General features: G+C 67.8%; 54 protein-coding genes, 2 tRNA genes and 3 pseudogenes (2 of these 59 cut by a window edge). 36 read left to right on the forward strand and 23 right to left on the reverse strand.

Annotated features, from left to right (window positions below; genetic code table 11):
* The 4 genes from MRBLAR12_RS09080 to MRBLAR12_RS09095 form a co-directional block, all read left to right on the forward strand.
* Positions 1–670: the 3' portion of an MgtC/SapB family protein gene (locus MRBLAR12_RS09080; protein ID WP_229992457.1), read on the forward strand. 62 nt of this gene lie to the left of the window's left edge; only the last 670 of its 732 coding nucleotides appear in the window; its start codon lies beyond the left edge, outside the window; it ends in the stop codon at positions 668–670.
* Positions 654–1064 carry a DUF1801 domain-containing protein gene (locus MRBLAR12_RS09085; protein WP_364745390.1) on the forward strand — a complete coding sequence of 137 codons (411 nt, stop codon included), beginning with the start codon at positions 654–656 and terminating at the stop codon, positions 1062–1064. Before MRBLAR12_RS09080 ends, MRBLAR12_RS09085 begins: the two co-directional genes overlap by 17 nt.
* Positions 1065–1136: 72 nt before the next feature.
* Positions 1137–1679 (forward strand): GNAT family N-acetyltransferase, encoded by a 543-nt coding sequence (locus MRBLAR12_RS09090; RefSeq protein ID WP_364745392.1) that lies wholly within the window; start codon positions 1137–1139, stop codon positions 1677–1679.
* Complete coding sequence (locus MRBLAR12_RS09095; protein ID WP_364745394.1) at positions 1679–2113, forward strand: VOC family protein; 435 nt, start codon at positions 1679–1681, stop codon at positions 2111–2113. The genes MRBLAR12_RS09090 and MRBLAR12_RS09095 overlap by 1 nt, the downstream gene beginning before the upstream one ends.
* Positions 2114–2126: 13 nt before the next feature.
* Here MRBLAR12_RS09095 and MRBLAR12_RS09100 read toward each other — a convergent pair whose 3' ends face one another.
* Positions 2127–2561: a DUF7144 family membrane protein gene (locus MRBLAR12_RS09100; protein ID WP_229992462.1), complete on the reverse strand. Its 435-nt coding sequence runs from the start codon at positions 2559–2561 to the stop codon at positions 2127–2129.
* A gap of 299 nt (positions 2562–2860) precedes the next feature.
* Here MRBLAR12_RS09100 and MRBLAR12_RS09105 point away from each other — a divergent pair, with 299 nt between their 5' ends.
* The 3 genes from MRBLAR12_RS09105 to trxA all read left to right on the forward strand — a co-directional run bounded on the left by MRBLAR12_RS09105 (position 2861) and on the right by trxA (position 4678).
* Positions 2861–3589: a Type 1 glutamine amidotransferase-like domain-containing protein gene (locus MRBLAR12_RS09105; RefSeq protein WP_229992463.1), complete on the forward strand. Its 729-nt coding sequence runs from the start codon at positions 2861–2863 to the stop codon at positions 3587–3589.
* A gap of 51 nt (positions 3590–3640) precedes the next feature.
* Complete coding sequence (locus MRBLAR12_RS09110; RefSeq protein ID WP_364745397.1) at positions 3641–4186, forward strand: acyl-CoA thioesterase; 546 nt, start codon at positions 3641–3643, stop codon at positions 4184–4186.
* Positions 4187–4264: 78 nt separating this feature from the next.
* Positions 4265–4678 (forward strand): thioredoxin, encoded by a 414-nt coding sequence (gene trxA, locus MRBLAR12_RS09115; protein ID WP_229992465.1) that lies wholly within the window; start codon positions 4265–4267, stop codon positions 4676–4678.
* A gap of 113 nt (positions 4679–4791) precedes the next feature.
* Here trxA and MRBLAR12_RS09120 read toward each other — a convergent pair whose 3' ends face one another.
* Positions 4792–5070 carry a putative quinol monooxygenase gene (locus MRBLAR12_RS09120; protein WP_364745399.1) on the reverse strand — a complete coding sequence of 93 codons (279 nt, stop codon included), beginning with the start codon at positions 5068–5070 and terminating at the stop codon, positions 4792–4794.
* Positions 5071–5181: 111 nt separating this feature from the next.
* Between MRBLAR12_RS09120 and MRBLAR12_RS09125 the strand changes: the two genes are divergently transcribed.
* Positions 5182–6858 (forward strand): AMP-binding protein, encoded by a 1677-nt coding sequence (locus tag MRBLAR12_RS09125; RefSeq protein WP_364745401.1) that lies wholly within the window; start codon positions 5182–5184, stop codon positions 6856–6858.
* A gap of 20 nt (positions 6859–6878) precedes the next feature.
* Here the strand turns inward: MRBLAR12_RS09125 and MRBLAR12_RS09130 are convergent, their stop codons facing one another.
* Positions 6879–7859: a DNA-3-methyladenine glycosylase family protein gene (locus tag MRBLAR12_RS09130; RefSeq protein WP_364745403.1), complete on the reverse strand. Its 981-nt coding sequence runs from the start codon at positions 7857–7859 to the stop codon at positions 6879–6881.
* Positions 7860–8022: 163 nt separating this feature from the next.
* On the opposite strand from MRBLAR12_RS09130, the gene MRBLAR12_RS09135 reads away from it, so the two are divergent.
* The gene (locus MRBLAR12_RS09135; RefSeq protein WP_364745405.1) at positions 8023–8445 is read left to right on the forward strand and encodes a VOC family protein; all 423 of its coding nucleotides are present in this window, start codon (positions 8023–8025) and stop codon (positions 8443–8445) included.
* A 39-nt stretch (positions 8446–8484) separates the two neighbouring features.
* Here MRBLAR12_RS09135 and MRBLAR12_RS09140 read toward each other — a convergent pair whose 3' ends face one another.
* A complete protein-coding gene (locus MRBLAR12_RS09140; RefSeq protein ID WP_229992470.1) occupies positions 8485–9678 on the reverse strand; it encodes an SLC13 family permease in 1194 nt (397 codons plus the stop codon).
* A 69-nt stretch (positions 9679–9747) separates the two neighbouring features.
* On the opposite strand from MRBLAR12_RS09140, the gene MRBLAR12_RS09145 reads away from it, so the two are divergent.
* The 6 genes from MRBLAR12_RS09145 to MRBLAR12_RS09170 all read left to right on the forward strand — a co-directional run bounded on the left by MRBLAR12_RS09145 (position 9748) and on the right by MRBLAR12_RS09170 (position 16630).
* On the forward strand, positions 9748–11133 hold the full coding sequence (locus MRBLAR12_RS09145) for a cystathionine beta-synthase (protein ID WP_364745407.1): 1386 nt from the start codon (positions 9748–9750) through the stop codon (positions 11131–11133).
* 17 nt (positions 11134–11150) lie between these two features.
* Complete coding sequence (locus tag MRBLAR12_RS09150; RefSeq protein WP_364745410.1) at positions 11151–12359, forward strand: cystathionine gamma-synthase; 1209 nt, start codon at positions 11151–11153, stop codon at positions 12357–12359.
* Positions 12360–12453: 94 nt separating this feature from the next.
* On the forward strand, positions 12454–12975 hold the full coding sequence (locus MRBLAR12_RS09155) for a winged helix-turn-helix transcriptional regulator (protein WP_364745413.1): 522 nt from the start codon (positions 12454–12456) through the stop codon (positions 12973–12975).
* On the forward strand, positions 12972–14339 hold the full coding sequence (locus tag MRBLAR12_RS09160) for an MFS transporter (RefSeq protein ID WP_364745416.1): 1368 nt from the start codon (positions 12972–12974) through the stop codon (positions 14337–14339). The genes MRBLAR12_RS09155 and MRBLAR12_RS09160 overlap by 4 nt, the downstream gene beginning before the upstream one ends.
* Positions 14340–14442: 103 nt before the next feature.
* Positions 14443–15795, forward strand: a complete 1353-nt coding sequence (locus MRBLAR12_RS09165) for a glycosyltransferase 87 family protein (protein ID WP_364745419.1) — start codon at positions 14443–14445, stop codon at positions 15793–15795.
* Positions 15796–15868: 73 nt separating this feature from the next.
* Positions 15869–16630 (forward strand): SDR family oxidoreductase, encoded by a 762-nt coding sequence (locus MRBLAR12_RS09170; RefSeq protein ID WP_229992476.1) that lies wholly within the window; start codon positions 15869–15871, stop codon positions 16628–16630.
* 69 nt (positions 16631–16699) lie between these two features.
* On the opposite strand, the gene MRBLAR12_RS09175 is transcribed toward MRBLAR12_RS09170, so the two are convergent.
* The 5 genes from MRBLAR12_RS09175 to MRBLAR12_RS09195 all read right to left on the reverse strand — a co-directional run bounded on the left by MRBLAR12_RS09175 (position 16700) and on the right by MRBLAR12_RS09195 (position 22026).
* On the reverse strand, positions 16700–17176 hold the full coding sequence (locus MRBLAR12_RS09175) for an Hpt domain-containing protein (protein ID WP_364745422.1): 477 nt from the start codon (positions 17174–17176) through the stop codon (positions 16700–16702).
* A 268-nt stretch (positions 17177–17444) separates the two neighbouring features.
* A complete protein-coding gene (locus MRBLAR12_RS09180) occupies positions 17445–18644 on the reverse strand; it encodes an acyl-CoA dehydrogenase family protein (RefSeq protein WP_229992478.1) in 1200 nt (399 codons plus the stop codon).
* Between the two features lie 9 nt (positions 18645–18653).
* On the reverse strand, positions 18654–20195 hold the full coding sequence (locus MRBLAR12_RS09185) for an APC family permease (protein WP_229992479.1): 1542 nt from the start codon (positions 20193–20195) through the stop codon (positions 18654–18656).
* Positions 20192–21412: a glutathionylspermidine synthase family protein gene (locus tag MRBLAR12_RS09190; RefSeq protein WP_229992480.1), complete on the reverse strand. Its 1221-nt coding sequence runs from the start codon at positions 21410–21412 to the stop codon at positions 20192–20194. The genes MRBLAR12_RS09185 and MRBLAR12_RS09190 overlap by 4 nt, the downstream gene beginning before the upstream one ends.
* Positions 21413–21414: 2 nt before the next feature.
* Positions 21415–22026 (reverse strand): Tat pathway signal protein, encoded by a 612-nt coding sequence (locus MRBLAR12_RS09195; protein WP_229992481.1) that lies wholly within the window; start codon positions 22024–22026, stop codon positions 21415–21417.
* Positions 22027–22216: 190 nt separating this feature from the next.
* Here MRBLAR12_RS09195 and MRBLAR12_RS09200 point away from each other — a divergent pair, with 190 nt between their 5' ends.
* From MRBLAR12_RS09200 to MRBLAR12_RS09220, 5 genes are all read left to right on the forward strand, one after another.
* Positions 22217–22870 carry an MOSC domain-containing protein gene (locus tag MRBLAR12_RS09200; protein ID WP_229992482.1) on the forward strand — a complete coding sequence of 218 codons (654 nt, stop codon included), beginning with the start codon at positions 22217–22219 and terminating at the stop codon, positions 22868–22870.
* A gap of 389 nt (positions 22871–23259) precedes the next feature.
* Positions 23260–25377, forward strand: coding sequence for a DEAD/DEAH box helicase (locus MRBLAR12_RS09205; RefSeq protein WP_364745427.1), 2118 nt, complete (start codon positions 23260–23262; stop codon positions 25375–25377).
* 233 nt (positions 25378–25610) lie between these two features.
* A tRNA-Thr gene (locus tag MRBLAR12_RS09210) sits at positions 25611–25682 on the forward strand.
* A 62-nt stretch (positions 25683–25744) separates the two neighbouring features.
* Positions 25745–25818 (forward strand) — tRNA-Met (locus MRBLAR12_RS09215).
* A 1048-nt stretch (positions 25819–26866) separates the two neighbouring features.
* Positions 26867–28222, forward strand: coding sequence for a lipocalin-like domain-containing protein (locus MRBLAR12_RS09220; RefSeq protein WP_229992484.1), 1356 nt, complete (start codon positions 26867–26869; stop codon positions 28220–28222).
* A 251-nt stretch (positions 28223–28473) separates the two neighbouring features.
* On the opposite strand, the gene MRBLAR12_RS23730 is transcribed toward MRBLAR12_RS09220, so the two are convergent.
* Positions 28474–28596: a helix-turn-helix domain-containing protein gene (locus MRBLAR12_RS23730; protein WP_414645497.1), complete on the reverse strand. Its 123-nt coding sequence runs from the start codon at positions 28594–28596 to the stop codon at positions 28474–28476.
* Positions 28594–28689: pseudogene (locus MRBLAR12_RS23735) on the reverse strand (recombinase family protein); the annotation flags it as partial. The pseudogene MRBLAR12_RS23735 and the gene MRBLAR12_RS23730, both read right to left, overlap by 3 nt.
* Positions 28690–29234: 545 nt before the next feature.
* Between MRBLAR12_RS23735 and MRBLAR12_RS09230 the strand changes: the two are divergent.
* On the forward strand, positions 29235–31082 hold the full coding sequence (locus MRBLAR12_RS09230) for a hypothetical protein (RefSeq protein WP_364745433.1): 1848 nt from the start codon (positions 29235–29237) through the stop codon (positions 31080–31082).
* 136 nt (positions 31083–31218) lie between these two features.
* Here the strand turns inward: MRBLAR12_RS09230 and MRBLAR12_RS09235 are convergent, their stop codons facing one another.
* Positions 31219–31809 (reverse strand): dihydrofolate reductase family protein, encoded by a 591-nt coding sequence (locus tag MRBLAR12_RS09235; RefSeq protein WP_364745436.1) that lies wholly within the window; start codon positions 31807–31809, stop codon positions 31219–31221.
* Positions 31810–31942: 133 nt separating this feature from the next.
* Here MRBLAR12_RS09235 and yidC point away from each other — a divergent pair.
* The 3 genes and pseudogenes from yidC to MRBLAR12_RS09250 all read left to right on the forward strand — a co-directional run.
* Positions 31943–32713, forward strand: a pseudogene (gene yidC / locus MRBLAR12_RS09240) (membrane protein insertase YidC); the annotation flags it as partial.
* Positions 32714–32739: 26 nt separating this feature from the next.
* Positions 32740–33393: an NAD(P)H-binding protein gene (locus MRBLAR12_RS09245; protein WP_229992488.1), complete on the forward strand. Its 654-nt coding sequence runs from the start codon at positions 32740–32742 to the stop codon at positions 33391–33393.
* Between the two features lie 68 nt (positions 33394–33461).
* Positions 33462–34880, forward strand: coding sequence for a cation:proton antiporter (locus MRBLAR12_RS09250; RefSeq protein WP_364745972.1), 1419 nt, complete (start codon positions 33462–33464; stop codon positions 34878–34880).
* 32 nt (positions 34881–34912) lie between these two features.
* Here MRBLAR12_RS09250 and MRBLAR12_RS09255 read toward each other — a convergent pair whose 3' ends face one another.
* Positions 34913–36115, reverse strand: a complete 1203-nt coding sequence (locus tag MRBLAR12_RS09255) for an ROK family protein (RefSeq protein ID WP_364745439.1) — start codon at positions 36113–36115, stop codon at positions 34913–34915.
* 103 nt (positions 36116–36218) lie between these two features.
* Between MRBLAR12_RS09255 and MRBLAR12_RS09260 the strand changes: the two genes are divergently transcribed.
* The 5 genes from MRBLAR12_RS09260 to MRBLAR12_RS09280 all read left to right on the forward strand — a co-directional run bounded on the left by MRBLAR12_RS09260 (position 36219) and on the right by MRBLAR12_RS09280 (position 41282).
* On the forward strand, positions 36219–37925 hold the full coding sequence (locus MRBLAR12_RS09260; RefSeq protein ID WP_364745442.1) for a glycoside hydrolase family 13 protein: 1707 nt from the start codon (positions 36219–36221) through the stop codon (positions 37923–37925).
* Entirely contained in the window at positions 37922–38917 is a 996-nt protein-coding gene (locus MRBLAR12_RS09265) for an aldo/keto reductase (protein ID WP_364745445.1), read from the forward strand. Before MRBLAR12_RS09260 ends, MRBLAR12_RS09265 begins: the two co-directional genes overlap by 4 nt.
* A gap of 170 nt (positions 38918–39087) precedes the next feature.
* Positions 39088–39951, forward strand: coding sequence for an HpcH/HpaI aldolase/citrate lyase family protein (locus tag MRBLAR12_RS09270; RefSeq protein ID WP_229992492.1), 864 nt, complete (start codon positions 39088–39090; stop codon positions 39949–39951).
* Positions 39952–39975: 24 nt separating this feature from the next.
* Positions 39976–40929: a DUF2797 domain-containing protein gene (locus MRBLAR12_RS09275; protein ID WP_364745448.1), complete on the forward strand. Its 954-nt coding sequence runs from the start codon at positions 39976–39978 to the stop codon at positions 40927–40929.
* A 128-nt stretch (positions 40930–41057) separates the two neighbouring features.
* Positions 41058–41282: a DUF3188 domain-containing protein gene (locus MRBLAR12_RS09280; protein ID WP_229992494.1), complete on the forward strand. Its 225-nt coding sequence runs from the start codon at positions 41058–41060 to the stop codon at positions 41280–41282.
* On the opposite strand, the gene MRBLAR12_RS09285 is transcribed toward MRBLAR12_RS09280, so the two are convergent.
* Both MRBLAR12_RS09285 and MRBLAR12_RS09290 read right to left on the reverse strand, forming a co-directional pair.
* The gene (locus tag MRBLAR12_RS09285) at positions 41272–42900 is read right to left on the reverse strand and encodes a SulP family inorganic anion transporter (RefSeq protein WP_364745975.1); all 1629 of its coding nucleotides are present in this window, start codon (positions 42898–42900) and stop codon (positions 41272–41274) included. The two genes, MRBLAR12_RS09280 and MRBLAR12_RS09285, sit on opposite strands and share 11 nt — an antisense overlap.
* Before the next feature lie 65 nt (positions 42901–42965).
* On the reverse strand, positions 42966–43379 hold the full coding sequence (locus MRBLAR12_RS09290) for an ArsR/SmtB family transcription factor (RefSeq protein WP_229992498.1): 414 nt from the start codon (positions 43377–43379) through the stop codon (positions 42966–42968).
* Positions 43380–43567: 188 nt separating this feature from the next.
* Here MRBLAR12_RS09290 and MRBLAR12_RS09295 point away from each other — a divergent pair, with 188 nt between their 5' ends.
* The 6 genes and pseudogenes from MRBLAR12_RS09295 (at position 43568) to MRBLAR12_RS09320 (ending at position 48679) form a co-directional block, all read left to right on the forward strand.
* A complete protein-coding gene (locus tag MRBLAR12_RS09295) occupies positions 43568–44047 on the forward strand; it encodes an FAS1-like dehydratase domain-containing protein (RefSeq protein ID WP_229992500.1) in 480 nt (159 codons plus the stop codon).
* Positions 44048–44049: 2 nt separating this feature from the next.
* A complete protein-coding gene (locus tag MRBLAR12_RS09300; protein ID WP_229992501.1) occupies positions 44050–44487 on the forward strand; it encodes a MaoC family dehydratase in 438 nt (145 codons plus the stop codon).
* 14 nt (positions 44488–44501) lie between these two features.
* Positions 44502–45827 carry an MFS transporter gene (locus MRBLAR12_RS09305; RefSeq protein ID WP_229992503.1) on the forward strand — a complete coding sequence of 442 codons (1326 nt, stop codon included), beginning with the start codon at positions 44502–44504 and terminating at the stop codon, positions 45825–45827.
* Positions 45828–45948: 121 nt separating this feature from the next.
* Positions 45949–46413: pseudogene (locus MRBLAR12_RS09310) on the forward strand (IS110 family transposase); the annotation flags it as partial.
* Positions 46414–46675: 262 nt separating this feature from the next.
* Positions 46676–47164: a transposase gene (locus MRBLAR12_RS09315; protein ID WP_364745454.1), complete on the forward strand. Its 489-nt coding sequence runs from the start codon at positions 46676–46678 to the stop codon at positions 47162–47164.
* Positions 47165–47611: 447 nt separating this feature from the next.
* Positions 47612–48679: a UDP-N-acetylmuramate dehydrogenase gene (locus MRBLAR12_RS09320; protein ID WP_364745456.1), complete on the forward strand. Its 1068-nt coding sequence runs from the start codon at positions 47612–47614 to the stop codon at positions 48677–48679.
* A 44-nt stretch (positions 48680–48723) separates the two neighbouring features.
* Here the strand turns inward: MRBLAR12_RS09320 and MRBLAR12_RS09325 are convergent, their stop codons facing one another.
* Positions 48724–49242: a hypothetical protein gene (locus MRBLAR12_RS09325; RefSeq protein ID WP_364745459.1), complete on the reverse strand. Its 519-nt coding sequence runs from the start codon at positions 49240–49242 to the stop codon at positions 48724–48726.
* Positions 49243–49322: 80 nt separating this feature from the next.
* On the opposite strand from MRBLAR12_RS09325, the gene MRBLAR12_RS09330 reads away from it, so the two are divergent.
* Entirely contained in the window at positions 49323–50429 is a 1107-nt protein-coding gene (locus MRBLAR12_RS09330; protein WP_364745461.1) for a winged helix DNA-binding domain-containing protein, read from the forward strand.
* Between the two features lie 17 nt (positions 50430–50446).
* Here MRBLAR12_RS09330 and asd read toward each other — a convergent pair whose 3' ends face one another.
* The 7 genes from asd to MRBLAR12_RS09365 form a co-directional block, all read right to left on the reverse strand.
* Positions 50447–51583, reverse strand: coding sequence for an aspartate-semialdehyde dehydrogenase (gene asd / locus MRBLAR12_RS09335; protein ID WP_229996031.1), 1137 nt, complete (start codon positions 51581–51583; stop codon positions 50447–50449).
* A gap of 54 nt (positions 51584–51637) precedes the next feature.
* The gene (locus MRBLAR12_RS09340; RefSeq protein WP_090575192.1) at positions 51638–51856 is read right to left on the reverse strand and encodes an NF038396 family protein; all 219 of its coding nucleotides are present in this window, start codon (positions 51854–51856) and stop codon (positions 51638–51640) included.
* Complete coding sequence (locus tag MRBLAR12_RS09345; RefSeq protein ID WP_364745465.1) at positions 51856–52449, reverse strand: dihydrofolate reductase; 594 nt, start codon at positions 52447–52449, stop codon at positions 51856–51858. The genes MRBLAR12_RS09340 and MRBLAR12_RS09345 overlap by 1 nt, the downstream gene beginning before the upstream one ends.
* A complete protein-coding gene (locus MRBLAR12_RS09350) occupies positions 52446–53249 on the reverse strand; it encodes a thymidylate synthase (protein WP_364745468.1) in 804 nt (267 codons plus the stop codon). The genes MRBLAR12_RS09345 and MRBLAR12_RS09350 overlap by 4 nt, the downstream gene beginning before the upstream one ends.
* A 33-nt stretch (positions 53250–53282) precedes the next feature.
* Positions 53283–53687, reverse strand: a complete 405-nt coding sequence (locus MRBLAR12_RS09355) for a GntR family transcriptional regulator (protein ID WP_364745470.1) — start codon at positions 53685–53687, stop codon at positions 53283–53285.
* Positions 53684–55339 (reverse strand): hypothetical protein, encoded by a 1656-nt coding sequence (locus MRBLAR12_RS09360; RefSeq protein WP_364745473.1) that lies wholly within the window; start codon positions 55337–55339, stop codon positions 53684–53686. The genes MRBLAR12_RS09355 and MRBLAR12_RS09360 overlap by 4 nt, the downstream gene beginning before the upstream one ends.
* 78 nt (positions 55340–55417) lie before the next feature.
* A protein-coding gene (locus MRBLAR12_RS09365) for an NUDIX hydrolase (protein ID WP_364745476.1) crosses the window boundary here: on the reverse strand, positions 55418–55711 show its 3' end. It continues 684 nt past the right edge of the window; the window shows 294 of its 978 coding nt (coding positions 685–978); its start codon lies off the right edge, out of view — the gene reads right to left on this strand; its stop codon occupies positions 55418–55420.

Raw genomic sequence — 55711 nt, forward strand, 5'->3', positions numbered from 1 at the left:
GACATTTGTCCTCTGCTCCCTGATTGGCACCGAGCGGCAGGTCCGGCAAAAGGTCGCCGGCTACCGCACCCACGTCCTGGTCGGTTTGGGCTCTTGCACCTTCACCCTTATCTCGGCCTACGGCTTCGTCTACGCCCTGGCGCCTGGGGCCACCATGGACCCGTCCCGTATTGCGGCCCAAATCGTCAGCGGCATCGGCTTTCTCGGCGCCGGGGTGATTTTCAAGGGACGGAACGTTGTCCGCGGCCTGACGACGGCCGCCAGCATTTGGGTTTCTGCCGCCGTCGGCATGGCGTGCGGGGCCGGAATGCTGTCCCTAGCTGCTGCACTGACCGTTTTCCACCTCATCACGTTGTACGTCGTCTCTCCCTTAATCCGGAAGATCCCGACCCCGGACGCCCACCGGGTCCTGCACCTGGGCTATGCCGACAACCAGGGCGTGCTGCGGCAAGTGTTGGAGATCGCCACCAATATGGGATTCAGCTCGTCAATCCTGAGCACCAATAAGGCGGGCGATGAACAAAAGCCGCTCGTCCTCATGGACATCCGCTTCCATGGTCATCTTCCGCTGCGGGAACTCGTCCCCTACCTCCTGGATGTGCCCGGCGTGCAGAGTGTGACCGTTCGCGGCGTCGACCCGAACGAGGACGACGATGATGCCAGCGCCTGAGGACCCGCAGCGGGACCCCCGGGTTGACGCGTTCATCGCGGCACTGCCGGACTGGCAGCAGGATATCTGCGCTCAGGTGCGTGAACTTGTCCATGCCGCCGACCCGGCGGTCGAAGAGACCATCAAGCGCACCACGCAGCCCTACTTCGTCCTGGACGGCAACATTTGTGCCCTGCTCGCGGCCAAGGACCACGTCAACGTCTTCCTGTACGACGGCGGGATCGTTCCGGACCCGGAGGGCATCATCACCGGCGGGCACGAGAACAAGAGCGCGCGCACCGTCGCTTTCAGCCAGGGGGAAGCCATCCCCGGGCAGGCCCTCACTGCGATGTTCCGGCAGATCATCGCGGACAACCGGGCCGGCGGCTGGCGAAAACTCAAGCCGGGCAGATGAAGCAGGATGACCATTCTCGAACTGCCGGGCACGCTGATTGAAGCCGTTCGGGATGACCGTTAGAGTCTGCGGATGACCGAGCACAGCATCCCCCTGACGGAGACTGTACGCGTGCGCGTGCTGCGCAGGCCCGACGCCGGCCCGCTGGCCGACGCCTACCTGCGGAACCGGGAGCACCTGGCGCCCTGGGAGCCGGTGCGGTCCGAGGACTTCTTCACTGTCAACGGACAGGCCGCCAGCATTGAATCCAAGCTCGGGTTGTTCATCGCGGGATCGGACGTGCCATGGGTTCTCGTGGATGGTTCCCGCATCATCGGGGTGATTAACCTCAGCGGGATTGTCCGGGGGCCGTTCCTCAGTGCCCACCTCGGCTACTGGGTGGACAAGGACATGACCGGGCGGGGTCTTGGCTCGGCCGCGCTGGAGTTCGCCGTCCAAACCGCGCGGAACGAGCTCGGCCTGCACCGGCTGCAGGCCGCCACGCTCCCGCACAACTCCCCGTCGCAGCGGATCCTGAAGCGGGCCGGCTTTGAGGAGATCGGGTTGGCCCCCCGGTACCTTCAGATTGCCGGTTCCTGGCAGGACCACGTCCTGTTCCAACGGATCCTGTTCTGATGGCGGCTGTTCCGGATGCGGCTGTTCCGATGGCACCGGCGGACTTCGGCGCCCTGCACCACGTTGAACTCTGGGTGCCGGACCTGCAAAGGGCCAAGGACCAATGGGGCTGGCTGCTGGGCCGGCTGGGCTACGAGGCCTACCAGGACTGGGCGCACGGGTGCAGCTGGCGCCGCGGGCCAACGTATATCGTCGTCGAGCAGTCCCCGGACCTGAGCGGAACCATGCACCAGCGCACCGCGCCGGGCCTGAACCATCTCGCGTTCAGCGCCGGGACGCGGGAACATGTGGACGCCATGGCGGGTGAGAGCCACAGCCACGGCTGGGCCGAGTTATTTCCGGAGAAATATCCGCACGCCGGCGGTCCCGGCCACTTCGCCGCCTACCTCGTGAATACGGACGGCTACGAAGTGGAGCTGATCGCGGCGGACTGACCGTTTCGGTGCCTTACGGGTTGCTTGGCGGAGGAGCCTGTTCAGCCTTGAGTTCCTCGCCGTGGGCGATGATCGCGTAGATGATCAGCACGTCGACGGCGATGACGATGACGGACCACCACGGCTGCTGCGGAATAAGCATCAACTGAACGACCGCGCTGACGCCCGCAAGGATGACCGCAACGATCCGAGCCCACGCTGCACCCGAGAAGAGCGCGACGGCGGTGAGGATCAGACCCGCACCGATTGCCACATTCCACCAGCCCCACCCCTTCGCGTCGAAGAGGAACAGCGTGCCGGGGGTCGACAAATAGTAGGTGTCGGGTCCGGTGAGCGCGACGAGGCCTTGAAGGCCGCTGAAAACGCCGTTGATGATCAGAATGACTCCGGCGAAACGGACCCAACCGGTCCAGCCGGTCGCAGTGACAGGGTGATGGGCAGTACTCATAGTGTCGACCGCTTTCCGTTGAATGCTCTGTCGTCGGCCTCATGGTCGGCGCAGTCGTGTGGTGAAGCTAGTACCGATTCCGATTATGTTCCTCGCAGTCCGGGCCGGTCAATCGTTCAGGTCGTCGGAGCCGCCCCGGCGGTCGGCTCCGTTCTGTCCGCGCACCGACGGAATCCGGCGATGCCGCCCGCCTCGCCCCGATCCGCAGGGTGGGCGGCGAGCAAGTGCGGTGTCGGCCGAGGCTGGTTCAGATGCGCCTGGCCCATCGCGATTGCCCCGGATCCGGGTACCTTGAAGCCATGACCATCTTGCTCGTCGGCGGCGGCCCCGACACCGTGACCACTCCTGCCGTCTTCGACCGGTTCGTCAAGGAAGTCCGGCACCGGGCGCCTGGCAGGGTTCCTCGCATCGCCGTGGTTCTCTTTGACCACGAGGGCAGTTCGGAATACTTTTTGCCCGCCTATCTGAAGCCGCTGGAATCCCGAGTCGTCTGCGAGGTGCTCCCGGTCCTTCTCCACTTCAACAAGGAGGCGGATCCTGCCGCGTTTGACGACGTCGACGGGATCGTCGTCGGGGGCGGCCCGACGCCGGGATACCTGGATGGCCTGCGGCCGTCCGCGGAGGCCATCCGTCGAATGGTCTCGGAGGGCGTGCCGTATATGGGGTTCTCCGCCGGGGCGATGGTGGCGCCGGCGCGGGCGATTGTCGGCGGCTACCGAATCCGGGGCACAGAAATCTGCCCGGTCGAATGGTCTGAGGGACTCGAGGAACTGGAAATCCGCGACGGACTTGGACTGGTGCCTTTCGCGGTCGACGTCCACGCCGCGCAGGCCGGAACTCTAAGCCGGGCGGTTGGCGCGGTGGCGAAAGGCCTCGTGGACCGTGCGGCGGCCGTGGATGAGAACACTGCCCTGGTCCTACACCACAGGGACCTGGAATCGTTGGAGGTAATCGGCGCTGGGAACTGCTGGACGATTCGCGGTGTTGGCACCAAGGCCACAGTCTCGGTCCTGACCGCGCAACATTAGGCCCGGAGCCCGCCCCTTGGCACGTTTGTTACTCACGGGTAACATTGAGTCATGCACCTCCTATTCCGGACCCTCCTGCTGCTGTTCACGTCCTCGCGCCGCTCACCCCTGCGCATCTGGGGCAACTCCTCGCTGCCGCTGCGGGTCCTGCCCACGGATATCGACATCGCCATGCACGTCAACAACGGCATGTACTTCTCGCTCATGGACCTCGGGCGCTTCGATCTCATGGCCCGCAGCGGAACCTGGAAAAAGATGCGCCGCAGGGGCTGGACCCCGGTGGCGGCGGGGGAGACCATCGCCTTCCGCCGTTCGCTGCAGCTCTGGCAGAAATACACCATCGAATCCAGGATCATCGGCCTCGACTCGAAGGCCATCTACTTCGAGCAGCGGATGGTGGTGGACGGCGAGGTTTACGCGCGCGCCTACATCGCCACCCGGCTTCTCAGCAAGGGCAAACCCGTCAGCCAGGAGGAAATCATCCGCGAATTCGGCGCTCCGCCGGCGGATCTGGAGCTGCCCGAGTGGATCCACGAATGGCGTGAAACCAACGCCCTGCCCGGCGCCAGGCGTCCGGCCCCGCACGCCTGGGCGTAGCATCCGGGCCGGCCTGCCCGGATGTGCCAACAGCGAAATGCCGGGGACAATCCATGCCGGCTCCCGTACCGTTGACTCATGGCTACCGTAGACATCACAGGTGAACAGTTCGCATCGACAGTCGAGGATAACGACATTGTCCTCGTCGATTTCTGGGCCGAATGGTGCGGCCCGTGCAAGCAGTTTGGCCCCACATACTCAGCGATCTCCGAGAAGCACCCGGACGTCGTCTTCTCCAAGGTCGACACTGAAGCCGAGCAGCAGCTCGCTGCCGAGGCCGGCATCACGTCGATCCCCACGCTGATGGCCTTCCGCGAAAAGGTCCTGGTGTTCTCGCAGCCTGGCGCCCTGAACGCGCAGCAGCTCGAGCAGGTGGTCGACGCCGTCAAGGCCCTGGACATGGAAGAAGTCCACGCCCACGTGGCCCGTTCGCAGGCAGAGGCCGCCGCCGCGGCGGCCAACCAGGACGGGACCCAGATTCCGGAGTCCTGACCCCCGGCTTAATTCCTCGGCTAAAAGCAATGCGGGGCCACTCCGCGCCCATGGATCCTTCAAGGATGGGCGCGGAGTGACCCTGCATTTTGGCGTTGTTGAGGGGCGGGTGCCTAGAGCATTTCCAGCTTGACCGGCTCGGCCAGCAGCGCGCTGAGGGACTCGTTCAGGTCCTGGACGGCCGTGCCCTTGGAGTGCTTGTCCAGGTCCGCCTGGCTGGCCCACCGTTCGGTCAGCACGAGCTTGTCCTCGCTGGCCTCGGTGAGCTCGTACCGGATACAGCCGGGCTCGTTGACCACCTCGTCAATCGCGATTTCCAAGGCGAGCTTCACGCGGAAGAATTCGCCGTCGTTGGGAATGAAAATGGCCTGAAGATCAACGGGTGCACTCATGGCAATTACCCTACCGGGCCGCCGCGCCGGCACTGGAAGATGACCCAAGATTTCATAGGACTTCCAAGCTTTGCTCTTCTTTTGCCTCCGGTCAGTTGGTAGCGTCTCATCATGCTTGCTTACACAGCCGGGGACACTGACGTTCCGCTGCTCGAGGACACCATTGGCGCGAATTTCGAACGGATTGCGGCGCGGTTCCCGTACCACGACGCCCTGATCGAGGCGGCCGCGGTGCCCGGCGAAGAGGCCCGGCGGTGGAGCTATTCCAAGTTGAACGACGACGTCGACCGCCTGGCTCGTGCGCTCCTCGCCCTGGGCGTCGGGAAGGGCGAGCGGATCGGCATCTGGAGCCCCAACTGCGCCGAATGGACCATCCTGCAGTACGCCACCGCGAAGATCGGGGCGATCCTGGTCAACGTCAACCCCGCCTACCGCAGCCACGAGCTCGAGTTCGTGGTCAAGCAGAACAGCATGCGGATGCTGGTCTCCGCGCCGTCGGACCGGAACAGCGGCTACACCGGGATGGCGCGGCAGGCGCTGGCGGCGTGCCCGGACTTGCGCGAGCTGGTCTTCCTTCCGGATGCCGGCCTGGCCGGGCTGACTGCGGGCGAACCCGAAAACGACGCGGAGCGCACGTACGCCGAGTTGCTCAAGCGGGCTGACGACGTCGGGCATTCCGCCCTGAAGGCGCGCATGGCGGAACTGGACCCGCACGATCCCATCAACCTGCAGTACACCTCGGGCACCACCGGTTTCCCGAAGGGCGCCACGCTGACGCACCACAACATCCTCAACAACGGCTACTCGATCGGCGAGCAGCTGGGCTACACAGAACACGACCGCGTAGTGATCCCGGTGCCCTTCTATCACTGCTTCGGCATGGTGATCGGCAACCTGGCGGCCCTCAGCCACGGCGCCGCCACCATCATCCCCGGCCGGGCGTTCACGCCGGCCTCGGCGCTGGAGGCCGTGCAGGACTTCGGCGGAACCTCGCTGTACGGGGTGCCGACTATGTTCATCGCCGAGCTCGCCCTGCCGGAGTTCGCCTCCTACGACCTCGCGACACTGCGCACGGGCGTGATGGCCGGATCGCTGTGCCCGATCGAGGTGATGAACCGGGTCATTACCGAAATGAACATGACAGACGTCGCCATTTGCTACGGCATGACGGAGACCTCGCCAGTGTCCACAATGACGCGGAGCGTGGACACCATGGCCCAGCGGACCGAGACCGTGGGCCGGACCATGCCGAACCTGGAGAGCCGGATTGTGGACCCGGTGACGGGAGAAGTGCTGGAGCGCGGCGGGATCGGTGAACTCTGTACGCGCGGCTACGCCGTGATGCGGGGGTACTGGAACCAGCCGGACAAGACGGCCGAGGCGATCGACGCCGACGGCTGGATGCATACCGGGGACCTCGCCCGGATGGACGCGGACGGCTACATCGTGATTGAAGGCCGGATCAAGGACATGGTGATCCGTGGCGGTGAGAACATCTATCCGCGCGAAATCGAGGAATTCCTCTACACCCACCCGGACATCCAGGACGTGCAGGTGATCGGCGTCCCGGACGCCAAGTACGGCGAGGAACTGATGGCCTGCGTCATCCTGAAGCCCGGGGCCGCTCCGATGGACGCCGCCAGCCTGGCCGAGTTCTGCCGCGGCAAGCTCGCGCACTACAAGATTCCGCGCTACGTGGACGTCCGCGAGAGCTTCCCGATGACAGTCTCCGGCAAGATCCGCAAGCTGGACATGCGCCAGGAGGCCGCGGCCCGGCTGGGCCTCTGACAGCAACGCGGGGTGGGGGGTCAGTGGCCGCGGTGGTCCTGGATGGTCATGCGCGGGCCGAAGGTCGGTTTCCGGAAGCCGCTCAGTCCGATCATCCGGACCACACGCTGCCGGTGCCCTGCCCAAGGGGCCAACAGCCTGAGCATGCCGGCATCGTCGGTGCGTCGGCCGGTCAGGGCGGCGCCCACGTAGGCCGCGAGGTGGTAATCGCCCACCGCGATTGAATCCGGGCAGCCGTGCGTGCGCTGCACCACCTCCGCCGCCGTCCACACCCCGATTCCGGGAAGGGTCTGCAGCTTGGCCCCTGCCTCGGCAGCGGGCAGCGCGGCGAGCCGTTCAAGCGCGACGGCGGAACGCAGCGCCCGCATGATGGTTGCCGAACGCTGCGGGCCCACGCCGGCCTTGTGCCATTCCCAGGACGGAATGTGCAGCCACTGCGCGGCCGTCGGCTGGACCAGCAGATTGGCGGGAGCCACCGTGCCGGCACCCGGTGCCGCCGTCCCGAAGCGGTACATCAGGTAGCGGTAGCCGCGGCGGGCCTCGATGACCGTGACCTTCTGCTCCAGGATGGTCGGCACCAGTGAGTCGATCATCCGGCCGGTTGCAGGCAGCCGGATCGCGAGGTTCCGGCGTCGGGCTTCAACCACCATGCGCGGGAGCGTGGCGTGGAACGCGGGCTCGTCGAAGCCGGACCAGTCGTCCTCGCTCCCGAGCATGCGCGGAACGGAGGCGACGGCGTCCACCGCTCCGGGGCCCCAGGCCTGCGCGTCCACTGCCGGGTCCGCCCGCGGCCCGGCGGTTGCCAGGCGCAGCGTGGCCGGACCGTGCGGGGTGGTGAACGCGAGCCAGACCCCGTCCGGGGCGGTGCGGATGGACGGGTCGCCGTGGCCGCGCAGGAGCGTGCCGATGGTTTGCATCAAGTCGAACGGGCCGCCCGGGCGCCACCGCAGTGAGGCGTCCGCCGCGGCGGCAATGCCTGCGGGGACGTCTGCAACGGTCATTCGAACATGTTCCCATGTCCCCCTGACAGCGGCCGTATCTGCCTGTGCGGAGCATGGGCCGTAGGGCCCTAAACCTCCAGCGCTGGCGGGACTAAGATCCGGCTGGGGCGTGGAGCGTCCACGCCTGCCTCGTGGCCCGAATCCTTGTTCTTGGGAGAGTGTGATGGCTGGTGGAGTTGTACATTTTGAAATCCCCGCAGACGACGAGGGCCGCGCACGGGAGTTCTACAGTTCGGCGTTTGGCTGGGAGGTCAGCTCCATGCCGGAGATGAGTTACTCCATGATCAAGACGACGCCGACGGATGCAACGGGCATGCCCTCCGTTGCGGGCTCCATCAACGGCGGCATGTTCCACCGTGAGGGAGACCTCACGTCCCCGGTGGTCACCGTGGACGTTGATGACATTGACGCGGCGCTGGAGAAGATCAACTCCTTGGGCGGCAGCACTGTCTCCCCACGGCAGGAAGTCGGCACTATGGGCTGGGCCGCCTACTTCCGGGACACCGAAGGCAATGTGGTCGGTCTGTGGCAGAGCGCCCCGCGTGAGGGCGGCGCCGGCGCAGCGGCGGATGACATCGGCGCCTGACGCCGCCGACGGGCGCGCTGGCACTGAAGTACATCCAATTCAGTGCATCCCCGTCGTGAGCCACAGTGCCACGACCGCCAACGGGACCGTGAGGACGACGGCCGCCACACCGGCCACGGCGAAGCCTCCCCAGCGGATCTCCACGTTGAGGGCACGGAGCCGCTCGTGCCACAGCAGCGTGGCCAGGGAAGCCCACGGGGTCACCAGCGGGCCCAGGTTCACACCGATCAGCAGGGCCGCCAGCCGGGCCGGGGAGCCGCCCACCGGTTCCAGGGCCAAATAGGCGGGCAGGTTGTTCACGGCGTTGGCTGCCCCCGCACCCAGGCCGGCGAGCTGCAGGAGCGCCGGCAGGCTCTCGCCCGTGCCGGCGATCCCAGACAGGAACCGGGTGAGCCCGTTGGCGTGCAGGGCCTCCACCACCATGAAAAGTCCGGACGTGAGCATGAGCGGGCGCCAAGGAACCATGGACCAGCGCAGGGCGGAGCGCCGCCGCCAGAGGAACAGCAGGAGCAGGGCCGCGGCTGCCGCGAGCGCCGGGATCTGCACCGGAACCCCGGAGACCAGCGCCGGAAGCAGGACCACCATGACCCCGGATGCCGCGTACAGCAGCACCCGGTCCCGCACCCTATGGACCGGCTGCGGTCCGTACTTGCCGCGCAGATCCTTCCGGAACGGAAGCCACAGCAGCACCAGCGGCACGAGGATGCCCACCAGGGCCGGGGCCCACACCAGCGAAGCGAACGCGGCGGGGCTGAGCTTGAGCCGGTCCTGCGCCAGCAGGTTGGTCAGGTTGGAGACCGGCAGCAGCAGCGAGGCCGTGTTCGCCAGCCACACTGTGGTCAGCGCGAACGGCAGCGGCGGAATGCGGGCGTGGATTGCCAGCAGCACGACGACGGGAGTCACCAGCACCGCCGTCGTATCCAGCGACAAGAACACCGTGGAAACGGTGGCGAGTGCGATGACGAGGAACCACAGCAACAGGACCCGGCCGCGGCCCAGGGCGGCCAGCCGCTCCGTGACCACGCGGAAGAGCCCGGCCTCATCCACCAGCTCCGTGACCAGGGACATCGCCACCACGAACGCCAGCACGGGCACGGTCCTTGCCGCCAGCTCCTGAAAAGCGGGGACCGGCAACAGCCCGGTGGCCAGCGCCGCGCACCCCGCCAGCAGCATGCCCGCGGGCAGCGCGTAGCTCCTGAGCTTCTTCAGCCGGGCGATCCTCTTCACCGCCATATCCTCGCACCTGCTGGAGGCGTCGCCGCGCCGAGGTGCATCCTCGCCGGAGACGGTAGCTTTGTACCTATGAAGTACGCCCAGTCCGTTCTGGACCTCATCGGCCATACGCCGCTCGTCAAACTCAACCACGTGACCGATGGCATCGCAGCCACCATCCTGGTAAAGCTCGAATACCTGAACCCCGGCGGTTCGATCAAGGACCGCATCGCGGCGAAGATGATCGCGGAGGCCGAACGAACGGGCAAGCTCCTGCCCGGCGGCACCATTGTGGAACCCACCTCGGGCAACACCGGCGTTGGCCTGGCGCTGGTGGCGCAGCAGAAGGGCTACCGCTGCATCTTCGTGGTGCCGGACAAGGTCGGCGAGGACAAGCGGGCCGTGCTCCAGGCCTACGGCGCCGAAGTGGTGGTCACGCCCACCGCCGTCCCGCCGGAAAGCCCGCAAAGCTACTACGGCGTCTCGGACCGGCTCGTCACCGAAATCCCGGGAGCCTACAAGCCGGACCAGTTCTCCAACCCGGCCGCACCGGCCAGCCACTATGAGACCACCGGCCCTGAGATCTGGCATGACACCGACGGCCGCATCACGCACTGCGTGATCGGCGCCGGCACCGGGGGCACGATCACGGGCACCGGCCGGTACCTCAAGGAAGTTTCCGCCGGGCGGCCCGGGGCCGAGGGCGGCGTCGTGAAGATCATCGGCGCGGATCCCGCAGGCTCGGTGTACTCCGGCGGCACGGGCCGCCCGTACTTCGTCGAAGGCGTCGGGGAGGACATGTGGCCGGCCAACTATGACAAGTCCGTCCCGGACGACGTCATTGCCGTCAGCGACGCCGATTCCTTCGCGATGACGCGCCGGCTGGCGCGCGAGGAAGGGCTGCTGGTGGGCGGGTCCTCGGGCATGGCCGTCGTGGCCGCGATGGAGGTCGCCAAGGACCTCCCGGCGGAAGCCGTCGTCGTGGTCATCCTGCCGGACTCCGGCCGCGGCTACCTGGCGAAGATCTTCAACGACCAGTGGATGCGCTCCTACGGCTTCCTGGCCAGCGGGGACGAGGCCTCGGTGGGCGAGATCCTCAAAGCCAAAACCGGTGAACTCCCGGACCTCGTCCACATCCACCCGAACGAGTCCGTCCGCGATGTCATCAACATCATGAACGAGTACGGCGTCTCGCACATCCCCGTCCTGTCCCAGGAACCGCCCGTCGTCATGGGCGAGGTCCTTGGTGCCGTGGACGAGCGCACCCTGACGGCCAAGCTCTTCCGCGGCGAGGCAAAACTCTCGGACAAAATCTCCGAACACATGGAGGCCCGCCTCCCCGTGATCGGCTCGCTCGAATCGATTTCGACCGCCCGCGAACTCCTCTCCGACGCTGACACCCTCATGGTGACGTTTGTCGGCGCTCCGGTGGGGATCCTGACCCGCCACGACCTCCTCGCGTACCTCAGCAACTGACCAGTTCAAGGAGTCCCATGTCTGTGCCTGAAAGCTCTTCCTCGAAAATCCCGGGCTTCAACACCCGTGCCATCCACGCCGGACAGGCGTTTGAGCCCCGCACCGGGGCGGTGGTGCCCCCCGTGCACTTCTCGTCGACCTATGCCCAGGACGGCATCGGCGGGCTGCGGGACGGCTACGAATACGGCCGGGGCACCAACCCCACCCGTGACTCGCTGCAGGAGCAGCTGGCCGCGCTGGAAGGCGGGAGCGCCGCGTTCTCCTTTAGCTCGGGCCTGGCCGCCGAGGACTCGATGATCCGCGCCCTCACCCGCCCCGGTGACCACATTGTGCTCGGCAACGACGCCTACGGCGGAACCTACCGGCTCATCAGCCGGGTCCTGGGGGAGTGGGGCATCGGCAACACCCCGGTGGACATGTCCGACCTCGACGCCGTCGCGTCCGCCGTAGCAGCCGGAGGCGCGGCCGACGGCGGCGGCAAGACCCGCCTGGTGTGGGTGGAGACGCCGTCGAACCCGATGATGAAGATCACCGACATTGAGGCGCTCGCCAAGGTGGCGCACGACGCCGGCGCGCTCCTCGTGGTGGACAACACCTTTGCCTCGCCGTACCTGCAGACCCCGCTCGCCCTCGGCGCCGACATCGTGGTGCACTCCACCACCAAGTACATCGGCGGCCACTCGGACGTCGTCGGCGGCGCGATCGTGGTCAACGACCCCGAGCTGGCCGAGAAGATCGGCTTCGTCCAGTTCGCCGTCGGTGCCGTGTCCGGGCCGATGGACGCCTTCCTCACCACGCGCGGCCTGAAAACCCTCGGCGTGCGCATGGACCGGCACAGCGACAACGCCCAGGCCGTGGCCGAATGGCTGCTGGAGCGCCCCGAGGTCGAAGCCGTGCTGTACCCGGGCCTGCCCTCCCACCCGGGTCACGAGCTGGCCAAGAAGCAGATGAAGAAATTCGGCGGCATGATCTCCGTGCAGTTCAAGGGCGGCGAGGCCGCGGCACGCAAGGTGGCCGAATCGACCTCCGTCTTCACCCTGGCCGAGTCCCTGGGCGGGATCGAATCGCTGATGAACTACCCCTCGGAAATGACGCACGCCTCGGTCAAGGGCACCGAACTGGCGGTTCCGGTCAACCTGATCCGGCTCTCCTGCGGCATTGAGGACGTCGAGGACCTGATCGCCGACCTTGACGCCGCGCTGTCCTCCCTGGACGCCGGCAGCTAACTGCACCCCTAGCTGACCGCCGCGCAGGCGTCAGTCCGGTGCGCCGAACGCGGCCACCCTAGCTTTCTCTAAGAGAGTCAGCTAGGGTGGCCGCATGGCACTCCGATCCGACTGGTCCCAGCGGACCTGCAGCATGGCCCGCGGCCTCGACATCCTCGGCGACCCCTGGAGCATGCTGGTCCTGCGCGAGGTGTTCTTCGGCAACGGCCGCTTCGAAGCCATGAAGGCCCGGCTCGGGGCGGCCGATTCCGTCCTCACCAAGCGGCTCGCCGGGCTCGTGGAGGCCGGGCTCCTCACCCGGCGGCCCTATGACGACGGCGGCCGCACCCGCAAGGAATACGTCCTGACCGCCAAGGGCGAGGACGCCCTCCCGGTGCTCAACGCCGTCGTGATCTGGGCCGAAAAGCACCTCCCGGCGCCTTCCGGGCAGGCGCACATGTTCGTCATCCACACCGGCTGCGGGGAGAGGACCTCCTCGGCGGACACGTGTACGGCCTGCGGGGAACCGCTGACGGCCACCAACACGAGCTGGCACAGCCTCTCCCGTACCGCGGACCCCGTGCCCCTGGCCACGTCCGGCACCGCGACCCCTGACCAGAACGGAACCGCCGCATGAGCGCCCCTGAAACCATGACCCCCGCGCCGGTCCGGCGCCGCATCCACCCGGCGTGGACTGTTGCCGCCGTGGCTTTCCTCGCGCTGGTCGGCGCCGCCGGGTTCCGGGCAGCGCCGGGGGTGCTGATGGTGCCGCTGCAGAACGAGTTCGGCTGGTCCACCACCGTGCTCTCGGCCGCGGTCAGCATCAACCTCGTGCTCTTCGGGCTCACGGCGCCGTTCGCGGCAGCCCTGATGGAACGCTTCGGCATCCGCGCCGTCACGGCCGTGGCCCTGGTGCTAATCGGCGCCGGCAGCGCCCTGACGGTCTTCGTGACCCAGTCCTGGCAGATCCTGCTGACCTGGGGGCTGCTGATCGGGCTCGGCACCGGGTCCATGGCGCTTGTCTTCGCCGCCACCATCGCCAACACCTGGTTCGCCAAGAGCCGCGGCCTGGTCATCGGCATCCTCACCGCCGGCAGTGCCGCCGGACAACTCGTGTTCCTGCCCTTCATCGCGCTCCTGGCCCAGGACCCGGGCTGGCGGCAGGCCTCGCTCCTCATCGGTGCCGGCGCGCTGGCCGTGGTGCCGCTCGTGCTGAAGTTCCTGAAGAACTCACCGGCCGAGGTCGGCGTGCTGCCCTACGGGGCGACGCCGCTGGCCGCCGGCGCCGTCACAGGGCCAGAATCGACCGACTCGACCGGGCCGGCCGGGCAGGCAGCGCCCGGGCCGGCGGCAGCGGCGGAGCCCCGCCGGAACGCCGCGGTCCGGGCCCTGCAGGTCCTCAAACGGGCCAGCAAGGTGCGTACCTTCTGGGCCCTCGTGGCCGGCTTCGCGATCTGCGGCGCGACCACCAACGGGCTGATCGGCACCCACTTCATCCCCTCCGCCCATGACCACGGCATGCCCGAAACCACCGCGGCGGGCCTGCTCGCCGTCGTCGGCCTCTTCGACATCATCGGCACCATCGCCTCCGGCTGGCTCACGGACCGCTTCAACCCGCGGATCCTGCTCGCCGTGTACTACCAGTTCCGCGGGATCGGGCTGCTGGTCCTGCCGCTGCTGCTCAGCGCCACCGTCCAGCCCAGCATGATCGTGTTCGTGGTCATCTACGGCCTGGACTGGGTCGCCACGGTGCCGCCGACGGCCGCCATTTGCCGCCAGGTGTTCGGCGCCGACGGGAGCGTCGTGTTCGGCTGGGTGTTCGCGGCCCACCAGCTCGGCGCGGCCGCCGCGGCCCTGGCGGCCGGGGCGGTCCGCGACGCCACCGGCCAGTACACCTACGCCTGGTTCGCCGCCGCCGCCATGTGCACCATCGCCGCCGTCATCAGCGCCACCATCCGCAAGGACGCCCGGAAGCTGGAGTCCGTCCCGGTGCCGGCGTAGCTGGGTCTGTAGACTGGCCCGACAGCGAGGGCGCGTTTGCGCCGCCCTGGACGGAACCGCCCAAACGGCCAGCGTCTACACCAGCAGCCCGATGGGGGAATTCATGTCAGTGCCCGATTCAGACCGCAGCCCGGCGCGGCGCTCACCCGCCCGGCAGCTGCTCCGGCTCTCTGTCATCCTGGCCATCGCCGCGGTGGGCTACTTCATCTGGATCTCGCTCGGTGCCTGGGCCAAGCAGGGTCTGGACTTCAGCGTGTACTGGTACGGCGGCAAAATCCTCAACGACGCCGGCGAGGCGCCTTCAGACCTGTATGCGGGCAACGTGGACTGGGCCGGTGGACCGACGCTCATGTTTACCTACCCGCCGTTCGCCGCCATCCTCTTCAGCCTTTTGGCCCGGCTGCCGCAGGCGGCAGCGCTGACCCTGTTCAACGCCGCCGGCGCCGGGGTGGCGATCCTGACCGCGGTCCGCGCGGTCCGGTACTGGAACGCGAAAGCCTCCTGGCGAGCCACCTTCCGGATTCCGGGCAACGGCTGGGCCGCCGCCGTCCTGGTCCTGGCGGTGCTGAACCTGGGTCCCTGGCGCGAGACCCTGGTGTTCGGCCAAATCAACGCGCTGCTGATGGGCCTGATCGCGGTGGACCTGCTGGCCCGCAACCATCGCTGGACCCGCGGCTTCCCCGGCAGCGGCTTCCTGGTGGGCGTCGCCGCCGGCATCAAGCTGACGCCGCTGGTCTTCGGGCTGTACTACCTGGTCCGCAGGGACTGGCGCGGACTGGGCAATATGGCCGCCGGCTTCACCGCCACCGTGCTGGCCGGCTGGCTGCTGCGTCCCGCCGAATCCCTGCAGTTCTGGCTCCAGATGCTGCCGGACACGTCCCGGATGGGGGGAGCGGGCTATGTGGACAACCTGTCCCTCAAAGGTGCCCTGCTGCACTTCGGTGTCCCGGAGGCGCACGTCACGGTGCCGTGGCTGGTGCTGAGCCTGATGGTTGTGGCCGTCGGCGCCGCAGTGATCAAGGCCGCCAGCGATCAGGGCTCCCGCGTCGTGGCCGTGTCGGCGACGGCCCTCACCATGCTGCTGATCAGCCCGGTCTCGTGGTCCCACCACTGGGTGTGGGTCGCGGCCGTCTTTCCGGCGTTCGCCTGGACCCTGCGGGAAACTCCCCGACGCTACGCCGGAATGCGCTGGACCATGGGCGGCGTGCTGGGCATCTCGATCATCGTGTTCCTGTTCTCGCCCAAGACCATTGGCACAGCCCTGGGCGCGGAAAACCTCGATGTCCAGACGCCCGGCCTGTGGATCATGGCCTCCAGTGCCGGCGTCTTCTGCGCCGTGGCCATGCTGGTGTGCTGGCTTGTAGCCCTGCGGCGGGATTCGGTGGCACCGGGGCTCGATTTTGATGCCGTGCCCGCCGCCGGACGGGACCTCCGGGCCTCCGCGGTCTCCTCGTAGCTGCCGCCCGGGGACCTTCGGAAGGCGGGATCTAGCAGGTGCTGCACCTCCGGCCGCCGCTAGGCTGTTCGGCATGAGCTCTTCGTCACCCCGTAAGACTGCCCTCGTCACCGGCGCCGGCCGGCTCGCCGGAATCGGCGCCGGCATCGCGCGCCGCCTCGCCGCGGATGGCTGGGACCTCGTACTGACGTACTGGCAGGACTACGACGCCCGGATGCCGTGGGGAGTCCAGCCGGACGACGTCGAACGCCTCACCGCTGAGCTGCAGGCGATCGGCGCCGCCGTCGTGGCTCTGCCCGCGGATTTCCAGGACCCGGACGCCGTGGACCGGCTGATGGCCGCCGCTGCGACCGAGGCCGGAACCCTGCAGGCACTGGTGCTCAGCCATGCCGAATCCGTGGACTCCGGCATCCTGGACACGTCCCTGGCGAGCTTCGACCGGCACTTCGCGGTCAACACCCGGGCCAGCTGGCAGCTGATTGCCGCCTTCGCCCGGCAGGCCGGTCCCGACGGCGGGGCCATCGTGGCGCTGACCAGTGACCACACCGCGTTCAACCTGCCCTACGGGGCATCAAAGGGCGCCCTGGACCGGATCGTGATCGCAGCGGCCCGGGAACTTGGCCCGCTCGGGATCAGCTCCAACGTACTCAACCCGGGACCGGTGGACACCGGCTGGATGGACGAGCCGCTCCGTGACGACCTGGCCCGGCGGCAGCCCGGCGGCCGGCTGGGCACCCCGGCAGACGTGGCCGGCACCGTCGCGTTCCTGCTCTCGCCCGAGGGTCGCTGGATGTCCGGGCAGCTGGTCAAGGCCGACGGCGGCTTCTCCGCCTGAGCCTGGACCCGGCAGCCTGGCGCGTCAGCGGACGCTGATGCGGGCATCCGACGGTCGCCCCGGATCCGGTCAGTCGGCGGTCAGCAGGGCGAGGGCTGTTGCCAGTTCGGTGGCGGCGCTTCGGAGGAGGCAGGCCGTCTCGCGTGCACGGGCGTTGCGCCCGGACTGGAGGTCGGCATCAATGAGCTCGGCTATGAGTTGGAGCCGGCAGGCACCGGCCATGGATGCGGACCAGGACAGACTATGGGCGGCGAGGCGCGCCTCCTCCCAGTCCCCGACGGTCAAGGCTCGGTGGACCTTTTCGACCCGGTGGGGAAGCATGAGCTGGGATGTACTGACGAAGTCGTGGAACCTCCAGGATTGGGGTGTTCCTGCGCTCTCTTGAAGTCGGTTGCTGTCCAGAACGCGTGCCGTGGCGATGCGGGCACGGTACTTGCGGGGTCCCTGGTCAGCGCTGGAAAAATCCTGGTCGTTCACGTCCGCCGCGGCGTGACGTGCCGGAAAGACGCCGAGCGTCCACGCGCCTGACTTGGCCCTGAGACCCATGATGTCCCCCTCACCCGGTATCCTGTGCCGACCCGTCGGATCGGTTGCGATGGCACCACTCTACGAATGCGCCCCAGGGAGAACACGAGTGCTGGCTACGCGGAAACTCAGCAGTCACCACTTGTATCACTGGCCTCATACGTATCGCACGACAGGGATCGTCTTCGCGGGATCCAGGCGGCCGCACGGTCCAGTTCTTCGTCGCCGGATGGCCCAGCCGGCGTGGGCCCCCGGTCAAGGAACCCTGCGGGCGCGGGCCCCCTCGGGCTCAGCGGAAGGCGGGCAGACCCGTGATGTGCTGGCCCAGGATCAGGGTGTGGACCTCGTCGGTGCCCTCGTAGGTGCGGACGGATTCCAGGTTGGCGGCGTGCCGCAGCGGGGAATGGTCCAGCGTGATGCCGTTGCCGCCCAGGATGGTGCGCGCCTCCCGGGCAATAGCGATCGCTTCCCGCACGTTGTTCAGCTTGCCGAGCGAGATTTGCTCCGGACGCAGCGTGCCGGCGTCCTTGAGCCGGCCCAGGTGCAGGGCCAGCAGGGTGCCCTTCTGGATTTCCAGGAGCATGTTCACGAGCTTCTCCTGCGTCAGCTGGTATCCGGCCAGCGGCTTGCCGAACTGCAGCCGCTCCTGGGCATAGGCCAGGGCGGCCTCGTAGGAATCCCGGGCGGCGCCCATCGCACCCCACGCGATCCCGTACCGGGCCTCGTTCAGGCAGGAGAAGGGGCCCCGCAGCCCCCGCGCCGCCGGCAGCAGCGCCTCCGGGCCCAGCCGGACGGCGTCGAACGTGATGTCGCACTGGATGGAGGCGCGCATCGAAAGCTTCTGCCCGATCGGCGTCGCGGTGACGCCCGCGGTGCCGGCCGGGACGAGGAATCCGCGCACGCCGTCGTCGGTCATGGCCCACACCACCAGCACATCCGCCACGGACGCGAGCCCGATCCAGCGTTTGGCGCCGTCCAAGATCCAGCCGGCGTCGCTGCCGGTCCCGTCGGGGCGGGCAAAGGTGGTCATGGATGCCGGATCCGATCCGGCTGTGGGCTCGGTTAGGGCAAACGCGCCGATCAGCTCGCCGGCGGCCATCCGGGGGAGCCACTCCTGCTTTTGGTCCTCGGAGCCCCACTTGTGGATGGCTGTCATGGCGAGGGAGCCCTGCACTGAGACGAACGTGCGGACGCCGGAATCGCCGGCCTCGAGTTCCATGGCCGCGAGGCCATATTCGACGGCGGAGCGGCCGGGGCAGCCGTAGCCCTCCAGGTGCATGCCAAGCACGCCGAGCTCGCCAAGTTCCGGGGCGAGTTCCAGGGGGAACACGGCGTCCTCGTACCAGCCGGCGATATCGGGACGGATCCGCTGGTTCGTGAAATCGCGGACGCGCTCGCGCACGGTGCGCTCCTCCGCGCTCAGCAGGGAATCGATCGCCAGGACATCGGAAACGTCGGAATCGTGGGGAATGCCAGCTTCGTTGCTCATGCCAGCATCCTACGGCCGCACCGTACTCTCGGGCTGAGTCCGTGCCGCGGCGGGCTGGTGCCGCAGGAAATAGCCCCGCGTGGACGGCGCGAAACGGCAGACGGCGGCCAGCGCCACGCCCAGTACCAGGAGCAGCACGCCGCTGACGAAGGCCCCGCCGACGCCGAAGATCTGCGTATCACCGTAGTCCGGATCCCACATCTGCACCGCCGAGACGAAGAATGCCGCAGTCAGCATGAAAGCGCCGAGCAGGGGCATGACGCCACGGAACCAGAAGTTCCGGGCCGAGCCGCGCAGGGTCGCGCGGAAGTACCAGACGCAGGCAAAGCCGGTCAGGGCGTAATAGAAAGCGATGAACAAGCTGATTGAACTGATCGAGTCGGCGAGCAGGTTCTCGCTCACCAGGCTCATCAGGACGTAGTAGGCAACGGCCGCGGCGCCCATGACCTGGGTGGAATATCCCGGCGTCTGATTGCGCGGGTGGACCTCGCCGAACCTGGGAGGCAAGGCGCCGTGCACGCCCATGGACAATGTACCGCGGGCGGTAGGGAGGATGGTGGTCTGGGTCGAGGACAGCACCGATGCCAGGACGGCGACGACGATCAGCCAGCCCCAGGGGCCCAGCACCACGTCCTTCATGGCGAGGAAGACGTCGTTCTGGTTGGCCTCGTTGGCCAGCCCGATCCCGTCCGTGCCCACTGTGGCGTACATCATCACCAGGAGGGCCACGGAGACGTAGATTACGACGAGGACAAGCGCCGAAATGACGGCGCCGCGGCCGGGGGTGGTGCCGGGGTTCTCGGTCTCCTCGTTCACCGCGAGGCAGGTGTCCCAGCCCCAGTAGATGAACAGTGCCAGCAGGGCACCATGCACCACCGCGCCGGGATCGGCGAAGGCGCCGGCGGGGTTGAACCACTCAAAATCGAACGCCTGACCGGTTGCGGCCCCGCCGGGAACTCCGCCCGTGATCCTGAAAATAATCGCCACGGCGAAGATGCCCAGCGAGAGGTACTGCACGTAGGTCAGGACCCGCTGGACATGTTCCCCGAGGCGTATGCCGCGGTAGTTCACCAGGGTCATGAACACGATGAACAGCACGCCGGTGGCGGTGACCACCAGGCTGTTCCCGGCCAGGGAACCGTCGCCGATCAGCAGCCACAGGTACTGCCCGGCGACCTGTGCGAGGTTGGCCAGGACCACGACGCCCGCCAGGGCAACGCCCCACCCGCCCAGCCAGCCGGCCCATGGACCGAAGGCCCGGCGGGCCCAGATGAAGGTGGTCCCGCAGTCCGGCATGGCGCTGTTGAGCTCACGGAAGGCGAAGGCGATGAAGAGCACGGGCACGAAGCCCAGCAGCAGGATTAATGGAGTGTAATTGCCGTTGACCGCCACGATCAGGCCCAGGGTCGCCGCGAGCGAATAGACCGGCGCGGTGGAGGCCAACCCCAGCATCACGGAGTCTCCGAGGTCCAGGATCCCGGCCCGCAGTCCCTTGGCGGGAACTGCCGCGGGGGCCCCGGGGCCGCCGGCCGTCGTCGTCTCGGTGCTCATAGGGCGATACCTGCCTTGCTGGAGTGGGCCTGGTTCGAGGTCGGAACCGGCGGGGCCGGCGCGTCAATTGTGTTGGGAACGAAGCGGCAGAAGTAGTCCGTGATGGGCCCGTCCGATTCGCGGATGCCACAGCCGACTGATTCGCCGTCGACCACCCAGAGCCCGAGCACCGGGCGGTTGCCGTCGAAATCGGGAAGGGCGTGGAACTGCTGGTAACACCAGCCTTCCCGGCCATAGTCGCCGGGCTGTTCCAGGTCGATGCCGGCGGCGTGGATCTTGATGTTGTCCCCTTCGCGGCCGTGCAGCGGCTTGGCCACCCACTCCTTGAGCGGTCCCGGGCCGTCGAGATAGGCCGGTAGCAGGTTGGGGTGGTCCGGGTACAGGTGCCATAGCGCCGCGAGCAGGGCCTTGTTGGACAGGAGCATCTTCCAGGCGGGCTCCACCCAGCGCGGATTGTGGGCGCGCTGGAGCAGCCGGTGCCCGAACGGCTCCGTCATCATCAGTTCCCAGGGGTAGAGCTTGAACATGGTGCTGATCATGAAGTTGTCCAGGTCCACGAAGCGGTTGAGGTTCGGGTCCCAGCCGATGTCGGACATGTTGATCCCGATCGTGGTCCAGCCGGCCTGGCCCGCGACGTCCCGCATATAGGCTGCCGTCATCCAGTCCTCGCCGGATTGTTCCTCCTCGGAATGGGCGATGTGGAGCGTGCTCATGCCGGTGCGGTACTGCACTCTCTTCCACTGCCTGATGAGGGCTTCATGGATGCCGTTCCACTGGTCCTTTTCGGGAAAGACGTCCTGCAGCCAAAACCACTGGGCGACGGCTGCCTCGATGAGCCCGGTGGGGGTGTCGGCGTTGTATTCGAGCATCTTGGCCGGCCCACCCCGGCCGTCGTAGACGAAGTCGAAGCGGCCGTAGACGTCCACATCGCCGGCCTGCAGCGATTCGGCCGCGAGCTCCAGTGCCTGCGGCCCGATCCCGATCCCGCCCATGGCGCCGGTGGCCAGGAACTTTGCGGCCTCGAGGCACATGCGGTGCATGTCCTCCGCCGTCTGTTCGAGAGTCTCCACTTCGTCCATGGTGAATTCGTAGTAGGCGCCCTCGTGCCAGTACTCGACGTTCGTGCCGTCGGGCAGGGCGGTGGTGGAGAAGACGAGGCCTTGTGATTCGATGTGCTCTTTCCAGTCCGGCCTCGGCACGGATCCCAGTCGTATCATCCCTAGCCTCCCGTGCTTCCGCCCTTGGCGCTGCCGCCAAAGCCGCCCCTGCTGACCGTGCCGCCCGTGCGGCTGTATCCCGTGGACGCCTTGGCCCCGGTGGGAACAGTCCTGCTGTAGCTGGGGTAGCCTGACCGGTTCTGGCCCACCCCGGGCACGCTGGCGCCGCGGGAGTAGAAGTACCAGGCATAGACGCCGGAGCTGCGGCCGTCTGTGCTGCTGTTATTGCACTGGGCGTCCTCGACGCGCTCGCCGGTGCCGTCGTTGAAACACACCTGGGCGTAGTCGGCCTCGTCCTCGTTGCTGGCCACCATGGCGGTGATAGTGCCGGCCAGGAGCGCCGTGACGCCCAGCCCGACGACGACGGTGCGGCGCTGCGAGCGTTTCCTCCGCGCGGCCGCGCTCGCCAGTTCGCGCTCGCGTTCCCGGGCGAAGGGGTCAAAGACGGCGCCGGGGGCAGCGGTGTCTGCCGGAAGCCCCGGCGGCGCGGGCTGGCCGGACTGGTTCTGCAGCTCGGGCCGCAGCTCGGGCTGTGGAACCTGCCACGGAGGCTGCTTCCGGTCCTGCCGTTGCTTATCCGGGTGCTTATCCGGGTGCTCGTCGTTGCGGCCCAAATGCGTCCCCTCACGTATGGCCGCGGGACGTGTTTGTCCCGCGGAAGGCTTGCGTGCGTTTCCCGACGCCAGCCTAACCGGCCTCCGGATCCCGGACGATGGATGGGCTCCACGTGTCTGCGGTGCCGGCCGGGCCAGCGTGCCCGAGCCGAGTCCGGTGCCCGGCCGTGCGCAGGCCTACACTGGTGCCATGGAAACCGCATCTGTGCTTGCTGTCTGCAGGGTTCACCAGCTGCTCGATGATCCCGGCAGCGTCGGGGTCACCGCGATCGACAAGCGCCCCGTGGACGGTCCGGTGCGGGTCCACAAGCTCGGCCTGCGCGGTGATGTCCAGGCCAGCAGGATCCATCACGGCGGCGAGGACCAGGCACTCTACGCGTATTCGCAGGACGACGCCGACTACTGGGCCGGCGAGCTCGGGCGGGACCTGCCGCCGGGCACCTTCGGCGAAAACCTGCGGATCACGGGCCTCAACGCCTCCAACGCCGTGATCGGCGAACGCTGGAAGATCGGACTGGACGTCGAGGTGGAGGTCACCTCCCCGCGCATCCCCTGCGCCACCTTCCAGCGCCGGATGGGCGAGCCGCACTGGGTCAAGCGGTTCACCGAGGCGGGCCGGGTGGGCACCTACCTCCGGGTGGTCCGGACCGGCAACATCGAAGCCGGGAACCACATCCACCGGCTCTTTGTCCCCGCGCACGGGGTGACGATCGCCAAGTGGTTCACCGATCCCACCCTGGAGGACATGGAGGCCCTGCGCGACGCCGACGCCGACGGCCAGATCCGCCTGCAGCCCGAGTACCACCAGGGCTTCGAGCAGCTGCAGCGCCGCCTCGGGGTCTAGGACTGGTGCGCCGGTGTGCGCAAGCTCACCGTCCGCCGTCGGCCTCTCAATTTCCACTGTTCTGATCCATGCCCTACACTTGAAATATCCCCCACTCCGGAAATCCCTTATTCCTGCCCAATTCTTGAGGCAGGACTGGCAAGTGTTGGGGCCCGCAAATGTGATGCGGGCATTTTCATAGGGAGAGCCGGCAAAAGAAAACGCTGTACAGACTGCTGGGATAGCAGCCAAGAGATGCAGCGGGAAGTCCTGCCACGGGATTGCGAAAGCGCCGGACTTCTATGTGACCCGCCGGTCAACGTACGCCCGGCAATTCGTGTCACGCGTACTGCGGCTCCGCTCACCTCGGGTTGTGCCGCTTGGCCCCTATGGATGAGGAAATTTCACCTATGCCCGAAAATCAGAACAACTCCGTCGACACCGAAACCGTTCAGAGCGACGTCGAGACTTCTGAAACGGCTGCACCCGCAGCCGGCTCCGCCCCGGAATTCACCGAGGCTCCTGCGAACTTTGTAGCACCGGCCGCCGAGGCTGCCCCGCAGGCTGACACCAAGACCGAGGCCACTTCCGCCCCGGCCAAGGATGAGGACGCCGAGGAAGAAGGCGTCAAGTTCGTAGACCTCGGCATCGACGGCCGTGTCCTCGCTGCCCTGCAGGACGTCGGCTACGAGAAGCCGTCCCCGATCCAGGCAGCAACCATCCCGCTGCTGCTCGAAGGCCGCGACGTCGTGGGCCTGGCCCAGACCGGTACCGGTAAGACTGCAGCTTTCGCAGTACCGGCACTGTCCCGTCTGGCCGAGCTCCACGACCTCAACGGCCCCTCCCGCAAGACCCAGGCCCTGGTGCTGGCTCCCACCCGCGAGCTCGCCCTCCAGGTTGCCGAGGCCTTCACCTCCTACGCCAAGCACATCGACGACTTCACCGTCCTCCCGGTGTACGGCGGCTCCGCCTACGGCCCCCAGCTCGCCGGCCTGCGCCGCGGCGCCCAGGTTGTCGTCGGTACCCCCGGCCGTGTCATCGACCACATCTCCAAGGGTTCCCTCGATCTGTCCGAACTCCAGTACCTCGTGCTGGATGAGGCCGACGAGATGCTCCGCATGGGCTTCGCCGAAGACGTGGAGCAGATCTTCCAGCAGACCCCCGCGGGCCGCCAGGTTGCGCTGTTCTCCGCCACGATGCCGAGCCAGATCCGCCGGCTCTCCAAGCAGTACCTGAACAACCCGGCCGAGGTGCAGGTCAAGTCCAAGACCACCACGGGCGCCAACACCCGCCAGCGCTACCTGCAGGTCATGGGCCCGCACAAGCTCGACGCGCTGACCCGCATCCTCGAGGTCGAAGAGTTCGAGGGCGTCATCGCCTTCGTGCGGACCAAGATGGCCACCGAGGACCTCGCCGACAAGCTGCGCTCCCGCGGATTCCAGGCTGCCGCCATCAACGGCGACATCCCGCAGCAGCAGCGTGAGCGCACGGTCGAGGCCCTGCGCGACGGCAAGATCGACATCCTTGTCGCCACCGACGTCGCCGCCCGCGGCCTGGACGTCGAGCGCGTCAGCCACGTGGTCAACTACGACATCCCGCACGACACCGAGTCCTACGTCCACCGCATCGGCCGCACCGGCCGCGCAGGCCGTTCCGGCGACGCGATCCTGTTCATGACGCCGCGCGAGAAGTACCTGCTGCGTTCCATCGAGAAGGCAACCCGCCAGCCGGTGGAGCAGATGCACCTGCCCACGGCCGAGACCGTCAACACGCTGCGCCTGGGCAAGTTCGCCGAGCGCATCACGGAGACCCTCGAGTCCGAGGACGTAGCCGCGTTCCGCGACCTCATCTCCTCCTACGAGGAAGAGCACAACGTGCCGGCCTCGGAGATCGCCGCCGCACTGGCCGTCATGGCCCAGGGCGGACAGCCGCTCCTGGTCAAGGAACTGCCGGCAGCGCCCGAGTTCCAGAAGCGCGAGCGCTCCAAGGACGGCTTCGGCTCACGCGGCCCGACCCGCACCCTGACCGAGGGCAACGCCACCTACCGGATCGCCGTCGGACGCCGCCAGCGCGTCATGCCGGGTTCCATCGTTGGCGCCATTGCCAATGAAGGCGGCATCTCCTCGGCCCAGATCGGCGGCATCGACATCCGCTCGGATCACTCCCTCGTGGAGCTCCCGGCGGACCTCAGCGCCGATCAGCTGAAGGCCCTGTCCCGCACCCGGATCGGCGGCGAGCTGATCCACCTCGAGCTCGACAACGGCCGCAAGCCCTCCGGGGACCGCGGCGCCTACCAGGGCAACCGTGGCGGCGACCGCGGCGGGGACCGTGGTGGCTACTCCGGTGGCAGCGGCAACTTCAAGGGCAACGGCGGCTTCAAGCGCGAATTCCGCAAGGGCGACGGCGAGCGGTCCTCCGCTGACCGTGGCGGCCGCTCCTTCAGCGAGCGCTCCGAGCAGCGCACCTTCGGTGCCGACACCCGCAAGCCTCGCACCGAAGGCGGCTTCAAGCCCCGCAACAAGTGGTAACCACTAGCACTATCTGAGAACGGGCCGGCTCCCTGAGCCGGCCCGTTCTTGCTTTAAGCATTCCGCCCCGTGTTCGCTTCGTCACAGCCGCGGCGGCCGACCGGTCCGGGGTGCCGTTTTAGGCTCTCAGGACCGTGCTGGGAGCCCGGATTTCCGTCGGTTTCGGCCCGTCCGACGCCGTCCGGCCGCCGATTTGTTGGTGGGCGAATCTTCCGGTAGAGTATTTACTCGTTGCCCCCCTAGCTCAGTGGTAGAGCGCGTTCTTGGTAAGAACGAGGTCACCGGATCGATTCCGGTGGGGGGCTCTGGATGAGGGCCTGTGTCAAGGCGGTTTTTGACCGGCTTAGCGCAGGTTTTCCTCATTTATGGCGGTGTAGCTCAGTTGGTTAGAGCGCACGACTCATAATCGTGAGGTCGGGAGATCGAGCCTCCCCACCGCTACAGGCAAGACCCCCGGAATCCTTGAGATTCCGGGGGTCTTTCTGTCTTCCGGAGTCTCTGCCGGATATGGGGATTTCTCTCCCTTTCTCCAGAAAGCCACCATCTTCTCTCACCGATGGATACAAAATGGATACGCCGGACGGGTGCAAGGGCGGGTCAACAATTATATGGAGCGGCGCTGGGGTCCACCGAGGTCAGTGGACGGGGCTGGCGTCCCTTGAGCGTCGGGCTTGTCTGTTGGAAGGCTGAGTTGGCATGTCACGGGCCGACTGGCGGCGTAATACAACTTTGGGCGGGCGATCTGCGCTGCGGTTTCCCTCGCATCGGTCATGACGGGACGTCCGTCGTTCAGGACGACCCCGGAGGCGCGGTCATTGTCGGCCAGATCCCGCAAAATGTCTCCGGCATCCGGCATCCGGCATCCGGCATCCGGCATCCGGCATCCGGCATCCGGCATCCGGCACCCAAAGCACGCACCGGGCCGATGAGCTCCCGGGTCGGAGACGCCTGATCTGTGCTGAGCTGGTCCACTCGAAATTTGCGGGTCTTGCCCTGCAATATCATCCGGCGTAATGCTGGATGAGGGGGATCCGAGCATGCTTCGAGCTGACGGTTTCCCGGGAGGTTGCCATGTGGAAGCGTGGCGTGGCCGAGGTCGACGTGAATCGCGAAGCGCCGGCCCGCGCGCCGCCGCAGGTGTTACTGGATTGATGGTGGTCGGGGCGAACCTTGACGTGACGGTTGCGAACGTGGCCGTACCGGTCCCGGCCGCACCAGGCAGGATTGAGTCTTGGATTCCTAAGTGTTCATCCCGACGTTGACCACAATCGCAGGCCGGTACGGGATGGTGAACGGCGGCCGTTCAGTAGCCGCACCAAGTTTCGCGGGAAATGCTCGAACCGGATGGCCGGAGCCGCATTCTCTCGTTTGGAGCGCTTGATGCGCGGCGTTCGGATCGGCCAACCAGCGCCGCGGACCCGCGACGGATCCGCGATTAGTCGACCGCGGACTACGAAGGCCCGTGGGGGTTTCCCCAGGAGGTTTAGCCATGTATGAGAGTAAAGAGCAGAACCATCGCCCGGTGATCGAGGGCGGAAGTGCGGACGTCGCCCGCGCGTCAGGAACAGGAATCGACCGTCGCAGGGTCTTGGGATCGGGTCTGGCTATGGCCGCCACGGCGGGTCTGTTGGCGGGTGTCGCTCCTCGGGCAAGCGCGGCAGCCCCCGGGGAGCCTGGCCCGTTCCAGGAAGTCTCCGGCCATGCCCTGTACCTCCTGCCGCAGGACCACAAATGGCACACGGGCGGAATCTTCGACACCGGCCAGGTCCAGGAGTGGCACTACTGGACCGGCTTCTTCACCGATGACGACACCGGGGAAGAGTTCGGCATTTTCTACAACATCACGAACAACCCGAGTGCTCCCGGGGGGCCCTCGCTGTGGCAGCAAGGCGTCAGCTTCTCGTTCGGGGACTTCGCCAAGCAGGAGTTGGTCTGGTCACACCAGCCGACTGCTGTTGGCTCATTGCAGGCGACACGGCCGCCGGACTCGACCTCGCCGGACGACTTCCAGTACAACGCCAAGGGCGAGAACGTGGAATTCACCACGGTGTACCGTGCCGAGCCGGACACGTGGCGCTTCCAGTTCACGGGTGTTGCCGCAAACAACGGGAACTCACCCCTCGCCATGGACATGGAGAACACGGCCCAGTCACCATACGGCTACATGCCGGTAGGGCTTGCCGGCTTTGAGAATCAGAACATCCCCTGGAACGGGCAGAACCTGGATCCGGCCAACCTGTACTCACTGTCCTACTACTACACCGGTCCGATTTCGAGCAGCAAGGGCACCGTCACCATCGGCGGTAAGACCCGCCATCTCACAGGCACGATCTGGTTTGAGCACCAGTGGGGGAACTACAACTCCGGGAAGGAGCCGTGGACGACTGCGTATACCTGGGGGGCGCTGACGTTCAACGATGGCACCGTTTTCACCTGGCGCCAGTGGTACGGCGCGCCCAACGGATCGGCTCCCCTCCAGCCGATTCTGGAGATCGGCCGCAACTCGTTTGGGACGCCCAACGGCACACCGGAGGGCAGCCTTACCTTCCACGTGGGGAACAACGCGGAGTGGAAAGCGTTGAAGACCTGGAAATCACCGGTGAGCGGGCGCAACATCGCCACTCAGGTACAACTGACCAGCACCTTCGGGACCTGGTACCTCACGAACGTCTTCGACAACTACGAGATGCCCTGGGGCTATCCGCCCTACGGGAGCAATCCATATAGCTTTGTCGAAGCCGCGATGTGGGTCCGTACCGGCTCGGTCGACGGGCCGATTGTCGGCCACGCCTTCGCGGAGCAGGGCAACCAGCTCACCCTGTACGAGGGTGCAGTTCCCGGGTAGCGACTGCGGCCGCCTCGCTCGTCGCGGCGTTAGCATCAACGAAGTTGTCGAAAGCCCGCCCGCCGGGCGGAACCGTCATCGCTGCAAGAAGGGGCCTGTCACGTGCGCGTCCCGATGGGGTCCTGGCCTCGTTGGCAGGCGGCGGGTCGGATGGTGCGCCTGCGGCCCACGGGCATGCTACTTCACCGACACCGTTGCCCGTGTACGAGAAAGCCCCCGGCATAAACCGGGGGCTTTCTCGTGTCAGGGCTTCACTTGGCTAGGTGGCGGTACAGCGTAGCAACCGAGACGCCTACCGCGTCCGCGGTCTCTCGGGGGCTCCTGACGCCAGCCGCGTGCAACTGCTTCGCCCTGCTGACCTTGGCGCTGTCCAATAGTTTGGGTCGGCCTCCGTTGCGGCCGCGTGCACGCGCCGCTGCAAGCCCAACATTGGTGCGTTCCCGGAGCAGGTCTCGTTCGGAATCCGCGTCGTTGGCGGGGGAACCCAAATGGCGGCCAACGGTGAGGTTACTGAGTGCGATATCGAAATTGACGAACTGTCCGATGTGACGGTCGATGCCGTATCCGGAACCCTTGCCACAATGCTCGCGCCCAAGGTTCCACCCTGTACGTGTCAGACCAAGACCGTCGAATCGATTTCGGCGCACATGAAGGATTGGCCCTCTACCTCAACGGCACCGACCTTCCAGACGATGTGTATCGGGACTGCGACTCCAATCATGTCTACGAGAATGCGGTCGATTGCTGGAGGGGTTGGGGATCGTGAGCAGTCACTGGCAAGGACCTCAGGAAACAGCGCTATATATGTACGGATGGAATTTCAAGGCCATGCAGGAGAGGCTGGCTCCGTTCCTGCAGGAGTATCCGCTGTGCCAGCAAATGTCGCGTGACCCAAATCGCGTGATACCGAGATCCCGGGGCCCTGACCTGCGCAAACATTGCCGAAAACGGTTACTGGGCAGTACACTCGGCGACGGGGGAGCCGGGAACCGGCTCAAAGACTGGGGGAAAATTGAACAAGAAGGCCATCCGCCTCGGCATCGCCGGGGCACTCGCCGCGCTCTCGCTTGCCGGCCTCGCCGTTCCGGCCCAGGCCGATGAGTTGATGCATGCCATTCCGCCGGCCCCCGCCGATCCCTGCGGCCCGGTCGTCGACTCCGTCAGATTCTGCACGGCACCGGACGGGCATCCGTACCCGGTGGAGGTCAGTGGCGCCGTAGTGACCAGCAAAAACGGAACCCCCGGCATCGGCGGTGCCCTCCAGGTCGGCAGCACCTTGACCGTTGTTGACGGTGACTGGGATCCCGCCGACGCGACGCTCGCGCACCAGTGGCTGCGCAACGATGTGCCCGTCCCGGGCGCCACCGGCCCCACCTATCTGCTCACCACGGCGGATCTCGGCAAGGGCATCCGGGTCAAGACCACGGCGGCAGCCCCGGGCTATGCAAAGACGACCCTGCAGTCCGCTAAAACCGCCCCCGTCACGAACGCCGGCGGCGCCGTCCCGTCTCTCGTTGCGGAGAACGTTAGTTTCGGTACACCGAGCACCAACCCGGATATGCCCGGCGTGCTCGTGTACGGTTCGGGGACTTTTAGGGGCGCTCCGGTCATCCACTTCCAGTACCAGTGGCTCCGTGACGGCAAGCCCATCCCGGATGCCACCGCGCGCATGTTCGACGCGACGGGCTGGGGTCCGACGGGGCTGCTCAGCGTCCGGGTCACCGGTCACGCTCCCGGGTTCAATCCGGGCACCGGGACCTCCAAAGCGGAAAACGTTTCCAACTACAACCCAACTCCCGCCACCGTGGTCACCGGCGGCACCGGCCTGGGGGACGTCCTCACCGGCGCTGATGATGTTCCCTGGGCTTTCAGACCGTTCGAACATCACTACAGGTGGCTGCGCGACGGCGTCGCGATTGCCGGAGCCACCGCGCTGACCTACACGATCACGGCCAAGGACCAGGGCCACACCCTGGTCCTGAGGACCGAGGAACTTGCATACGACGGCACCCATCCCTACTCCAACCGGGTGGCTGTGCCGGCGGCCGCGGGGGTGGAGCTGAAGCAGCTGACGAACGTCACCAAACCGGTCGTGAGCGGGGACGCCGTGACCGGCTCTGTGATGAAGGTATCGGCCGGCACCTGGTCCGCACCGGCCGATAAACTGACCGTCACCTACGACTGGGTGGTCCCAGGCCGGGAGAAACCGGTCAGCGGCCCGACTTTCACCCCGGACCAGCCCCAAATTGGCAGTACCCTCTCCGTCCTTGTGACCGCCTCCGCCCCGGGCTACACCACCGCCTGGGTAAAAGTCACCGCCCCCAAGCCCGTGACCGCCCGTGAGTCGACGCGGGCCATTAGCGGGACCCTGACCGTCGGGTCGAAGGTGACCGTGACTCCCGACCCCTGGTATGACCGGGCGGGGATCACTTCGGACGTAATGTGGCTGCGCGACGGCGTCCAGATCGCCGGGGCCTACGGCTGGAGTTACGTCCTGACGAAGGCCGACGCCGGCACGAAGCTCTCGGCCTACGTGAACCCGACTGCAACGGGCGGCATGTACCAGACGATCAACGCTTCGGCGAGGGTGGCTGGTCTGCCCCTGATTTCGGCCACGCCGACGATTGCCGGCACCCTCACGGCCGGGAATGTCCTGACCGTGAAGCGGGGAACCTGGAGCTGGGGCACTGCCTTCACGTACCGCTGGCTGCGCAACGGCGTCCCGATCTCCGGAGCCTGGTATTCGACCTACAAGGTCCGGACCGCAGACAAGGGTAACAAGATCACCGTCCGCGTCACGGGCTCCCGGTTCGGATACACCACCGTCTCCCGGACCAGCGGGGCGCGCATCGCACAATGACACAGGCCGCTGACGCCTGGGATGCCTCCTGCGGATGAACCGAGACCCCCGGAATCCTTGAGATTCCGGGGGTCTTTCTGTCTCCATGGGATTGAGGTTTTCCGAACGCCGCCTCTTGGTTTCCCCGGTCAGCTTGTCAGCGGATTACCCGATAACGCACGTGGGTGACGAGGCGGGTACCGCTCACTTCCGTCGGCTCAAGCTTGAGGTTCGCGACGCCGTCCAGCAGCCGCTCGCCCGCTCCCAGGAGGATGGGCGAGATGTGGAGCCGCAGCTCGTCGATCAGCCCCGCCGAAAGGTATTCGCGGACGGTCTGCGCTCCTCCGGCAATGGCCACATCCTTGCTGCCGGCGGCCTTCCGCGCCTGGGCCAGCGCCGATTCGATCCCATCGGTCACGAAGTTGAACGTGGTGCCGCCCTGCATCTCCAGGGGCTCTCGTGCATGATGGGTGAGCACGAACACGGGTGCGTGATAGGGCGGATCCTCACCCCACCATCCCCGCCATCCCTCGTCCCATGCCCCAGGGCCTGCGAACATGTTCCGTCCCATGATGTAGGCGCCTGCCGCGAGGATGCCTTCGCGCTCGGCTGCGTTGGACTCGGGTTCCTCGAACTGCCACCTGTGCAGGAGCTCTCCGCCCTCGCCCAGGGGGTCCGCCAGGCTTTGGTTCGGGCCGGCGACGAATCCGTCGAGGGAGATAGTCAGATCGCATGTGACTTGGCTCATGCGCCCATCATGCCACCACCCGGCGGTTCGGGTCCGGCTGAGTTTCCCGGTCTCATGCCCTCACGCAGCTTGAGCCCGTGACAAGCGGCCCGTTTCACCGTAGTTTTGCAGCACCTGACGGTTGGGGATACCAGTGGACTTCTTCGGTACCATCATGGGCCCGTTCAGATGGCTGGTCTCGGCCATGTTGGCGGGCTTCCATGACGGACTCAGCGCCATCGGCCTGCCGGCGGCCAGTGGCTGGACGTGGACCCTGTCCATCATCGGGCTGGTGCTGGTGATCCGTGCCGCCCTGATCCCGGTGTTCCTCAAGCAGGTCAATGCCCAGCAGCGCATGGGACTGCTGCAGCCGGACCTGAGGAAGCTGCAGGAGAAGTACAAGGGCAAGACCGATCCGCCGTCCCGCCAGGCCATGGCGCAGGAACAGATGGCCCTGTACAAGAAGCACGGCACCAACCCGTTCTCGGCCTGCCTGCCCATGCTGATTCAGCTGCCCTTTTTCTTCGCGCTGTTCCAGGTGCTCTCCGGCATCAGCACCGCGGCCGGCCAGGGCGAAGGAATCGGTGCCATGAGCGCCGAGCAGGTCAATCAGTTCGACCAGTCCACCATTTTCGGCGCCCCGCTGTCCGCATCCCTGCTGCACGGCAGCGGCACCAGCCAACTTTCGGTGTGGGTCCTTTCCATCGTGATGATCCTGGCCATGACGGCCGCGCAGTTCATCACGCAGAAGAAGATCATGGCCAGGACCTTGTCCGACGAGGCCCTGGAGAGCCCCTTCCTGCGCCAGCAAAAGGTGCTTCTGTACGGCCTGCCGATCGTCTTCGGCCTGGGCGGCATCGTGTTCCCCATCGGCGTCCTGATCTACTGGACCACCACCAACCTCTGGACCATGGGGCAGCAGTTCGCCAGCAGGTGGGACAGAATGGGTCCATGACGCGAATCGCAATCATCGGCGGCCACGGCAAGGTGGCTTTGGAACTGTCCAGGATCCTGACGGCGGACGGGCAGGAGGTCACCTCCTTCATCCGCAACCCGGACCATGCGGCCGACGTCGCGGCCACCGGGGCCACGCCGACGCTTCTGGACGTAGAGAACGCGACGACGGCGCAGATCGCCGATGCCCTGCGGAACCACGACGCCCTGGTGTTCTCTGCCGGGGCCGGCGGCGGCAGCCCCGAACGGACCTACGCCGTGGACCGGGACGCCGCGATCCGTTCGATGGACGCCGCTGCCGAAGCCGGCGTCAGCAGGTACGTCATGGTCTCCTACTTCGGCGCCGGGCCGGACCACGGGGTCCCCGCCGACAACGGCTTCTTCGCCTACGCCGAGGCCAAGGCCGCGGCGGATGCCTACCTGCGCGGCTCAGGCCTTGACTGGACCATTCTGGGGCCCGGCACGCTGACCGCCGGACCCGGCAACGGGATGATCGACGTCGACCCCGCCGATACGTCGGACGGCACCGCAACCGCCCGCGCCAACGTCGCCCTGGTGGCGGCGGCGGTCCTCGGGCTGCCCGGCACGATCGGGCGCACCATCGAGTTCCGGGACGGCACCCTCCCGCTCGCGGCAGCCCTGCAACCCTAGGCCCAGCACCGGAATCCCGGCACCGCTGACCTCGATAGGGCTTCCCGGAGATCCAGATCTCGCCCGAGCTGATCCTGCCCATCTTCCTGCCGCCGCTGCTGTTCGCGACGGCCCAGCGCAGTTCCTGGGCCGTTTTCCAGGTCCGCTGGCGCACCTTGCTCGTGCTCGCCGTCGCACTCGTTGTGGTCTCGACGGCGGTGGTGGCCGGCGCGGCCTGGCTCATGATCCCGGGCATCGGCATTCCGGCCGCGATCGCCCTGGGCGCCATGGTGGCTCCGCCCGATCCCGTGGCCGTGGACTCCATCGCCAGCCGAGTCCATATGCCGCGGCGGCTCATCAACGTGCTCCAGAGCGAGGGCCTCTTCAACGACGCCGCCGCCATCGTCATCTTCCAGGCAGCCGTGGCCGCCGCCGTAGCCGGCACCAAGATCGCCTCCGACGTCGTCCCCCAGTTTGTCCTCGGAGCCGCGATCGCGGTGGTCCTGGGGATCGGCATGGGCTGGTTCACGAGCCTGATCACCCGCCTCGTGACCTCCATGGTGGCCCGCAGCGCCGTCACCCTCGTGGTGCCGTTTGCCGCCTACATCCTGGCCGAGGAGCTGCACGCCTCCGGGGTGATCGCCGTCGTCGTCACCGCCCTGGAAATCCAACGCCACTCCAGGCCCGGGGACGCCGCGGAGAGAGTCACCCGCACCGCGTTCTGGGACGTCGTGGAACTGCTGATCACCGGCCTGGCATTTGGGCTGGTGGGGCTGGAAGTACGGCAGGTCATCCATGAGGAAGGCAGCGCCGTTTTCGGCATGATCGGGACGGCCGCGGTTGTGTGCGTCCTCGTGTTCGCCGCCCGTTTCGCCTGGTTGGCTATGATGTCCGGATTGTCCAGGGCCAGGATGGACGTCCTGCGCCCTGCCTCGGCCAAGGACGTGCTGATCCTGACCTGGTGCGGCATGCGCGGCCTGGCCACCCTGGCGCTGGCGCTGGCGCTGGCCCTTCCGCTGACGATTTCGGACGGCACGCCGTTCCCGGCCCGGAGCGAGCTGCTGGTGATCGCCTGCGCGGTCCTGCTGGCCACCCTGGTGCTGCCCGGGCTGACGCTGCCGTGGCTCATGCGAGTCCTGAAAGCGTCCGAGGACGGCTCGGAAGAACGCGACGCCGCCCGCATGCTGGCCCGCCGAGCGCAACAGGCAGCGATCGCCGCGCTCAAGGACAACGAGCTGATGAAGGAACTGCCGGCGGAGAAGGTGGCGCTGGTGAAGGAGAAAATGACCCGGCTGCATGCCGAGCTGCTGGACGGGAGCCTAAAGAATGAAAGCGCGGGGGAGCAGCGCCAACGCGGCCGCGAACTGGCGATTGCCGTGCAGACAATCGCCCTCGACGCGGCCCGCCAGGAAGTCGTGGCGGCCCGGCACGAACCGGGCATGGACCCGGAAGTCGCGGACCGGGTGTTGCGGCAGCTGGACCTGCGCACCATGATCATGCCGGACTAAGGATCAGGCCGGACCTGGGGGATCACGCCGGATCAGGCCGGCGCGGGCAGGGCCAGCTCCAGGGCATTCGCCTCGACGTAGTCCAGGGCATGCCGGACCGCGCCTGCCGTGACGATCGCGTCGCCCAGAGGCGAGACCGTCACTCGCGGGGGAGTCGCCGTGAAGCGGGGGAGCAGCGCTGTGATGCCCGGCAGGAGCACGCCGGCGGACTCGGCGACGGCACCGCCGATCACCACCTGCTCGGGGTTGATCAGGCTCGCGATCGAGGCGATGACGCGCGCCATGCGCTCCGAAATCCGGTCCAGGATTGCCAGCGCCGCCGCGTCCCCGGCGGCCGCGTCCGCGAAGACGCGCGGCGCGCTGGCCGGACCGCCCGCGGATGGCCCACCGTCTGCCGCGGACCACTGCCTCACCAGGGCCGCGATGCCGTCGCTGGAGCCGACGCCCTCCACCATGTCCAGATAGCCCATCTCGCCGGCGGCCCCGCCGCGGCCGTGGAGCAGGCGCCCGGACTCCATCACTCCGGCGCCCAGCCGTTCGCCCGCCAAAAGCACCACCAGATCGTCCACGCCCACGCCGGACCCGCGCCAGCGCTCACCGAGCGCGGCCAGATTGGCGTCGTTTTCCAGGAGCACGGTCCAGCCGTGCAGCTCCTTCAGCGCTGAGCGGAGCCCGACGTCGAACAGGCTCCAAAACCGCTGCGTCACGAGGACGTTGCCGTCCCGGTCCACCGGTGCGGCGATCCCGGCGCCGACGGCCAGAACCCTGCCCGGGTCTGCTCCCGCCGCTTCCAGCGCCTTGCGGCAGGCGAGATCGACGACGCCGATCCGCTCAAGGGCGGGGATGTCCGCCGCGCGGAAGCTCCCGCTGGAGCGGCCGATCACCCTGCCGCGGAGGTCGGCCACGGCGGCGGTGGTGGTCGCGGCGCCAATGTCGAGGCCCAGCACGAAGCCCGCCTCCCGGTTGAAGGCAAAGCGCCGGGCAGGGCGGCCCTTTCGCGGAACTGGGGGCATGCCCCGGCCAGCATGGGGTTCATTGCGGGGCTGGTCCAGCTCCACGATCCAGCCCCGGCCGATCAGGTCCTCGCAGACGGCAATCACCGAGGCCCGGGTAAGCCCGGTCAGGGCCATGAGCTCGGTTCCGGTGGCAACGTCGGCGCCGCGGATGTGGCGCAGCACGGCCTGGGCGTTGACGCGGCGCAGCAGTTGCGGCGTGGCGGCGGCTGCGTGCGGCATCACTTCTTGACCTCTTCTGTCCCCGGACCCATAATTGTTCAGGCAATATATTTAGCTTGTATCTAAATTACCAGAAGCCCTCCCAGACCCGAAGGAATCTCCTTTGACCAACACCGCCACGCTGGCAACCCTGTCCGGTTCCGACCTCGCCGCCGACCCCAACTGGTGGCGCCAGGCATCGGTGTACCAGATCTACCCGCGGAGCTTTTCCGATTCCAACGGTGACGGCCTGGGCGATATCAAGGGCATCACCGCCAAGGTGCCGTACCTGAAGGAACTCGGGATCGACGCCGTCTGGCTCTCCCCGTTCTACCCCTCGGCGCTTGCCGACGGCGGCTACGACGTCGACCACTACCGTGACGTGGACCCCAAGCTCGGCACCCTGGCGGACTTCGACGAGATGTCCGCCGCGCTGCACGCCGCCGGCATCAAGCTGATCGCCGACATCGTCCCCAACCACTCCTCGAACCGGCACGAATGGTTCCAGGAGGCCTTGGCCTCCCCGCGCGGATCCGCCGCCCGCGAACGCTACATCTTCCGCGACGGCCTCGGCGAAAACGGCGAGCTCCCGCCCTCGGACTGGGAGTCCGTCTTCGGCGGCCCCGCCTGGGAGCGCATCACCGAGCCCGACGGCACACCCGGCCAGTGGTACATGCACATCTTCGCCAAGGAACAGCCGGACCTGAACTGGGCCAACCGCGAAATCCGTGACGACTTCCTCAAGACACTCCGCTTCTGGTCCGACCGCGGCGTGGACGGCTTCCGCGTCGACGTCGCCCACGCGCTGACCAAGGACCTCACCGAGCCGCTGATCTCCAAGGTGGAGCTCAGCGCCGCGAACACGGGCACGGACGGATTCCCGGACGGCTCGCACCCGTTCTGGGACCGCGACGAAGTCCACGAGATCTACGCCGAATGGCGCGAGGTGTTCAACGAGTACAACCCGCCGCGCACGGCCGTCGCCGAGGCCTGGGTGCACGCCACCCGCCGCGCCCGCTACGCCAGCCCGGAGGGCCTGGGCCAGGCGTTCAACTTCGACCTCCTGCAGGCCGACTTCGACGCCGGCGAGTTCCGCGAAATCATCGCCCGGAACCTCGCCGAGGCCACGGAATCCGGGGCCTCCTCCACCTGGGTCTTCTCCAACCACGACGTCGTCCGCCACGCCACCCGCTACGGCCTGCCCCAGGGCGGCGGCAAGCACGCCCAGGGCCAGGACGGCAAGGGCTGGCTGCTGGCCGGCGCCCCTGTCGAAGAGCTCGACGTCGAACTCGGCCTGCGCCGGGCCCGCGCCGCCACCTTGCTGATGCTGGCCCTGCCGGGTTCGGCCTACCTGTACCAGGGCGAGGAACTGGGCCTGCAGGAAGTCACCGAGATCCCCGACGCCGAGCGCCAGGACCCCACCTTTTTCCGGAACAAGGGCGTAGAGATCGGCCGCGACGGCTGCCGCGTGCCGCTGCCGTGGGCTCCGGAGGGCACTTCGTTCGGCTTCGGCGCCGGCGGGGCGCACCTGCCCCAGCCGGCCTGGTTCGGCCGCTACGCCGTGGCAGCCCAGGACGGCGTGGAAGGCTCCACCCTCGAGCTCTACCGCAAGGCCCTGAAGCTGCGCCGCGAACTGCAGACCTCGGAGGAACTGCAATGGCAGGAAGCCGGCAGCGCCGACGTCCTGCGCTTCAGCCGTCCCGGCGGCTGGCAGACGGTGACCAACTTCGGCGACGCACCGGTTGACCTGCCTGCCGGCGAGGTGCTGGTCAGCAGCGGCCCGCTGGAAGATGGACAGCTGCCGGCCAACACCACCGTCTGGCTGCGGTGAGGCCCGCACCGAAGGATTCGTCCGGCGCGGCCGCCCTCGACGGGACCCTTCCCCAGGAACTCGTCTACGGCTGCATGGGCCTGGGCGGGAACTGGTCGGCGGAGCCGTACTCGTCCGCGCACGTGGACGAGGCGGCCGCCGCCGTCGACGCCGCCATGAGCGCGGGCATCACGCTCTTTGACCACGCTGACATCTACACCAAGGGCAAAGCCGAAGCCGTCTTCGGCGAGGTCCTGGCCCGGACCCCCGGGCTGCGGGAGAAGATCCGGCTGCAGACCAAATGCGGCATCCGGCTGGGCGAGCAGGGCCTGGAGGCCTACTACGACCTCAGCCGGGACGGCATCCTGGCGCGGGTCAACGAAAGCCTGGCCCGGCTCCGCACGGACTACGTCGACGTGCTCATGCTGCACCGCCCCGATCCCCTGATGGATCCGGCGGAGGTGGCATCCGCCGTCGGGCAGCTCATGGCCGAGGGCAAAGTGCGGGCAGTGGGCGTGTCCAACATGTCGGGCCCGCAGATCGAGATGCTGCAGGACCGGCTCGAGGTGCCCGTGGTGGGCAACCAGCTCGAAATGAGCCTGCTGAAGCGGGCCTGGCTCGAAAGCACGGTGCTGGTCAACCACGCTGAGGGCACGGACTACAGCTTCCCGCACGGCACCGTGGAGCATTGCGCCCGGAACGGTATCCGGCTGCAGGCATACGGGTCGCTGGCCCGCGGCCTGTACACCGGGGCGCCGGCGGCCGTGCCGACGCCGGCAGAGGAGGCCACCAGCGCCCGTGTGGCCGCCCTGGCCGCCGCGAAGGGGACCACGGGGGAGGCGATCGTGCTGGGCTGGCTCATGAAGCACCCAGCCGGGATTGCGCCCGTGATCGGCACCGCCAACCCGGACAGGATCCTCGCCTGCGCCGGTGCCGCCGAGGCCGCCGCGGCGATGACCCGCGCCGAGTGGTACGGCCTCTGGGTCGCGGCCAGGGGAAGCAACATCCCCTAGCCAGTCCCGCCGTAACCCACCCGACTAGCTGGCAGGCGAGGCCGTTTGGAGTCCTGAAAACGGCTTCTGCTGCCAGCTGGTTGGACAGGGACGTGATTTTGGTCGTAATGGTCGCCCCTGAGGGCCGGATCGCTTAGCGGCAAGTGCCCCCGGGCGGCTAGCGTAGATGCATGACTTCTACCACCACCGCCGAATCACTTCGGCCCCAGCGCAACATCCCGGCCGACATCGCCCGCTCCTGGCTGCTGGTGAACGCGATGAAGACCGATCTCTTCGACCAGTCCGCCGTCTCCCGGGCCGATGCCATCATCCTCGACATCGAAGACGCGGTGGACCCCTCCCAGAAGGACATCGCCCGCGCCAACGTCGTGAACTGGCTGACCGCCGGCGGCAGCGCGTGGGTCCGGATCAACGACGCCACCAGCCCGTTCTGGGCCGACGACCTTGCCGGGCTGCGCGGCACTCCCGGCCTGCTGGGCATCATGCTGGCCAAAACCGAATCGGCCGACCAGGTCACGGAGAGCTTCCACCGGATGGACGGCAAGACCCCGGTCATCCCCCTGGTCGAGTCCGCCGTCGGCATCGAGGAAGCCAACAACATCGCGAAGGCCCAGGGCGCCTTCCGCCTGGCCTTCGGTTCGGGCGACTTCCGCCGCGACACCGGCATGGCGGCCACCGCCGAAGCCATGGCCTACCCCCGCGCCAAGCTGGTGGTGGCCAGCCGTGTCGGCAACCTGCCCGGCCCCATCGACGGCCCCACCGTCGGCACGAACCACCCGATCCTGCGCGAACAGACCGGCATCACCGTGATGATGGGGATGACCGGGAAGCTCTGCCTCGCGATCGACCAGACGCCGGTCATCAACGAGGTCATCAGCCCCACGCCGTCCGACGTCGCGTGGGCCACGGACTTCATGGCCGACTTCGAGGCCAGCGGCCGCGTCATCCGCGACGGCTCCGACCTGCCGCGCCTGGGCCGCGCCGAGAAGATCATGAAGCTCGCGGTAGCCTTTGGCGTGCAGCCGGCTCTGTAGCCACACACCACTCAAGGAGCCCCCGTGACCGATACCCGCTATCTGGTTCACGGGGTCTTTTGGGATGGTCCGGCGCCGGTTCCCGCGCCCGGACCTGGACAGCCCGGCGGAGGGCTCCCGGTGATGCGCCTGCAGGACCCTGACGGCACCCTCACCGAACTGGCGCTCGACGCCGGCACCCGGCTCGGTTTCCGGCTCGCCGCCAACGGGAAGCACTGCCTCGGGCGTCACGTGGTCCACGGCCCGGCGGACCGGGACCACGTCCTCTGCCCCGCCCGGGCTGCCGCCACCAAGGGCAGCCAGTGCGAACGGTGCTTCGTGCTGGACGACTCCCGGCTTATCCACGACTTCCACCGCGGCGGCAGGGTCCCGCCGGGCCTGCGCGCGTACCTGATGCAGCCGCACTGGCTCTACGTCGCCACCTTCGCCAACGGGGCCAGCAAGGTCGGCACCGTGTCCCACCCGCGCAAATGGAACCGGCTCGCCGAGCAGGGCGCTGTGGTCGCCCGGTACGTCGCCCGAGCCGAGGACGGCCGCGTGGTCCGCATCCTTGAGGACATGGTCACGCGCGACACCGGGCTGCCGCAGCAGGTCCGCGCCGCCGCCAAAGCGGCTGCGCTCGTGGCACCGGCAGCCGCCGTCGAACTCGATGCCGTGAACGGGCGGCTGGCAGGGGTGGTCCGGACATTGCTCGCCGGTGCCGGCGGGGAGGGCTTTGAAGTGGTGGATGAGCGGTGGGTCCGGCCGGAGCTCTCTGCCAACGCCTGCGCCCCGGCCGCCCGGCATGCCTACCCCCACGACCTGGGGACCGGAACGCACGGGTTCCGGGTCGATTCGCTGAGCGGCAGCATTGCGCTGGCGGCGCTGGATGGCAGCGAACTGGAATTCGTGGTGAACCTGGGGCAGCTCAAGGCCCGGATGATCGAACTCGGGGACCACGGCTCGGACGTCCCGGCCGTGCAGGAAACATTGTTCTGACGCTGAAATTGCCCCGCGACGCGCAAATTACCGGACGCGCCCGTATTCCCGCGTCGCCAGGCATTCTGAGTGTCGCCAGGAATTTTGCGGATCGCGGCGGCGCCGGCGCGCCCCGGTAGACTGGCACGGTGCTGAACGAATTCTGGGCCACCGCGTCAACCGCCTACAAGGTGCTCGTCTTCAGTGCCATGGGCCTGATCGCCCTCGGCATCACCCTCAGTGTGGTCGGCAACAGCACCGGCAACCAGGCCCTTGCCCTCGCCTCGCTGGCGGTGATTGGGCTGGGCCTGATCCTGCACATTGCCGGGCTCGTGGTCCGCGGCCAGGCAATCCGGAAGAACCTCAAACGCTAGCAGCCGCGTTCCGCACCACATGGCTCCGGGCATGCTCCACAGCGTCCGGAAGGGACGTGAACAGGTGCTTGTGATGCCGCAGTGAGCGGATGACCCCCACATTGGTCACGAGCTCCAGATGCTGCGGCTGGACACCCTTCAGCAGGACCGTGACGCCGCGCAGCTCCAGCGCCGAAATCACCTCGACGAGCGCATGGGCACCCGTGGCGTCCAGCATCCGCAGCTGCGACAGCCGGATGATGGCCACCTGGACGTCCTTGACCTGGCTGATCTCCTGCAGGACCCGTTCCGCGGCGCCGAAGAACATGGCCCCGTCCAGCCGGAAAATGGCGATGTGCTCGTCTCCCGGAACCGTCGGCCCGGGGATGTCCTCGCGCCGGACTCCGCTCAGGGACGCGAATGCCCGCAGCGTGAACACGGCTGCCGCGGCGAGTCCGATCTGGATTGCCACAATGAGGTCGAAGGCGACGGTGATGAGGGCCGTGATCACGAACACCGCCGCGTCGGCGCGGGTGGACCGGAGGATCGCCGTTACCGTGTGCCGCGAGACCATGCGTGTGGCCGTGACCATGAGGATGCCGGCCAGCGCCGCCAGCGGGATCCGTCCGACGAGTCCGGCCGCCAAATAGATGATGGCCAGCAGCACCAGGGCGTGCACTACCGCGGAGAGCCTGGTCTTGGCGCCGGAACGGACGTTCACGGCCGTCCGGGCGATCGCGCCCGTGGCGGGCATGCCGCCGAAGAATCCGGCGGCGATCGAGGCCAGCCCCTGCCCGGTGAGTTCCCGGTCCGGGCTGTATGGGCCGGACGGACGGCCGTCCGGCCCCACCATGCCGGCGGCCACCCGGGCCGAGAGCAAAGATTCAATGGCGGCGAGCGTCGCGATGGAGACGGCAGGCATCAGCAGGCCGCCCAGTGCGGCCGGATCCACAGAGGGCATGGAGGGCGCCGGCAGGGAGTGCGGAAGTGCGCCGATCCGGGGTATGTCCAGCGCCAGCAGCTCTGCCGCCACGGTGGTGAGCAATACCGCGATCAGGCTCGCAGGCAGGGACTTGTTGAGCCTGGGCAGCAGGTACATCAGGGCCGCGACGCCCGCCACCACAGCGAGCGTCTGCAGCACGGTTGGCATGGTTGCCTGTGACGCACTCTCGATGGCCGCCATGAGAGTGTTGTGGCCGGGCGTTCCCGCCGTGCCCGTGGCCAGGGGCACCTGCTGGAGGAAGATGATGGCGGCGATGCCGAGCGTGAAACCCTCCACGACCGGCCAGGGGATGAACGCGACGGCGCGGCCCAGTCCGCTCACTCCCAGGACCATGACGAGCAGTCCGGCCAGCACCGAGACCAGCGCGACGCTGCCGACGCCGTGGGCGGCGACCACCGGGGCCAGGACCACCACCATGGCGCCGGTGGGGCCGGAGACCTGGACGTTGGATCCGCCCATGACGGCGGCGACCAGTCCGGCCACCACCGCGGTGATGAGTCCGGCCTCCGCCCCGACGCCGGAGCTCACCCCGAAGGCCAGGGCCAGGGGGAGGGCCACAATGCCTACTGTGATTCCGGCGAACAGGTCCGTCTTCCAGGCGGACCGCAAGAGCCCGTAGTCGCGCCGGGAGGGCACAAACCGGGTAAGGCGTCTCCGGAGCGTGTCGGGTGTCCCGACCGGACTTGATGCCGCGTCCGCGCTCACGGCGCTGTGTTGTCGAGATGGCCAGTGTCGTCGAGGTGGCCAGTGCTGTCGAGGTGGCCTGCCGGCAGCTCCTGAGCTATCCGGAGCTGTTCGGTGGAACCGGCCAGGGTGTCCAGCAGGAAGACCCGGGCGATCGCGAGAAGCTCCTTGATCTTAGGATGAGCCAGCCGGTAGGTCACCACATTCGCCGTCCGGACAGACGTCACCACGCCGTGCCGGCGCAGCGTCCCCAGATGCTGGGACAGATGCGAGGGCTCCAGTCCCGTCTCGGCGAGCAGGTAACTGACCGGCGCCGCAGTGTCCGGTGCCGCGGCCAGAAGCTCGAGGATCCGGATGCGGGCCGGGTGGGCCAGGGCCTTGAACAGGTTGGCCTTGATTTCGTACAACGGGGTCTGCGCGGCGGAGATCATGGCAGGAGGACACCTTCTCGCATCCGTTCGCGGCGCGGCCCGGCGGGACAGCGCCGCTGTCTGGATTGATGGATTGATGTTTTCATCATATCGCGCGAGTCAATACCCTCCCGTCAATGCCCGTCCGATCCCGGCGCGCACCCTGTCACGAAGCCGGACGGTCCCGGGCGTGGCGATAGGCTGGAACCATGACTATCAATCCGGACCTGCAGGGCCGCAGCTACCCTGCCGCAGAGGTGTATGACGTCGGCCGCGAGAAGATCCGCGAGTTCGCGCGCGCGGTCAAGGCCACGCACGCGGCCCACTTCGACGTCGATGCCGCCAAGGCCCTGGGGCACAGCGACCTCGTGGCGCCGCCGACCTTCGCCATCATCGTCGCGCAGCGCGCTGACGCGCAGCTGATCGAGGACCCGGATTCCGGGATCGACTTCTCCCGCGTGGTCCACGCCGACCAGCGGTTCACCCACCACCGCCCGATCATCGCAGGCGACCGGCTGGTCGCCGAACTGCACGTCGACGGCGTCCGCGCCATGGGCGGCGGAGCCATGATCACCACCCGCTCGGAAATCTTCGCCCTGGCCCCCGGCGATGCCGCCGATGCCGCCGGCGTCCGCGAGCCGGTCGCCACCACCACCTCGTCCATCCTGGTCCGCGGAGAGGGACAGTAGCCATGAGCGTCAACATCGCAGAACTCACCGTCGGCCAGGACATCGGCAGCCGCAGCATTACCGTCACCCGTACCGATCTCGTCAAGTACGCAGGCGCCTCCGGTGACTTCAATCCGATCCACTGGAACGAGGCTTTCGCCACGGGCGTCGGCCTGCCCGGCGTGATCGCCCACGGCATGTTTACCATGGGCGCCGCTGTCCAGCTCGTCACTGACTGGGCCGGCGACCCCGCCGCCGTCGTCGACTTCCAGACCCGCTTCACCAAGCCGGTGCCGGTCGCCGACACCACGGGGACGCCGGAGGCCGGTGCCGTGATCGAGGTCAGCGGGGCCATCGGAGCGCTCGACGCCGACGCCGGCACCGCCCGCGTCGACCTCACGGTCCTCTCGTCCGCCCAAAAGGTCCTCGTCAAGGCCCAGGCCGTAGTCAGGCTGGCCTAGCCCATGGCATTGCAGTGAATCGGACTGCTGTGACCAAGGATGTCTTCGTCCCGGCCGCCGAGATCACGCACTGGCGCAACGCTGTGGTGGTGGCCTACGGAGCGAGCGGAATCGCGTTTTCCACGTGGGTGTCCCGGCTGCCGGCCATCCGCGACGGCCTGGACCTGACTCCGGGCACCGTCGGGCTGCTCCTGCTCTGCATGACGGCGGGGTCCTTCCTGTCCGTGTCCGCATCGGGCCTGATTGTCCTTCGCCTCGGCTCCAAGCTCACCATCCGGATCGGCAGCATCATGGTGGGCTTCGGGCTGATGCTGGCAGGCTTCGGCACCTCCGTGCTCGCCAGTCCGGTGGCGGTCGCCGCCGGACTGGCGATCATCGGGCTGGGCACCGCCAGCTGGAACACCGCGTCGAACGTCGAAGGCGCCGCGGTGGAACGCGCGGTCCGGCGGCACATCATGCCCCGGCTGCACGGCTCCTTCAGCCTGGGCACGGTGGCTGGAGCCGGGCTGGGTGCCTGGGCAGCCGCCGCCGGGATCCCCGTCTTCTGGCACCTGGCCGCGGTGGGCCTGCTGGTGGCCGGCTCGGTGACCACCGCTGCGGCGTGGTTCCGGGCGGACATCACGCCGGTCGAGGGGGAGCGCCCCTTCAAGGTATCCGGGACAGATACGTTCGAGGATCCCTCCACCGGGCCCATCCCGATCGTCCGGCAGACGGACGCCGTCCCGGAGCAGCCGCTGGACAACAAACGCCAGATCGCGCAGGCCTGGCGTGACCGGCGCACTCTGCTCCTGGGCGTGCTGGTCCTTGGGCTGGCCCTCGCCGAAGGGGCGGCGGGGGACTGGGTGGCCCTGGCATTGTCAGACGGCCACGGCCAGACCGACGCCGCCGGAGCCGCAGGCTACGGGCTGTTCGTCACCTTCATGACCATCGGCCGCTTCGCCGGCACCCTGGTCCTTGACCGCTTCGGCCGGGTCCCGGTGATGCGCTGGTGCGCCGCGCTCGCGGTGCTGGGCCTCGGCTTGTTCGTCTTCGCCCCCGCGCCGTGGCTGGCCTACGTGGCCTTGGCCATCTGGGGACTCGGAGCCTCGCTCGGTTTCCCGGTGGGCATGTCCGCCGCGGCCGACGATCCCGTCAAGGCCGCTGCCCGGGTGTCCGTGGTGTCCACGATCGGCTACGGAGCCTTCCTGTGCGGGCCGCCGCTGCTGGGCCTGCTGGCCGAGCACGTCGGGATTCTCCACTCCCTGCTTGCCGTCATGGTGATGCTGATCGTGAGCTTCCTGCTCTCCCCGGTGGCGCGCAAACTCCCCGTGCCCGCGCCCGTGCCGGGACAGTACAGCTGATATGAGTTGAGTCTGTCCTTCACAAACACCTCCGGAGATGTCAGGACGGGATGTATCAGATTCCCTTGAGGACCCGGGGCTGATCCGCGGGGTCCTCCCGACGCCTTCGGAGGTGTTTGTCATGTCTGTTCAGGCCGCGGCGGCCGGTGATTCACCCGTTGTTGTTGCTGTCGATGTTGGCAAGAGGGTGGTCGCGTTGTCGGTCACTGATGCGGCCCGGCACCGCTTGTTGGGTCCGCTGGACTTTGAGATGTCGGGGCGGGGACTGGACGGGGTCCTGGCTTTGATCAGGACCAGGCTGGTCGGCATTGATGCCCCCGTGAGAGTCGGGATCGAAGCTGCCGGGCATTACCACCGGCCGCTGCTCACCGCGTCCGTGTGGCCCGCAGGCTGGCAGGTGCTGGAACTGAATCCCGCGCACGTGGCCGAGCAGCGCAGGGTCCAGGGACGCCGGCGGATCAAGACCGACGCCCTGGATCTGGAAGCGATCACAGAGCTGGTCCTCAGCGGCCGCGGCGTTCCTGTGACTGCGCGCGAGGCTGTGATCGGCGAGCTCGGCGCGTGGGCGGCGCACCGGACCCGCAGGGTCCAGGCGCGGACCGCGACGAAGAACCAGTTGCTGGGTCAGCTGGACCGGGCCTTCCCCGGGCTGGCCCTGGTCCTGCCGGACGTGCTCGGCACGAAAGTGGGAAGGCTCGTTGCCGCTGAATTCGCCGACCCGAAGCGGCTCGCCGCACTGGGCACCGCCCGGTTCATCCGGTTCGCGGCCGCCCGGGGGCTCCAGGTGCGCCAGCCGCTGGCCGAACGGCTCGTGGATGCCGCCCGCGACGCGCTGACCACGGTGGACGGTGGCCCGCCGCGTTCTGGCCGCCGATCTGGCCCTTCTGGCGGAACTCTGCACACAGATCGACGCATCCGAGGCCGAACTCGCCCGGCTGCTGCCGCTGAGCCCCTTCGCGACCCTCACCACCACCCCGGGCTGGGGCGTGGTCCGCGCCGGCAACTACGGCGGCGCCCTGGGCGACCCGCACCGCTGGCCCGGACCGTCACAGATCTACCGGGCATCGGGTCTGTCCCCCACCCAGTACGAATCGGCAGGCAAACGACGCGACGGATCCATCAGCAGGGAAGGCAACGTGGCACTACGCCGGGCCCTGATCGATCTCGGCATGGGGCTCTGGTTCAACGACGCGCCCAGCCGGACCTACGCCGCGGCGCTCAGGACCAGAGGCAAGCACGGCGGCGTCATCGCCTGCGCGATGGCGCACCGCGCATCACGGATCGCCTACGCCATGGTCCGGGACCAGACCATCTACGACCCCGGCCGCTGGAAGTGACAAACCGCGGCACACCATGAGGCCAACCAGACATCCCCTTCCCGGAGCCAAAGGAGGTGCACGCAGCATCCCTTCACAACCCGGAGCGGCGGTGAGACGCTGGAACCGACGAAGGGCCGGACCAGACGCCGATACAGCTATGGCGGACGCCTTCCGCGTTACGCCGTCTCTAGCTTGGCGCCCGGCCCTTCGCCCCGCGGGCAACCCGAACGACGCCAGATGACCCGGGTGAAATAGCTGAGGTCGCATAAGTCAGCGTGGGCGCCCACAGACCAACGCCGGTCCAGCCGCCAAACCGCCCCTCCACAACACTTCAGAACGCCCGCCAGACACACGGGGCGAACCTTCACGCCCGGGGCATGCACTTGACACGACCTATAGCCAGCTAGCTCAGTACAGCTAGCGCCCGCTTAGGGGCCAACGGATGATCCCGGCTAGGCTGGTCAGGTGACCCAGATCCAGCTCTCCGCCCTAACCACGTCCGCCGTCGGCGGCCCCGCCGGCAGCTACATCGAAGCCCGCAGCGAGGCCGGCATCATCGACGCCGTGCGCACGGCGGACGCCGCCGGCCAGCCCTTGCTGATCATCGGCGGCGGCTCCAACCTGCTGGTGTCCGACGACGGATTCCCCGGTACTGTGCTCAAGATCGCCTCGGAAGGGTTCACCGTCAACGCCGAGGACTCCTGCGGCGGCGTGGCGGTGGTGGTCCAGGCCGGTCACAACTGGGACGCCTTCGTTGACCACGCCGTGAAGCATGCCTGGTCCGGCGTCGAGGCGCTCTCCGGCATCCCCGGCGCCACGGGCGCGACTCCCGTGCAGAACGTCGGCGCCTACGGGTCCGACGTCTCGCAGACGATCGCCGCGGTACGGACCTGGGACCGGGAACGCAACGCGGTGAAGACCTTCACGAATTCCGAACTCAAATTCGGCTACCGTGACTCCATCCTGAAGCGGACCACCGTCAACGGATCGCCGCGCTTTGTGGTGCTCACCGTGGAATTCCAGCTCCCGCTCGGCCGGATGAGCGCCCCGGTCCGCTACGCCGAACTCGCCTGGGCGCTCGGCGTCGAGCAGGGCCGGCGGGCCTACTCCAACGACGTGCGGCGCGAAGTGCTGCGGCTCCGGGCGTCCAAGGGCATGGTCTGGGATGCGAACGACCGTGACACCTACTCCACGGGGTCCTTTTTCACGAACCCGATCGTGTCCGAAGACATCGCGGCACGGCTGCCGCAGGAGGCCCCGCGTTACCCGGCCGGTGCGGATGGGCTGACCAAGCTTTCGGCGGCCTGGCTGATCGATCAGGCCGGGTTCGTCAAGGGCTTCGGGCTGGACCCGGACAGCGTCTCGGGTGGCCGGGCATCGCTGTCCACCAAGCACACACTCGCCATCACCAACCGGGGCGGGGCGAGCACGGCCGACATGCTGGCTGTTGCGCGCGAGGTGCGCCACGGCGTCGTCGAACGTTTCGGCATTGAACTGCACCCGGAACCGCTGCTGATCGGCGTCGCTCTCTAAGGTTGCTCTGGCGGAAGGCCGGTTCTCCAGGAAGGCCGGGCCGCCTACCGGTCCGTGTGGCGGGGGGCCACCTTGCTGAAGAGCATGAAGGTGAAACCGGAGGCCGCGGCCCCGAGCAGGAAGACCTGGCAGAACGCCACGGACTGAACGCTGGGCCCACTTTGCAGCACCAGTCCGGCGCACGCAAACGCCACGGCGCCGGCGAGAAACGCCAGGGAGCCGAGCAGGAAGGCCTGTACGGTGGCCGGAAATTCGCCGGCGTAGTCGAACTGGAGCTCCCGGCCCCGCGGGGTAATGCTGCCGCTCTTCATGCCTGCCGGCGTCCGTGCCTGAGACCGTGCCCGCGGCTGCAGCGCAGCGGCCGTGACGAAGCTGCCCACGGACACTGCCATGCACAGCCCTGCCACCAGCTGCAGGGTGCTCATCATGGGCGAAAGCCGGGTGCCGCTGGCGATCGCGACGGCGAGCCCGGCAGCCATGCCGGCGGCGCTGGAGGCCCAGCCCAGCAGGGCCAGCTTCCGACACAGGGGCCGCAGCAGCGGCCACACCTCACTCATAGTCATGCATCAAGGCTAAAGAGGTCCGCTGGACGGCGGCTGGGAAGAGCCGGGCAACAGCCCGACAGCCGACCTACCATAGACCCATGGCAGCAGTGACGGGCATGGGTCGGCTCAGCCCCGGGATCATGGGCAGGCTGCGGCTGGCCGCGCAGGGACTGCTGGGACCAGGGTTCCAGTCCGTCCCGGAAGCCGTCCGCGCGATGACGGCAATGCAGGCCCAGGACCTGCAGGCCGTGCTCTGGGCCGTCGGCCAGCGGGTGCCCGGTTCCCGCGTCGATGACGTCCGCGGGGCGCTGGACCGGGCGGAGATCGTCCGTTCCTGGCCCATGCGCGGCACCTTGCACGTGCTGGCACCCGAGGATTTGAAATGGATGCTGGCCATTACCTCGGAAAGGCTGATCCGTGGCATGGCCGGACGCCACCGGGACCTCGGCATCGGTGACGCGGACGTGGACGCAGCAGCGGAGTCCGCGTTGCGGCTGGTCTCCGCAGGAGCAGCCAGCCGGGCGGAATTGTTCCAGGCCTTCGAACGGGCGGGCCAGTCCACCGCGGGCCAGCGCGGCATCCATCTGCTGGGGATCCTGTGCCAGCGGGGATTGCTGGTGCAGGGTCCGCTGGCAGGAAACCAGCAGCTGGTGGTGGCGTTCGGCGACTGGATCACCGAGTCTCGGACCCTGGACCGCCCGGATGGCATCGCCGAGTGGCTGCTGCGCTACCTGCGCAGCCACGGCCCCGCAACGGAACGTGATTTTTCCTGGTGGTCCGGCATCCCCCTGACGGAAACCCGCGCGGCCCTGGCCCGCGTCAAGGACCGCCTGGTGGAGCTGGAGTTCGTGGGGACCAGCTACTGGCTCGCGCCGGCAACGGCCGCGCTGCTGGACGACGGCGTGCCGGGGCGGCGCACCGTGCTGGCGCTGCCGGGGTTTGATGAATTCCTGCTCGGCTACGCGGACCGGTCCGTGGTGCTGGCGCCGGAGCACGCTGACAAGATCGTCCCCGGCGGCAACGGCATGTTCAAGAAGACCATTGTGGCGGGCGGCACGGTGATCGGCACCTGGGCGGGGCCGCCGGGCGGCCGGGGCGCCGGCGTCGTGCCCGAACCCTTCGATGCTGTTAACGGGCTGCGGCCTGCCGCTCAAAAGTCCTTTGAGCTGCAGGCCGCGAAGTACCGCAGATTCCTTGGTGCCTGAACGGGCGCCTGAAATCCCTAAAGGTTTCCGGTGGCGATGCGGAGCATGCGCCGCAGCGGCTCGGCGGCGCCCCAGAGCAGCTGGTCGCCCACCGTGAACGCGCTGATGTACTCCGGGCCCATCTCCAGCTTGCGGATGCGGCCCACCGGAATGTCCAGGGTGCCGGATGCCGCCACGGGCGTGAGATCGGCCATCGAGGCTTCCTTGGTGTTCGGCACCACGCGGGCCCACTGGTTGTCCGCGTCCACGAGTTTCTCGATCTCGGCCACCGAGAGGTCTTCGCGCAGCTTCAGTGTCAGGGCCTGGGAGTGCGAGCGCATCGCACCGATCCGGACGCACAGGCCGTCCATGATGATCCGGTTCCCGGCGGAGGTGCCAAGGATCTTGTTCGTCTCCACCCCGGCCTTCCATTCCTCTTTGGACTGGCCGTTGCCGAGGTCCGCGTCGATCCAGGGGATCAGGGAACCGGCCAGCGGGACGCCGAACTGGGTGGCGTCGATGCCGGAGCGCTGGTGCGCCAGGACCTTCCGGTCGATCTCCAGGATCGCCGACGCCGGGTCGTCCAGTTCGGTGCTCACCTCGGCGTTGAGGCTGCCGAACTGGCTCAGCAGCTCACGCATGTGGCGTGCCCCGCCGCCGGAGGCCGCCTGGTACGTCATGGACGTGCCCCACTCGACGAGGTCGTTCTTGAACAGCCCGCCCAGTCCCATCAGCATGCAGGACACAGTGCAGTTGCCGCCGATGTAGTCCTTCACCCCGCCGGAGAGGCCGGCGTCGATGACGTCCCGGTTGATGGGGTCCAACACGATGATGGAGTCCTCATTCATGCGCAGCGTGGAGGCGGCATCGATCCAGAGGCCGTCCCAGCCGCGGCCGCGGAGCTCGCCGTGGACCTGCTTGGTGTAGTCCCCGCCCTGGGCGGTGACAATAATGGGCAGCTTCGCCAGCGTCTCGAGGTCGAATGCGTCCTCGAGCTTGCCGGCCGCGCCAGCGCCGGCAATGGCCGGGGCGGCGCCGCCCGCGTTCGAGGTGGAGAAGAAGACGGGGTTGATGGTGGCGAAGTCGCCCTCGTCCTGCATGCGCTGCATCAGGACGGAACCGACCATGCCACGCCAACCGACCAGGCCGACGGACGGGGTAGCTGCTGTAGTCATGGGCCCAGTTTAGACTTCACCGCCCGCCTGGCGCAGTCGGTTACGTCACGGGATCTATTCGCCGCGCGGCTCTTCCAGCAGCGCCGCCTTGCGCCGGCGCAGCGCAAAGACCGCCCCGAACGTGAAGACCTGGGTCACCACCACCAGCACGATCGCCCCGAGGATCTTGTTGCCGCCCAGGATCATGGTGAGCCCCACGATGGCCGAGAGGAGCGCGAGCAGGGGCAGGAGCATGTACCCCAGGACAAAGAGTGTCTCGGGCTTGCGCAGCATTACTTGGCCTCCGTCCGGCGCCACAGCGTGATCCGGTAGCGGGTGCCGTTGGCCGAGGTCAGCCAGCCGTTGGCGGGGAGGCTGGCGGAGGCGGTCCAGTCGTAGCCGAGGTCGGGAGCGAAGGTATCCCCTTCGGCGGTGGTGTCGATTGTGGTGACGACGGCGACGTCGGCGAGGTCCAGCGCCTGCGCAAAGATCTCGCCGCCGCCAATGATCCAGACCGTCTCATGGCCGGGTACGAACTGGGATTCGAGCAAAGCGTCGTCGAGCGACGCGACCGCGACGGCGCCTTCCGCGCCGGGGGTGTCCCGCCAGGCGGCCTGGCGGGTGATGACAATGTTTGTCCGGGCGGGCAGCGGGCGGTACTTGTCCGGGAACGACTCCCAGGTCTTGCGGCCCATGATGACCGGGTGCCCGGAGGTGAGGCTGCTGAAGTGCCTCATGTCCTCGGGCAGGTGCCACGGCATGGCGCCGGCCTGGCCGATGACCCCGGTGCTGGTCTGGGCCCAGACCAGCCCCAGGCCAGTGGTGGACGCGCGGAGTTGCTCAGTGAAATCGCCGGGCTGCACGCCCGGGGTGGCTTCGTTGCTCATACGGCTATCGGGGCCTTAATCGTCGGGTGGTGCTGGTAGCCGACCACCTCGAAGTCCTCGAGGGTGTAGTCGAGGATGGAGTCCGGCTTGCGGGTGATGTTCAGTTGGGGGTAGTCGTAGGGCTCGCGGGCGAGCTGCTTGAGGACCTGGTCCATGTGGTTGTCATAGATGTGGACATCCCCGCCGGTCCAGACGAATTCGCCCGGTTCCAGGCCGGTCTGCTGCGCAACCATGAGCGTCAGCAAGGCGTAGGATGCGATGTTGAACGGCACGCCCAGGAAGGTGTCCGCGGAGCGCTGGTACAGCTGGCAGGAGAGCTTGCCGTCGGCCACGTAGAACTGGAAGAACGCGTGGCACGGGGGCAGTGCCATGTCCTTGAGTTCGGAGACGTTCCAGGCCGAGACGATGTGCCGGCGCGAGTCCGGGTTGGACTTCAGGTTCTCGATGAGTTCGGCGATCTGGTCGATGTGGCCGCCGTCGGGCGTGGGCCAGGAACGCCACTGGACGCCGTAAACGGGGCCGAGTTCGCCGTCGGCGTCGGCCCATTCGTCCCAGATGGTGACGCCCTGGTCCTGCATCCATTTGACGTTCGTGTCGCCGCGGAGGAACCAGAGCAGCTCCACCGCCACGGACTTGAAGTGCACCCGCTTGGTGGTGACGAGCGGGAAGCTCTTGCTCAGGTCAAAGCGGAGTTGGCGACCAAAAACGCTGAGGGTGCCGGTTCCGGTACGGTCTGATTTGTGCGTGCCGTGCTCGAGGACGTCGCGCAGGAGGTCTTCATAGGGCGTAGGGATGCTCACGGTTCCAGTCTACTGAGAACTGGCTTTCTCTCCTTATTTGTCTTGCTGGCTGAGCTTAGCGCGGAGGATCTCCAGCAGGGCGGCGTCGTCCAGCCCGGCACTGCGGCCTTCCGCAATATAGCGGTCGACGGCGGCGATCACGGCCGCGGGGGCCTCGCCTTGCCCTTGGGTGCCCGCGGGGGCCGGCAGGGCTGGCTTGCCCGCGACCACCGTGCCGTTGCGCCGCCGGGTTTCGATCAGTCCGGCCAGTTCGAGTTCCTTGTACGCCCGCGCGACGGTGCCGGCGGCCAGGCCCAGGTCCGACGCAAGGCTGCGGACTGTCGGCAGCCGGGTTCCCGGTGCCAGGGTCCCGACCGTGATGAGGGAGGTGATCTGCGCCCGGATCTGTTCGAAGGGGGGAACCGGCGACCGCAGGTTGACGGAGATCCCCACGCTCACGTGGCGGGCTCCTTGTCCGGCCGCGGAGCTGGAGCGGACGGTGCCCGGGCCGGCGTACGGAAAGGGATGACGGCGATGACTATGGCAGCGGCGCCCAGCGCAGAGCCGGCCAGGGTTGCCGGCCACCACGATCCGGCGGCCGGATCGACGGCTTCACCGAACGCGTCCGGCCCGAACACGGCCGCCCACGCCTGGCTCTGGGTCAGCAGCAGGACTGCGGCCTGGGCGGTGAGGGTGGCCGCGATGGTCCGCACGACACGGTGCAGGGTGATGGCGCGCAGGGCGGCGTCCAGGCCGCGCGGGGCGTCGCGGACGCCCCGGCGGAACCAGACGGTGAGGAACGCCGGCAGGGAGGCAGCGCAGGCCCCGGCCGTCAGCAGCCCGGCCGGAACCCAGCCCGGTCCTTCGGCGAGGCGCGCCTGCCCCGCCGCCGTGACGCCCAGGACGGCAAGGAATACGAGGAGCGCCAGGACAGCCGTGGTCAGCAGGGCGGGGCTGGCCGGTTGCCGGGGCCAGCCGCGCGGCGCTTCGGGACTTCCGTAGTTGCGCTGCAACAGGAACTCGCCGGCGGCAATGACCAGCAGTACGGAAGTGGCCGTCAGCGTCACGAAGCCTGCAAAACCGTAACTGGCGGTAGCCATGAGGAGCTGGGAAAGGAAGGCGCCGGCGACCAGCGGCACAGCGGCCGCCAGCCCCAGCAGCGCCCCGAGGGAGGAGACCAGTCTGGCGGCCGGGTGTTGGCGGCCGGTGGCGAGCCCTGATTCCGGTCGGTTCCGGACGCCCAGCCTGGCGGCCGCGAGCCGCGGGGGCCGCCACCACCACATGACGAGGAGGACCACGGTTGCCGCGAGGCCGGCGAAGTTCGTCCACGACGTCATCCCGTGGGCGGGATCGGGACGGGACGCGAAGTTCCCCGCGATGACTGTCAGCCCGGCAGCCACCGTGGACACTGTGCGCAGCAGCCGGTTCATCGCGATGGTCCGCAGCAAAGCGTTGTCCGCCGGGTCGAGGGACTCCAGTTGGCGGCGGCGGGCGATCAGCCACAAGACCAGCCACGTCCCGGCGGCCAGCACCAGCAGGGCGCCGCCGAGCCAGGCGGCCGCTTCCGGTCCGGGGATGCGGCCGTCGCCTCCGCCGTTGTAATAGTTATATTGACCGTCGCTGACCGTGGTGGGGGCCACGGCCGCGAATCCGGGCAGCGTGGCAACCCGGGCGATGGCCGCGGCGGCCGAGACGAAGATCGCGGCCGTGGTCAATGCCAGCCTGCGGGGCAGGAAGTCCTTGATACGCCGCACAGACAGCATGGCCTCCCGCCGCATTCGCCGCGGTCCCGGGTAGCTGACCTGGCCCAAGGCGTGCACGGCCAGGCAGCCCAGGACCGGCCACGCCAGGGCCGGGACGATCGACTCGGCGCTCACCAAGGAGACGGCCGCTGACGGATTGGCGGGGATGATGCCTAGAGTCATGGCGCCCTGGAGCGAGCTCGCCAGCCAGCCGATCACACCCACCCACAGCCCGTGCTCCGACACGCTCTGCGGCGAGGTTCCGGCCCCGGGGGCCCAGATCACCCATCGCAGCACGGCATAGACGAGCATTGCTGCGATCGCCGGGCCGAGCAGCAGCATCGGCGGCAGGTAGAACAGGGCCGGCATGGAATCCCCCAAGATTCAGCAGTAATGTACCAAGCTATTGATACAAACTAGGCTCGGGGGCCCCGGGGGTCAAGGACTTCAGTCGTCGAACGGCTTAAACCGCTCCACCGCAACTATTTTGTTCTTGCTGTGGTGCGCCACGTGGCACACGATGATCTCGCCCGGCGCCAGAAACGGGTCCGAGGACGGCAGCAGATCCCGGAGGCGGGAGTTCATGTGCTTTGCGAGTTGCTTCAGGACGGTCGGCAGGGCCGGGCGGTGCGTACACACGGCCACGGCGCGCTGCTTGTCGAACAGCGCCTCGACGACGGCGGCCGTCTTCTGAGGGCTGCGGCCGTGCCGGTGCTCGGTGAGGGCCTCGTTGAGCTTTAC

Origin of the sequence: Arthrobacter sp. LAR12-1-1.1, assembly GCF_040676555.1 — a bacterium.
In the GTDB taxonomy this organism is placed as follows: Bacteria; Actinomycetota; Actinomycetes; order Actinomycetales; family Micrococcaceae; genus Arthrobacter.

Excerpts from the sequence above, each read along its gene's own strand:
- MRBLAR12_RS09085 (WP_364745390.1), top strand. The coding sequence starts at position 654 with ATGATGCCAGCGCCTGAGGACCCGCAGCGGGACCCCCGGGTTGACGCG.
- MRBLAR12_RS09090 (WP_364745392.1), top strand. The coding sequence starts at position 1,137 with ATGACCGAGCACAGCATCCCCCTGACGGAGACTGTACGCGTGCGCGTG.
- MRBLAR12_RS09095 (WP_364745394.1), top strand. The coding sequence starts at position 1,679 with ATGGCGGCTGTTCCGGATGCGGCTGTTCCGATGGCACCGGCGGACTTC.
- MRBLAR12_RS09100 (WP_229992462.1), bottom strand. The coding sequence starts at position 2,561 with ATGAGTACTGCCCATCACCCTGTCACTGCGACCGGCTGGACCGGTTGG.
- MRBLAR12_RS09105 (WP_229992463.1), top strand. The coding sequence starts at position 2,861 with ATGACCATCTTGCTCGTCGGCGGCGGCCCCGACACCGTGACCACTCCT.
- MRBLAR12_RS09110 (WP_364745397.1), top strand. The coding sequence starts at position 3,641 with ATGCACCTCCTATTCCGGACCCTCCTGCTGCTGTTCACGTCCTCGCGC.
- trxA (WP_229992465.1), top strand. The coding sequence starts at position 4,265 with ATGGCTACCGTAGACATCACAGGTGAACAGTTCGCATCGACAGTCGAG.
- MRBLAR12_RS09120 (WP_364745399.1), bottom strand. The coding sequence starts at position 5,070 with ATGAGTGCACCCGTTGATCTTCAGGCCATTTTCATTCCCAACGACGGC.
- MRBLAR12_RS09125 (WP_364745401.1), top strand. The coding sequence starts at position 5,182 with ATGCTTGCTTACACAGCCGGGGACACTGACGTTCCGCTGCTCGAGGAC.
- MRBLAR12_RS09130 (WP_364745403.1), bottom strand. The coding sequence starts at position 7,859 with ATGACCGTTGCAGACGTCCCCGCAGGCATTGCCGCCGCGGCGGACGCC.
- MRBLAR12_RS09135 (WP_364745405.1), top strand. The coding sequence starts at position 8,023 with ATGGCTGGTGGAGTTGTACATTTTGAAATCCCCGCAGACGACGAGGGC.
- MRBLAR12_RS09140 (WP_229992470.1), bottom strand. The coding sequence starts at position 9,678 with ATGGCGGTGAAGAGGATCGCCCGGCTGAAGAAGCTCAGGAGCTACGCG.
- MRBLAR12_RS09145 (WP_364745407.1), top strand. The coding sequence starts at position 9,748 with ATGAAGTACGCCCAGTCCGTTCTGGACCTCATCGGCCATACGCCGCTC.
- MRBLAR12_RS09150 (WP_364745410.1), top strand. The coding sequence starts at position 11,151 with ATGTCTGTGCCTGAAAGCTCTTCCTCGAAAATCCCGGGCTTCAACACC.
- MRBLAR12_RS09155 (WP_364745413.1), top strand. The coding sequence starts at position 12,454 with ATGGCACTCCGATCCGACTGGTCCCAGCGGACCTGCAGCATGGCCCGC.
- MRBLAR12_RS09160 (WP_364745416.1), top strand. The coding sequence starts at position 12,972 with ATGAGCGCCCCTGAAACCATGACCCCCGCGCCGGTCCGGCGCCGCATC.
- MRBLAR12_RS09165 (WP_364745419.1), top strand. The coding sequence starts at position 14,443 with ATGTCAGTGCCCGATTCAGACCGCAGCCCGGCGCGGCGCTCACCCGCC.
- MRBLAR12_RS09170 (WP_229992476.1), top strand. The coding sequence starts at position 15,869 with ATGAGCTCTTCGTCACCCCGTAAGACTGCCCTCGTCACCGGCGCCGGC.
- MRBLAR12_RS09175 (WP_364745422.1), bottom strand. The coding sequence starts at position 17,176 with ATGGGTCTCAGGGCCAAGTCAGGCGCGTGGACGCTCGGCGTCTTTCCG.
- MRBLAR12_RS09180 (WP_229992478.1), bottom strand. The coding sequence starts at position 18,644 with ATGAGCAACGAAGCTGGCATTCCCCACGATTCCGACGTTTCCGATGTC.
- MRBLAR12_RS09185 (WP_229992479.1), bottom strand. The coding sequence starts at position 20,195 with ATGAGCACCGAGACGACGACGGCCGGCGGCCCCGGGGCCCCCGCGGCA.
- MRBLAR12_RS09190 (WP_229992480.1), bottom strand. The coding sequence starts at position 21,412 with ATGATACGACTGGGATCCGTGCCGAGGCCGGACTGGAAAGAGCACATC.
- MRBLAR12_RS09200 (WP_229992482.1), top strand. The coding sequence starts at position 22,217 with ATGGAAACCGCATCTGTGCTTGCTGTCTGCAGGGTTCACCAGCTGCTC.
- MRBLAR12_RS09205 (WP_364745427.1), top strand. The coding sequence starts at position 23,260 with ATGCCCGAAAATCAGAACAACTCCGTCGACACCGAAACCGTTCAGAGC.
- MRBLAR12_RS09220 (WP_229992484.1), top strand. The coding sequence starts at position 26,867 with ATGTATGAGAGTAAAGAGCAGAACCATCGCCCGGTGATCGAGGGCGGA.
- MRBLAR12_RS09235 (WP_364745436.1), bottom strand. The coding sequence starts at position 31,809 with ATGAGCCAAGTCACATGCGATCTGACTATCTCCCTCGACGGATTCGTC.
- MRBLAR12_RS09245 (WP_229992488.1), top strand. The coding sequence starts at position 32,740 with ATGACGCGAATCGCAATCATCGGCGGCCACGGCAAGGTGGCTTTGGAA.
- MRBLAR12_RS09255 (WP_364745439.1), bottom strand. The coding sequence starts at position 36,115 with ATGCCGCACGCAGCCGCCGCCACGCCGCAACTGCTGCGCCGCGTCAAC.
- MRBLAR12_RS09270 (WP_229992492.1), top strand. The coding sequence starts at position 39,088 with ATGACTTCTACCACCACCGCCGAATCACTTCGGCCCCAGCGCAACATC.
- MRBLAR12_RS09290 (WP_229992498.1), bottom strand. The coding sequence starts at position 43,379 with ATGATCTCCGCCGCGCAGACCCCGTTGTACGAAATCAAGGCCAACCTG.
- MRBLAR12_RS09295 (WP_229992500.1), top strand. The coding sequence starts at position 43,568 with ATGACTATCAATCCGGACCTGCAGGGCCGCAGCTACCCTGCCGCAGAG.
- MRBLAR12_RS09300 (WP_229992501.1), top strand. The coding sequence starts at position 44,050 with ATGAGCGTCAACATCGCAGAACTCACCGTCGGCCAGGACATCGGCAGC.
- MRBLAR12_RS09325 (WP_364745459.1), bottom strand. The coding sequence starts at position 49,242 with ATGACTATGAGTGAGGTGTGGCCGCTGCTGCGGCCCCTGTGTCGGAAG.
- MRBLAR12_RS09330 (WP_364745461.1), top strand. The coding sequence starts at position 49,323 with ATGGCAGCAGTGACGGGCATGGGTCGGCTCAGCCCCGGGATCATGGGC.
- asd (WP_229996031.1), bottom strand. The coding sequence starts at position 51,583 with ATGACTACAGCAGCTACCCCGTCCGTCGGCCTGGTCGGTTGGCGTGGC.
- MRBLAR12_RS09340 (WP_090575192.1), bottom strand. The coding sequence starts at position 51,856 with ATGCTGCGCAAGCCCGAGACACTCTTTGTCCTGGGGTACATGCTCCTG.
- MRBLAR12_RS09345 (WP_364745465.1), bottom strand. The coding sequence starts at position 52,449 with ATGAGCAACGAAGCCACCCCGGGCGTGCAGCCCGGCGATTTCACTGAG.
- MRBLAR12_RS09360 (WP_364745473.1), bottom strand. The coding sequence starts at position 55,339 with ATGCCGGCCCTGTTCTACCTGCCGCCGATGCTGCTGCTCGGCCCGGCG.